Source organism: Paenibacillus luteus (assembly GCF_006542765.1).
GTDB classification, from domain to species: domain Bacteria; phylum Bacillota; class Bacilli; order Paenibacillales; family Paenibacillaceae; genus Pristimantibacillus; species Pristimantibacillus luteus.
Map to the genome: position 1 here is coordinate 1 of NZ_SKCD01000055.1, position 57,671 is coordinate 57,671.

At 47.0% G+C, this 57,671-nt stretch carries 54 protein-coding genes, 7 tRNA genes, 1 rRNA gene, 1 other RNA gene and 2 pseudogenes; 57 read left to right on the top strand and 8 right to left on the bottom strand.

Features of this window, described 5'->3' with window-relative positions; translation table 11 throughout:
* From E0496_RS28670 to E0496_RS28700, 7 genes are all read left to right on the top strand, one after another.
* Positions 1-123: ribosomal RNA gene (locus tag E0496_RS28670) — 23S ribosomal RNA — on the top strand; the annotation flags it as partial.
* Between the two features lie 151 nt (positions 124-274).
* Positions 275-351, top strand: a tRNA-Met gene (locus tag E0496_RS28675).
* 23 nt (positions 352-374) lie between these two features.
* A tRNA-Val gene (locus E0496_RS28680) sits at positions 375-450 on the top strand.
* A 35-nt stretch (positions 451-485) separates the two neighbouring features.
* Positions 486-562: transfer RNA gene (locus E0496_RS28685), tRNA-Asp, on the top strand.
* A 16-nt stretch (positions 563-578) separates the two neighbouring features.
* Positions 579-654, top strand: a tRNA-Phe gene (locus tag E0496_RS28690).
* Positions 655-695: 41 nt separating this feature from the next.
* Positions 696-780 (top strand) — tRNA-Tyr (locus E0496_RS28695).
* A gap of 15 nt (positions 781-795) precedes the next feature.
* Positions 796-871 (top strand) — tRNA-Lys (locus tag E0496_RS28700).
* A gap of 159 nt (positions 872-1,030) precedes the next feature.
* Here the strand turns inward: E0496_RS28700 and ssuE are convergent.
* Positions 1,031-1,582, bottom strand: coding sequence for an NADPH-dependent FMN reductase (gene ssuE / locus E0496_RS28705; RefSeq protein ID WP_141505263.1), 552 nt, complete (start codon positions 1,580-1,582; stop codon positions 1,031-1,033).
* A gap of 188 nt (positions 1,583-1,770) precedes the next feature.
* On the opposite strand from ssuE, the gene E0496_RS28710 reads away from it, so the two are divergent.
* From E0496_RS28710 to E0496_RS28820, 23 genes are all read left to right on the top strand, one after another.
* Positions 1,771-2,718, top strand: a complete 948-nt coding sequence (locus E0496_RS28710) for a glycosyltransferase family 4 protein (protein WP_141505264.1) — start codon at positions 1,771-1,773, stop codon at positions 2,716-2,718.
* A gap of 115 nt (positions 2,719-2,833) precedes the next feature.
* Entirely contained in the window at positions 2,834-3,973 is a 1,140-nt protein-coding gene (locus E0496_RS28715; RefSeq protein WP_141505265.1) for a PucR family transcriptional regulator, read from the top strand.
* 89 nt (positions 3,974-4,062) lie between these two features.
* Positions 4,063-5,184, top strand: coding sequence for an ABC transporter ATP-binding protein (locus tag E0496_RS28720; RefSeq protein ID WP_141505266.1), 1,122 nt, complete (start codon positions 4,063-4,065; stop codon positions 5,182-5,184).
* A gap of 179 nt (positions 5,185-5,363) precedes the next feature.
* Entirely contained in the window at positions 5,364-6,302 is a 939-nt protein-coding gene (hprK, locus tag E0496_RS28725) for an HPr(Ser) kinase/phosphatase (protein ID WP_139993963.1), read from the top strand.
* 21 nt (positions 6,303-6,323) lie between these two features.
* Entirely contained in the window at positions 6,324-7,328 is a 1,005-nt protein-coding gene (lgt, locus tag E0496_RS28730) for a prolipoprotein diacylglyceryl transferase (RefSeq protein ID WP_141505267.1), read from the top strand.
* Positions 7,329-7,345: 17 nt separating this feature from the next.
* On the top strand, positions 7,346-8,011 hold the full coding sequence (ppaX, locus tag E0496_RS28735) for a pyrophosphatase PpaX (protein WP_141505268.1): 666 nt from the start codon (positions 7,346-7,348) through the stop codon (positions 8,009-8,011).
* On the top strand, positions 8,004-8,537 hold the full coding sequence (locus E0496_RS28740; RefSeq protein ID WP_141505269.1) for an acyltransferase: 534 nt from the start codon (positions 8,004-8,006) through the stop codon (positions 8,535-8,537). Before ppaX ends, E0496_RS28740 begins: the two co-directional genes overlap by 8 nt.
* 193 nt (positions 8,538-8,730) lie before the next feature.
* Positions 8,731-9,954 carry an ATP phosphoribosyltransferase regulatory subunit gene (locus E0496_RS28745; RefSeq protein WP_141505270.1) on the top strand — a complete coding sequence of 408 codons (1,224 nt, stop codon included), beginning with the start codon at positions 8,731-8,733 and terminating at the stop codon, positions 9,952-9,954.
* On the top strand, positions 9,951-10,595 hold the full coding sequence (gene hisG / locus E0496_RS28750) for an ATP phosphoribosyltransferase (protein ID WP_141505271.1): 645 nt from the start codon (positions 9,951-9,953) through the stop codon (positions 10,593-10,595). Before E0496_RS28745 ends, hisG begins: the two co-directional genes overlap by 4 nt.
* Positions 10,596-10,668: 73 nt before the next feature.
* A complete protein-coding gene (hisD, locus tag E0496_RS28755; RefSeq protein ID WP_141505272.1) occupies positions 10,669-11,955 on the top strand; it encodes a histidinol dehydrogenase in 1,287 nt (428 codons plus the stop codon).
* A gap of 161 nt (positions 11,956-12,116) precedes the next feature.
* Positions 12,117-12,716 carry an imidazoleglycerol-phosphate dehydratase HisB gene (hisB, locus tag E0496_RS28760; protein WP_141505273.1) on the top strand — a complete coding sequence of 200 codons (600 nt, stop codon included), beginning with the start codon at positions 12,117-12,119 and terminating at the stop codon, positions 12,714-12,716.
* A gap of 1 nt (position 12,717) precedes the next feature.
* On the top strand, positions 12,718-13,317 hold the full coding sequence (gene hisH / locus E0496_RS28765) for an imidazole glycerol phosphate synthase subunit HisH (protein ID WP_141505274.1): 600 nt from the start codon (positions 12,718-12,720) through the stop codon (positions 13,315-13,317).
* A gap of 275 nt (positions 13,318-13,592) precedes the next feature.
* Positions 13,593-14,351, top strand: a complete 759-nt coding sequence (gene hisF / locus E0496_RS28770; RefSeq protein WP_141505275.1) for an imidazole glycerol phosphate synthase subunit HisF — start codon at positions 13,593-13,595, stop codon at positions 14,349-14,351.
* On the top strand, positions 14,348-15,040 hold the full coding sequence (hisIE, locus tag E0496_RS28775; protein ID WP_141505276.1) for a bifunctional phosphoribosyl-AMP cyclohydrolase/phosphoribosyl-ATP diphosphatase HisIE: 693 nt from the start codon (positions 14,348-14,350) through the stop codon (positions 15,038-15,040). The genes hisF and hisIE overlap by 4 nt, the downstream gene beginning before the upstream one ends.
* 41 nt (positions 15,041-15,081) lie before the next feature.
* Complete coding sequence (gene hisJ / locus E0496_RS28780) at positions 15,082-15,888, top strand: histidinol-phosphatase HisJ (RefSeq protein WP_141505277.1); 807 nt, start codon at positions 15,082-15,084, stop codon at positions 15,886-15,888.
* A gap of 118 nt (positions 15,889-16,006) precedes the next feature.
* Positions 16,007-16,957: a ribose-phosphate diphosphokinase gene (locus E0496_RS28785; RefSeq protein WP_141505278.1), complete on the top strand. Its 951-nt coding sequence runs from the start codon at positions 16,007-16,009 to the stop codon at positions 16,955-16,957.
* 165 nt (positions 16,958-17,122) lie between these two features.
* Positions 17,123-18,874, top strand: a complete 1,752-nt coding sequence (locus tag E0496_RS28790) for a tetratricopeptide repeat protein (protein WP_141505279.1) — start codon at positions 17,123-17,125, stop codon at positions 18,872-18,874.
* 20 nt (positions 18,875-18,894) lie between these two features.
* Positions 18,895-19,842 carry a thioredoxin-disulfide reductase gene (trxB, locus tag E0496_RS28795; RefSeq protein ID WP_141505280.1) on the top strand — a complete coding sequence of 316 codons (948 nt, stop codon included), beginning with the start codon at positions 18,895-18,897 and terminating at the stop codon, positions 19,840-19,842.
* Positions 19,843-20,026: 184 nt separating this feature from the next.
* Positions 20,027-20,977 carry an ROK family glucokinase gene (locus tag E0496_RS28800; RefSeq protein ID WP_141505281.1) on the top strand — a complete coding sequence of 317 codons (951 nt, stop codon included), beginning with the start codon at positions 20,027-20,029 and terminating at the stop codon, positions 20,975-20,977.
* Between the two features lie 99 nt (positions 20,978-21,076).
* Positions 21,077-21,964: an RNase adapter RapZ gene (gene rapZ, locus E0496_RS28805; protein WP_139993994.1), complete on the top strand. Its 888-nt coding sequence runs from the start codon at positions 21,077-21,079 to the stop codon at positions 21,962-21,964.
* A 12-nt stretch (positions 21,965-21,976) separates the two neighbouring features.
* Complete coding sequence (locus E0496_RS28810; RefSeq protein ID WP_139993996.1) at positions 21,977-22,963, top strand: gluconeogenesis factor YvcK family protein; 987 nt, start codon at positions 21,977-21,979, stop codon at positions 22,961-22,963.
* Between the two features lie 6 nt (positions 22,964-22,969).
* Positions 22,970-23,899 carry a DNA-binding protein WhiA gene (gene whiA, locus E0496_RS28815; RefSeq protein WP_141505282.1) on the top strand — a complete coding sequence of 310 codons (930 nt, stop codon included), beginning with the start codon at positions 22,970-22,972 and terminating at the stop codon, positions 23,897-23,899.
* A gap of 207 nt (positions 23,900-24,106) precedes the next feature.
* Positions 24,107-24,376, top strand: a complete 270-nt coding sequence (locus tag E0496_RS28820; protein WP_028609180.1) for an HPr family phosphocarrier protein — start codon at positions 24,107-24,109, stop codon at positions 24,374-24,376.
* Positions 24,377-24,894: 518 nt separating this feature from the next.
* Here E0496_RS28820 and clpP read toward each other — a convergent pair.
* On the bottom strand, positions 24,895-25,479 hold the full coding sequence (gene clpP / locus E0496_RS28825; RefSeq protein WP_169091151.1) for an ATP-dependent Clp endopeptidase proteolytic subunit ClpP: 585 nt from the start codon (positions 25,477-25,479) through the stop codon (positions 24,895-24,897).
* 192 nt (positions 25,480-25,671) lie between these two features.
* A tRNA-Arg gene (locus tag E0496_RS28830) sits at positions 25,672-25,746 on the bottom strand.
* A gap of 333 nt (positions 25,747-26,079) precedes the next feature.
* Here E0496_RS28830 and E0496_RS28835 point away from each other — a divergent pair.
* The 10 genes from E0496_RS28835 (at position 26,080) to E0496_RS28880 (ending at position 38,144) form a co-directional block, all read left to right on the top strand.
* A complete protein-coding gene (locus E0496_RS28835; protein ID WP_141505283.1) occupies positions 26,080-27,129 on the top strand; it encodes a sugar-binding transcriptional regulator in 1,050 nt (349 codons plus the stop codon).
* An 88-nt stretch (positions 27,130-27,217) separates the two neighbouring features.
* Positions 27,218-28,222: a type I glyceraldehyde-3-phosphate dehydrogenase gene (gene gap / locus E0496_RS28840; protein WP_076270744.1), complete on the top strand. Its 1,005-nt coding sequence runs from the start codon at positions 27,218-27,220 to the stop codon at positions 28,220-28,222.
* Positions 28,223-28,391: 169 nt separating this feature from the next.
* Complete coding sequence (locus E0496_RS28845; RefSeq protein WP_141505284.1) at positions 28,392-29,576, top strand: phosphoglycerate kinase; 1,185 nt, start codon at positions 28,392-28,394, stop codon at positions 29,574-29,576.
* A gap of 40 nt (positions 29,577-29,616) precedes the next feature.
* On the top strand, positions 29,617-30,375 hold the full coding sequence (tpiA, locus tag E0496_RS28850) for a triose-phosphate isomerase (RefSeq protein ID WP_141505285.1): 759 nt from the start codon (positions 29,617-29,619) through the stop codon (positions 30,373-30,375).
* A 1-nt stretch (position 30,376) separates the two neighbouring features.
* Positions 30,377-31,918 (top strand): 2,3-bisphosphoglycerate-independent phosphoglycerate mutase, encoded by a 1,542-nt coding sequence (gene gpmI / locus E0496_RS28855; protein WP_141505286.1) that lies wholly within the window; start codon positions 30,377-30,379, stop codon positions 31,916-31,918.
* 25 nt (positions 31,919-31,943) lie between these two features.
* Positions 31,944-33,236, top strand: a complete 1,293-nt coding sequence (gene eno / locus E0496_RS28860) for a phosphopyruvate hydratase (protein ID WP_138756339.1) — start codon at positions 31,944-31,946, stop codon at positions 33,234-33,236.
* Between the two features lie 131 nt (positions 33,237-33,367).
* Entirely contained in the window at positions 33,368-34,135 is a 768-nt protein-coding gene (locus tag E0496_RS28865; protein WP_141505287.1) for a sugar phosphate isomerase/epimerase family protein, read from the top strand.
* 97 nt (positions 34,136-34,232) lie between these two features.
* Complete coding sequence (gene secG / locus E0496_RS28870) at positions 34,233-34,469, top strand: preprotein translocase subunit SecG (RefSeq protein WP_053373228.1); 237 nt, start codon at positions 34,233-34,235, stop codon at positions 34,467-34,469.
* A gap of 170 nt (positions 34,470-34,639) precedes the next feature.
* A complete protein-coding gene (gene rnr, locus E0496_RS28875) occupies positions 34,640-37,684 on the top strand; it encodes a ribonuclease R (protein ID WP_141505288.1) in 3,045 nt (1,014 codons plus the stop codon).
* Between the two features lie 259 nt (positions 37,685-37,943).
* The gene (locus E0496_RS28880; protein WP_028609190.1) at positions 37,944-38,144 is read left to right on the top strand and encodes a cold-shock protein; all 201 of its coding nucleotides are present in this window, start codon (positions 37,944-37,946) and stop codon (positions 38,142-38,144) included.
* A 78-nt stretch (positions 38,145-38,222) separates the two neighbouring features.
* Here E0496_RS28880 and E0496_RS28885 read toward each other — a convergent pair whose 3' ends face one another.
* Positions 38,223-38,945: a copper homeostasis protein CutC gene (locus tag E0496_RS28885; RefSeq protein ID WP_141505289.1), complete on the bottom strand. Its 723-nt coding sequence runs from the start codon at positions 38,943-38,945 to the stop codon at positions 38,223-38,225.
* A 136-nt stretch (positions 38,946-39,081) separates the two neighbouring features.
* Here E0496_RS28885 and smpB point away from each other — a divergent pair, with 136 nt between their 5' ends.
* The 7 genes from smpB (at position 39,082) to E0496_RS28920 (ending at position 43,502) form a co-directional block, all read left to right on the top strand.
* A complete protein-coding gene (gene smpB, locus E0496_RS28890; RefSeq protein WP_141505290.1) occupies positions 39,082-39,561 on the top strand; it encodes an SsrA-binding protein SmpB in 480 nt (159 codons plus the stop codon).
* Positions 39,562-39,823: 262 nt separating this feature from the next.
* Positions 39,824-40,188, top strand: a transfer-messenger RNA (tmRNA) gene (gene ssrA, locus E0496_RS28895).
* 215 nt (positions 40,189-40,403) lie between these two features.
* Positions 40,404-40,826 carry a hypothetical protein gene (locus E0496_RS28900; RefSeq protein ID WP_206669900.1) on the top strand — a complete coding sequence of 141 codons (423 nt, stop codon included), beginning with the start codon at positions 40,404-40,406 and terminating at the stop codon, positions 40,824-40,826.
* 86 nt (positions 40,827-40,912) lie between these two features.
* A complete protein-coding gene (locus tag E0496_RS28905) occupies positions 40,913-41,215 on the top strand; it encodes a hypothetical protein (RefSeq protein WP_141505292.1) in 303 nt (100 codons plus the stop codon).
* Between the two features lie 215 nt (positions 41,216-41,430).
* Positions 41,431-41,865 carry a hypothetical protein gene (locus E0496_RS28910; protein WP_141505293.1) on the top strand — a complete coding sequence of 145 codons (435 nt, stop codon included), beginning with the start codon at positions 41,431-41,433 and terminating at the stop codon, positions 41,863-41,865.
* Positions 41,866-42,117: 252 nt separating this feature from the next.
* The gene (locus E0496_RS28915; protein ID WP_141505294.1) at positions 42,118-42,903 is read left to right on the top strand and encodes a nucleotidyltransferase domain-containing protein; all 786 of its coding nucleotides are present in this window, start codon (positions 42,118-42,120) and stop codon (positions 42,901-42,903) included.
* Between the two features lie 200 nt (positions 42,904-43,103).
* Entirely contained in the window at positions 43,104-43,502 is a 399-nt protein-coding gene (locus E0496_RS28920; RefSeq protein WP_141505295.1) for a DUF5071 domain-containing protein, read from the top strand.
* 396 nt (positions 43,503-43,898) lie between these two features.
* On the opposite strand, the gene E0496_RS28925 is transcribed toward E0496_RS28920, so the two are convergent.
* Complete coding sequence (locus E0496_RS28925) at positions 43,899-45,170, bottom strand: IS110 family RNA-guided transposase (protein ID WP_141505296.1); 1,272 nt, start codon at positions 45,168-45,170, stop codon at positions 43,899-43,901.
* Between the two features lie 1,130 nt (positions 45,171-46,300).
* Here E0496_RS28925 and E0496_RS28930 point away from each other — a divergent pair.
* The 7 genes and pseudogenes from E0496_RS28930 to E0496_RS28960 all read left to right on the top strand — a co-directional run bounded on the left by E0496_RS28930 (position 46,301) and on the right by E0496_RS28960 (position 51,888).
* Positions 46,301-46,561 (top strand): hypothetical protein, encoded by a 261-nt coding sequence (locus E0496_RS28930; RefSeq protein WP_206669901.1) that lies wholly within the window; start codon positions 46,301-46,303, stop codon positions 46,559-46,561.
* Positions 46,562-46,943: 382 nt separating this feature from the next.
* Positions 46,944-47,288, top strand: a complete 345-nt coding sequence (locus tag E0496_RS28935) for a helix-turn-helix domain-containing protein (RefSeq protein WP_141505298.1) — start codon at positions 46,944-46,946, stop codon at positions 47,286-47,288.
* Positions 47,276-48,124 (top strand): annotated as a pseudogene (locus tag E0496_RS28940) (IS3 family transposase); the annotation flags it as partial. The gene E0496_RS28935 and the pseudogene E0496_RS28940, both read left to right, overlap by 13 nt.
* 176 nt (positions 48,125-48,300) lie before the next feature.
* Positions 48,301-48,894, top strand: coding sequence for a hypothetical protein (locus E0496_RS28945; RefSeq protein ID WP_141505300.1), 594 nt, complete (start codon positions 48,301-48,303; stop codon positions 48,892-48,894).
* Positions 48,895-49,256: 362 nt separating this feature from the next.
* Entirely contained in the window at positions 49,257-50,162 is a 906-nt protein-coding gene (locus tag E0496_RS28950; protein WP_141505301.1) for an AraC family transcriptional regulator, read from the top strand.
* A 557-nt stretch (positions 50,163-50,719) separates the two neighbouring features.
* On the top strand, positions 50,720-51,067 hold the full coding sequence (locus E0496_RS28955; RefSeq protein ID WP_141505302.1) for a DUF805 domain-containing protein: 348 nt from the start codon (positions 50,720-50,722) through the stop codon (positions 51,065-51,067).
* Positions 51,068-51,492: 425 nt separating this feature from the next.
* Positions 51,493-51,888 carry a nucleoside 2-deoxyribosyltransferase gene (locus tag E0496_RS28960; RefSeq protein WP_141505303.1) on the top strand — a complete coding sequence of 132 codons (396 nt, stop codon included), beginning with the start codon at positions 51,493-51,495 and terminating at the stop codon, positions 51,886-51,888.
* Between the two features lie 194 nt (positions 51,889-52,082).
* Here the strand turns inward: E0496_RS28960 and E0496_RS28965 are convergent, their stop codons facing one another.
* Positions 52,083-52,985 carry a phosphotransferase gene (locus E0496_RS28965; RefSeq protein WP_141505304.1) on the bottom strand — a complete coding sequence of 301 codons (903 nt, stop codon included), beginning with the start codon at positions 52,983-52,985 and terminating at the stop codon, positions 52,083-52,085.
* Between the two features lie 529 nt (positions 52,986-53,514).
* Between E0496_RS28965 and E0496_RS36740 the strand changes: the two genes are divergently transcribed.
* Together E0496_RS36740 and E0496_RS28975 are read left to right on the top strand one after the other, a co-directional pair.
* A complete protein-coding gene (locus tag E0496_RS36740) occupies positions 53,515-53,694 on the top strand; it encodes a tyrosine-type recombinase/integrase (RefSeq protein ID WP_241675037.1) in 180 nt (59 codons plus the stop codon).
* A 140-nt stretch (positions 53,695-53,834) separates the two neighbouring features.
* Positions 53,835-54,584 carry an HAD family hydrolase gene (locus E0496_RS28975; protein ID WP_241675029.1) on the top strand — a complete coding sequence of 250 codons (750 nt, stop codon included), beginning with the start codon at positions 53,835-53,837 and terminating at the stop codon, positions 54,582-54,584.
* Positions 54,585-54,888: 304 nt separating this feature from the next.
* On the opposite strand, the gene E0496_RS28980 is transcribed toward E0496_RS28975, so the two are convergent.
* Positions 54,889-56,157 (bottom strand): IS110 family RNA-guided transposase, encoded by a 1,269-nt coding sequence (locus E0496_RS28980; protein WP_141505306.1) that lies wholly within the window; start codon positions 56,155-56,157, stop codon positions 54,889-54,891.
* A gap of 872 nt (positions 56,158-57,029) precedes the next feature.
* On the opposite strand from E0496_RS28980, the pseudogene E0496_RS37305 reads away from it, so the two are divergent.
* Positions 57,030-57,301: pseudogene (locus E0496_RS37305) on the top strand (IS3 family transposase); the annotation flags it as partial.
* Here E0496_RS37305 and E0496_RS36280 read toward each other — a convergent pair.
* Entirely contained in the window at positions 57,288-57,542 is a 255-nt protein-coding gene (locus E0496_RS36280) for a hypothetical protein (RefSeq protein ID WP_206669912.1), read from the bottom strand. The pseudogene E0496_RS37305 and the gene E0496_RS36280 overlap by 14 nt on opposite strands.
* Positions 57,543-57,671: the final 129 nt, after the last annotated feature.

The following is a 57,671-nucleotide window of genomic DNA, read 5'->3' on the forward strand; positions in this document are numbered from 1 at the left end:
CCCCTCAAGATGAGATTTCCCAGTATGTAAGACCCCTTGAAGACGACGAGGTTGATAGGTTCGGGGTGGAAGCACAGCAATGTGTGGAGCTGACGAATACTAATCGGTCGAGGGCTTATCCTAAACACGTTTACTGTGACCCATACATCCGGTAGACAGCAGCGACAAGGCTTCAGCAAGCCTAATCTTTCGTATCCAGTTTTCAGGGCGTAACGTTCTGACTTTGCTAGCGTCCCCGAACGCTGCAATCGACAACTATTCGGGGGACAAGCGTGGCGGTGTAGCTCAGCTGGCTAGAGCGTACGGTTCATACCCGTGAGGTCGGGGGTTCGATCCCCTTCGCCGCTACCATTACCTTTTATATCGTAACATCTGGAGGATTAGCTCAGCTGGGAGAGCATCTGCCTTACAAGCAGAGGGTCGGCGGTTCGATCCCGTCATCCTCCACCATAAGTACTTATTCGGTTTTATGACCGGATCCACTTGGAGCTGTGGTGTAGTGGCCCAACATGCCTGCCTGTCACGCAGGAGACCGCGGGTTCGAATCCCGTCAGCTCCGCCATTTTTCTTTAAAGTAAGGCTCGGTAGCTCAGTCGGTAGAGCAGAGGACTGAAAATCCTCGTGTCGGCGGTTCGATTCCGTCCCGAGCCACCACTTTATTTTTCGTTTAATCGACGGAAAATAGGTAATAGTATGGAGGATTAGTGAAGTGGCTAAACACGGCAGACTGTAAATCTGCTCTCTCTGAGTTCGGTGGTTCGAATCCATCATCCTCCACCATTTCCTTTACATCAAGAGCCATTAGCTCAGTTGGTAGAGCACCTGACTTTTAATCAGGGTGTCGTAGGTTCGAATCCTACATGGCTCACCATTTTTTTCTAAAACAACCATCGCAACCGAAGATCCTAGGATCTTCGGTTTTTTTGATTGATATTGAGCGTGAACGTTTAATTCTTTTTTAAATAAAAAGTGTGCAGATTCCAAAAGCAGCGAATTGCTTTTTGGGTCTGCACCTTTTTTTGATTTAGCTCTATTTTGAACGAACCGACAGCTCACGTACAAGCTCATTGACCGTTTCTGATAGTCGAAGCGTCAATTCTTCATTAATTTCAAATGTCGGAGCCTCGTTCGGCTCTTGTGTGCGATTGATTTGTGAATCTACAGCATATACGCCGCCGGCATAAATTTTTGCACCCATAGATGCCAGCACTGGTTTAAGTGAGTAATCGATGGATAGCAAGTGAGCAATCGTACCGCCAATAAATAGAGGCGTAATGATTTTTCCGTCTAAACCTTTTTGCGGGAGCAGGTCTAGAAAGGTTTTCAGTACTCCTGTGTAAGAAGCTTTGTAAACCGGACTTGCGATAATGACGGCATCGGCTCCTTCGACTACTTGGTTAGCTTCAACGATGGCTGGGCTGCCAAAACGGGCGTGAATGAGATCCTCTGCAGGTAGATCAACGACAGTAATGACTTTGACTGTATGCTCTTTGGCACTCAAATTGTTCTCCACATATTGTGTGATTGCATTTAAACGGGATGATGCATTAGGACTACCTGAGATAATAACGATATTGGCCATGGGTACACTCCTCATTCGCATTCAAATAGTAGTTGATTAATATACATTAATCCGATAAATAAACTTTGATTAAATCCTACCACGCCTAAGCATTTTGGTCAAACTCATATCCTGTGTTTCTTGTATTTTATCGATTTAAGGGAACAATGTATAGATACAGACAAAAATGTGAAAAAGGGGTAGCTGCAATGGTATACGGACTAGCAGCATTAATCAGCTTTGCAATTGTATTTGCAATCGTACCACCGGTTCGGATGCTAGCACTGCGGCTGGGCTTTGTGGACCGTCCTAATCATAGGAAAATTCATAATATGCCGATACCTCTAATGGGAGGAGCGGCTATTTTTGTTGGCTGCGTCGTGGCGATGTTTATTTTTATTGGTGTTACTCCACTGACCTGGACCATTGTTACGGGAGGCACCGTACTTGTTATCGTTGGACTTATGGATGATGGCGCCAAGGCCAAGGGCAAAGATTTTCCCGTATGGCCACGAGTTATTCTTTATATAGGAGCAGCATCGATCCCGACTTTGTTTCATATCAAAATAGCAGGAATCGCCAATCCGTTTACCGATCAGTTTATCTCCTTTCCGGATTGGTTTTCATGGCTGACCACGATGCTATGGGTATTTGGATTAATCAATATGATTAACTTCATTGATGGGGTGGACGGGCTGGCCTCAGGTGTATGTACGCTTTCGGCGCTTACACTCCTTGTTGTAGCCCTTATTAAAGGGCAGCCAAGCACAGCAATTCTAGCCGTTATTTTAGCAGGCGTTTGCTTTGGTTTTTTAGTGCATAATTTTTATCCTGCTCGAATTTTTATGGGAGATGCCGGAGCCACCTTTTTGGGCTATACGCTCGCGGTCATTGCTGTTGACGGAACGTTTAAGAGAGCAACATTTATTACACTGCTCGTTCCGCTGTTGGCGCTAGGACTTCCTATTTTTGACACCGCCTATGTTATGCTGCGAAGGCTAATCAGCGGTAAGGGTCTGCACAAGGCAGATAAGCTCCATACTCATCATATTTTAATGAAGTGGGGACTGAGCCAAGTACAGACGGTATCGTTCCTGTATTTAATTGCAGCACTGTTTGCGCTGCTGTCAATTATCCTTTTACTAGCCATAAGCTGAATTCGCTTGGCGCTTATGGTACAATGACGGAAAAAAGCGTTATTCTACATAGAAGTGGAAATAAGCTATTCGTCTTATTCTGCTGCTAACGCTTGAGGAGATTGGAGATAGAGAAATGAGCACGACAGACTGGTTGAAACCGCTGCAGCACATTTTGAACTGTCCGGTACATGCGGTTACGAAATCGATAGCAGAGTGGAGTGAGCTCGTTAGCTCGGCTGCTGGGGCATGGATGGATGACAGTATACCAACACCACCTGCAGTAGGACAAAGCATTGAGCAAGAAGACAAAACATGGATGGTTATGGCCATTAATGAAAATGTGGTAGAAATATTAGAAATTGGGAGCGCCTCTCTGCAAGCCACAGAAAAAGAATTGATCAGCTGGACACTACAGTTAAATGTAGGATCAAACGATAAGAAAGGGCCGGCTATATCGGAGACGGAAAGACATGCGCTTAAGCTGGGGGAATGGATTCAGAAGCAGCTGGAGTCCAATGAGCCTGCGTATTCCCTGCCCGATCATTTAACGGTCGGCAACCGTTTGTTTAACGAAATGATTCCGTTTTTGCTGGTTACCGAGCAGCCTGGCACGAAGCAAGCAACGTACACCGAGCTGGAAAAGCTTCTTCGTTCGTTCATGTCGGATGATGTTTTATTGATCCCACTCAAGAGCCAAGAATGGCTTATTTGGGGCTCGATATCCTTGTTACGGGACGAAGATTCAGATGCCTTCGATGATCAAGAGGAAGAGACGCTTGAGGATAGCCTGGCTTCGATCGGATTCGGTTTGCATGAGATGCTGGCTAGTGAATGGATCGGAGAATGCCATCTTGCCGTTGCGGCCCCGACTTCTCCAGCTAAAGGCATGATCGAGACGACCATGCTGCTGAGGGAAACGATTAATCTGGGCCGAAAGTTTCATATCGGTACCAACATCCACTTGCCATGGATGCTGCAGCTGGAGCGCTTATTGAATGCTATTCCGGAAGTACAGCGTTCCAAATATCTCGAGCAGTCGCTCAAAAGGGCGGATCTGTTCGTAGAATCGGAAATGCTCAGCACTTTGGAAACGTTTTTCTCGCTTGATTGCAATGTTAGTGAGACGGCTAAGAAATTATACATTCATCGTAATACGTTATTATATCGGTTAGACAAGCTAAAACAGGAGACAGGCCTTGATGTACGCCAGTTTAGGGATGCCGTTTTAGTTAAAATTATATTACTATTGTACAAAGTTACGAAAAGAAATTAGTTTTTTTGTAAAGTATGTGCATAGTCACAAGCTCCTGAGTGGGATAAGATATAGGCATATCGAAATTTCTTTCTAGGGGGAAAATTATCATGGCAGGCGTACGTTTAGAAGGCATTTACAAAAAATACCCGGGTACTGACAAAGCATCGGTTACTGACGTTAACTTAGATATTAAAGACAAAGAGTTTCTCGTATTGGTCGGACCATCCGGTTGCGGTAAATCGACAACTCTTCGTATGATTGCAGGCCTTGAAGAAATTTCGGAAGGCAAATTGTTCATCGGCGACCGCCTTGTGAATGACGTTGCTCCTAAAGACCGCGACATCGCGATGGTATTCCAATCCTACGCGTTGTATCCGCATATGAACGTTTACCAAAACATGGCCTTCGGCCTTAAACTTCGTAAATTCAAAAAAGCAGACATCGACAAACGTGTTCGTGAAGCTGCTAAAATTCTAGATATCGAGCATTTGCTTGACCGTAAGCCAAAAGCGCTTTCCGGTGGTCAACGTCAACGTGTCGCTCTAGGGCGCGCAATCGTACGTGAGCCGCAAGTATTCTTGATGGATGAGCCGCTTTCTAACTTGGACGCGAAACTTCGTGGACAAATGCGTGCGGAAATCAGCAAGCTTACAAAACGTCTTGAAACAACAACAATCTATGTAACGCATGACCAAATTGAGGCCATGACAATGGGTGACCGTATCGTTGTTATGAAAGACGGTTTCATTCAACAAACCGCTTCTCCAGAAGAGCTTTACAACCACCCTGTAAACATTTTCGTAGCTGGTTTCATCGGCGCTCCTTCGATGAACTTCATCAGCGGTTCACTTACAGAGCAAGGCGGCGCGCTTCGCTTCAAAGCAAGCGGCGTTGATGTAGTGGTTCCTGAAGGCAAAGCGGCAGCGCTTCGTACAAAAGGTTACATCGGTAAAGAAGTGGTTCTGGGTATTCGTCCAGAAGATCTTCATGAAGAGCCAGTATTCCTAGAAGCATCCCCACAAACAATCGTTAACGCGAATGTAGAGGTTGCTGAGAACCTTGGTCACGAAATGTACCTTTACCTGAACGGTATTGGCACTGACACAGTAATCGCTCGTGTTGATGGCCGCTCTGGTCTACGTGATGGCACAAGCGTTAAGCTTGCGCTTGACATGAACAAAGTACATTTGTTCGACAAAACAACTGAACTTAACATTTTCGAAGCTTAATTCATAGTATGGAAGAAGAACGGTCGGATTATCCGACCGTTCTTTTTTTTCGATACTAGTGGAACCAAGGCGCTGGGCAGCGGAGGAAACGTTGCTTTCGGCGCCTTTTTCCTTTACGATGAAGACATTGGAAAAAAACATACATACACAAGCCGTTGTCATATGAGGGAGGCCCTACGATGCCGAAGAAAGTGAAAGTGTCTGAGCTCGTCAAACAATTTCAGCTAGAAATTATAGCTGGCGAGGACGGAATGAAGCGTGCCATAACGGTAGATGATTTGTATAGGCCGGGTCTGGAAATGGCTGGTTACTTCCATTATCATCCAAGTGAGCGGGTACAGCTGCTTGGCCGTACGGAAATATCTTTCCTAAACATGCTCGATAGCGAGGAACGCAAGGATCGCATGGTTCGTCTGTGCAACGAGGATACGCCGTGCATTATTTTGACAAGGGGATTAGAAGCGCCCCAAGAGCTCATTGATCAAACCAATGAGACTAATATTCCTTTGCTCCGCAGCAACGTGGCCACGACAATATTGTCCAGCCGAATTACCGACTTCCTTGAAAGAAAGCTGGCTCCAACAGCTACCATTCATGGCGTACTTGTCGATGTGTACGGCGTGGGAATGCTGATCACAGGGGGCAGTGGCATCGGTAAGAGCGAGACGGCTCTAGAGCTAGTGAAGCGCGGTCACCGACTCGTTGCCGATGATGCTGTTGAGCTTATGCAAACTTCTGATGCGCAGCTGCATGGCAGCGCACCGGAGCTCATTCGCCATCTGCTTGAAATCAGGGGCCTAGGCATTATCAATGTGATGACGCTTTTTGGCGCTGGAGCAGTGCGTACACAAAAGCGCATTGGTCTTGTTATTAAGCTGGAGAATTGGCAGCAGGACAAGCAGTATGACCGCCTCGGGCTTGACGAGGAGACGACTCGCATTATTGATACCGACGTTCCGCTAGTGACGGTTCCTGTTCGTCCGGGTCGGAACTTAGCGGTTATTATCGAGGTAGCTGCCATGAATTTCCGCTTGAAACGGATGGGCTACAATGCGGCACTACAATTCACCAACAAGCTGACGGAAACGATTGCCGATGATATGGATGAATATGATTGAATCTAAAGGGGATATAAAAGAATGAAGACATTGCTACTCAATCCAATTGCCTTCAGCTTGGGATCAATTGATGTGCATTGGTATGGAATAATTTTGGGGACAGCAGCACTCGTCGGATTGCTGCTGGCTGTGCAGGAAGGCAAGCGCTTTGGCATCAAGCCGGATTTGTTTATGGACCTGCTGCTGCTCGGCGTTCCTTCTGCCATTATTGGCGCGCGGATTTATTACGTAGCGTTCAAGTGGGACGACTACAAGGGCAACCTGATTGATGTGTTCAAAATATGGAATGGCGGCATTGCAATCTATGGCGCCATTATCGGGGCATTCATATGCGGGTTCTTCTATTTCCGTTATAAGGGCTACAGCTTCTGGCGTTTAGTTGATATTTGTATACCGGGCATGCTGGTGGGTCAAATGATCGGACGTTGGGGTAATTTCATGAACCAGGAAGCTTATGGTGGAGAAGTTAGTGAATCCTTCCTACGCAATACGCTTCATTTGCCTTCTTTTATCGTTGATCAAATGCTCGTGGAAGGCGTTTACCGTCATCCAGCATTTTTGTATGAGTCATTATGGAGCCTCGTTGGCCTTGTTGTGTTGTTCGTATTGCGCCGTCAACGCTTTTTGCGCGCGGGCGAGCTGACAGCCAGCTATTTTATCTGGTATTCGATCGGACGCTTCTTTATTGAAGCGCTGAGGACGGACAGCTTGGCATTTATGGGACCTTCGTGGTTTGCGTCATTTATTAATGCATTATGGTCGCCAATGGAAGTTCTCTTTAAACAAGGATATTTGGACCCGGCATATGGCAATATCCGAATTTCACAAGTACTGGCTTTGCTTCTCATAGTCGCAGCCATCGCATTTATTATTGTACGCCGCAAGACAGGTCTTCCTAAGGCGTATTATCATGATCCAGTCGTAACGAGCCGGCCTGATAGAAACGGCGGCTCTGACGCGGCAACAGCTGCGCTGGAGGATTCCTCTTCTTCGAAAGAGGATGCGGGCAGCAAAGGGAAAGAGTAAACTAGGGAGGTTTGGCGATGACGGGCAATATCAAAACAATGCTGTTCGATTTGGACGGCACGATTCTCGACACCAATGAGCTTATTATTCGCTCGTTTATCGATTCTTTGCAAGGCGTGACGCCGGAAGGGTTTGGAAGAGAGCATATTATTCCGAGCATGGGTGAACCCCTTACCGATCAGATGAAACGATTTTCTGGTTTAGAGGATGTTACTCATCTTGTAGCTGCGTACCGTGAAATTAATTTGCGGTTGCATGATGAGTATGTCAAAGCGTTCGATCACGTCAATGATGTGATTGCGAAGATGCATGGAGAAGGCATCCAAATCGGAATCGTAACAACCAAAATGCGGTTAACGACAGAACGCGGTTTAAAATATGTTGGTCTGTATGACTATGTAGACGCCATTGTGACGATTGACGATGTTGTCAATCCAAAGCCTCATGCGGAGCCGGTAAGCAAGGCTATTAGCCTTCTTGGTGCAGATCCGGCATCGACCATAATGGTTGGAGACAGTGTCGTTGATATTGAGTCTGCCCTTGCGGCAGGCGCGATTGCGGTTGGCGTTGCTTGGTCACTTAAGGGCGAGCAGAAGCTTAAGGATGCGGGAGCGCATCATGTCATTCATGATATGCGGGATCTTTATTCATTTGTTGGATTGGAGCGAGAGACGCTTGCGTAATGTTGAACGGTATCCGGTGGAAGGACCAAACGCGCTTTGGCAGGTATATTCGACGGTAAGCCGAGTGAAGTCGGTTCGCAACTTTATATGCATTCAGCTAGCGCGTTATTGTCCGATTCTTCCAATGAAAAATTGGATCTATCGCCGCCTGCTGGGCATGAAGGTTGGAGAGCATACGGCTTTTGCGCTTATGGTCATGGTTGATGTCTTCTTCCCTGAACGTATTTCGGTCGGCAATAATACGATTATCGGATACAATACGACGATTCTGACGCATGAGTATTTGATCAAGGAGTACCGGCTAGGGAATGTCGTGATCGGATCGAATGTGATGATTGGGGCGAACACGACGATTCTGCCGGGCGTAACGATCGGTGATCATGCGATTGTCGCTGCGGGGTCTCTCGTTCACAAGGATGTGCCGGCTTATGCTTTTGTAGGCGGCAATCCTATGCGGGTGATTAGAAGCAGCGAGCTGGTTGTACCAACGGAGCATGATGAGAGCGTACGCAATATTTTAAATTAAAGGCTGTGCCAAGCTCCTTCCGCGCGAGTTCGTTTCGCAGCTGGACGGGGCTTTCTTTTTGAGGTAAAATGGGACGTTATTGTCTTGACGAAGCGAAGCTATTCATGCTAATATTACGACTAAACTCTTTAATTTGTTAGTATGGTAACATGGTAGCACTTTAAACTACTAAAGTAAACGAAGGTGATCAAACATGTCTAAACCAAAAGTATTCGAGAAGCCGATAGGCGTTAAAGATTATTTACCAGGTGCAGTCGCTAAGCTGCGCCATATTGAGCGTCAAGTTCTGGCTTGTATGCAGGGCTGGGGCTATGAGCAAATTATAACACCAACGATGGAATATTATGATACGGTCGGCGTCGCAAGCTCCACGTCTGATCAGAAGCTGTTCAAGCTGCTTAACAATCGGGGGACAACGCTTGTACTGCGCTCGGATATGACCGCGCCGATTGCACGGGTGGTATCTTCCCTATTGAAGCAAGCGGAATTTCCGCAGCGCTTGTCCTATCACGCCAACGTATACCGCGCGATTGAAGAAGAAGCGGGACGCGAGGCGGAGTTTTTCCAAACGGGCGTAGAGCTTGTTGGCGATTCCTCCGCGGAAGCGGATGCGGAGGTTGTTGCTCTTGCAATCGCGTCATTGAAAGCTGCGGGTGTTGAGCGCTTTAAGATCGCCATCGGGCATGTCGGTTTCCTTAACGGTTTGATGGAGGAGTCGCTGCCAGGACGTCCGGAAGCACAGGAGCAGCTCAAGAGCTGTCTGCTGGGCCGCGATTTTGTAGGTTACCGCAAGCAATTGCGCGAGCTTGACATCGAGGAGTCGGTGCAAGCCGAGCTCGAGGGCATTTTGCGCTTGCGCGGTGGCCAGGAAATTTGTGATCAAGCGCTGCAGCTAAACGTAGACGCTAATGCACGGGCATCGATTTCTCATCTTTGCGAAATCTGGGATGTGCTTAAGGCGTACGGCGTATGCGAGCATGTGCTGATCGACCTGACGATGATTGGAGATTTTTCTTATTATACAGGTATGACATTCGAAGGTTATGCAGCGGATCTAGGCTTCCCGGTTGTGAGCGGCGGACGCTATGATAATTTGCTGGCTCAATTCGGCAGACCGGCACCGGCAACGGGCTTTGCGCTTAAGACAACGCGTATACTGGAGCTGCTAGGCGATCATGCGGAGCTTGAGCCTGAGCGTACGCTTGTCGTTTACGATACAGCAGGACGCGGTGAGGCGCTTGTTAAAGCCCAGGAGCTGCGCTCGGAAGGCATTAATGTGGTAACGGAGCGGTCGGAAGGAAGAAATGAGGCACTTGAGCAAGTGATTGCTAACGGATCAGAGAAGTCTTTCACCTATAAAGGAGTCGCGTATACGAGCATGCTCACGTTTATGAATAAAGGAGGCAGCGCCACATGAGCGGACAAACAAAGGATATTTTGAAAGTGGCGATGCCGAAGGGACGTATCTATAAGGTGGCATCGAAGCTGTTCCGGGAAGCGGGACTGCCGATTCCAAGTGACTTTGATGATACGCGCAAGCTGATCATTGAGCTGCCGGAGGTTGGCATGGAGTTTATTATGGCCAAACCGGTTGACGTTCCAACCTATGTAGAATACGGCGTAGCGGATATCGGCATTGTCGGCAAAGATGTGCTGATGGAAGAAAACAAGGACGTATACGAGCTGCTGGATCTTGGCATTGCCAAATGCCGCATGTCAGTTATCGGAATGCCAGACTGGAAGCCTACGATGAATCCGCGCGTGGCGACGAAGTATCCGAACGTAGCATCTGCGTATTTCCGTGAACTTGGCCAGCAGGTCGAAGTGATCAAGCTTAATGGTTCCATCGAGCTTGCTCCTATGATCGGCCTGGCAGATCGAATTGTCGATATGGTGGAGACCGGCCAAACATTGCGCGAGAATGGTCTGGTGGAGATGGAGTCGATCTTCGGCATCACGAGCCGTCTGATTGCGAACCGGGTAAGCTACCGGATGAAAAATGACGTTATTCAGAGCCTGTGCGATCGGTTGTCGGCTACGCTTGCTACTCGAGTTTAGCTTGAAGCCTTGGTGTGGATGAGATTTATCATATGAAAAAATAAATATTTTGGGTTTGGAAGGAGCGGATAGCATGCGCATCATGCGGGCGGAGCAGTTTGGATTGAAGCGCGAGGTGGAGTATGGAACACCGGAGCAAAATGAGGCGGCCTTAAGGATCGTCGCAGACGTAAAGGCCGAGGGGGATGCGGCATTGCTGCGGTATACGGAGCAGCATGACCGAGTGAAGCTGGATGCGGAATCGCTGCGCGTGACGCAGGAAGAGATTCAGGCGGCGTATGAGAAGGTCGACGCCGCGTTTCTCACGGCGATTCGCGAAGCGGCCGTGAATGTTCGGGTATTCCACGAGAAGCAAATGCGGACCTCGTGGATGGACCTGCAGCAGGACGGAACGCTGCTCGGGCAGATCATGCGACCGCTGAAGCGGGTCGGCGTGTACGTGCCCGGAGGCAAGGCGGCTTATCCGTCGTCCGTGCTGATGAATGTGATTCCGGCACAAGTAGCCGGCGTGCCGGAGATCGTCATGGTGACGCCGCCAGCAACCGGCGGCACCGCAGGCATCGACCCGTATATTCTCGTTGCCGCCGCGGAAGCGGGCGTCAAGGAGATGTACCGGGTCGGAGGCGCACAAGCCATTGCCGCGCTTGCGTACGGCACGGCGAGCATTGCTCCGGTCGATAAGATCTGCGGACCGGGCAATATTTACGTGGCGCTGGCGAAGCGCGCCGTATTCGGCGCCGTCGATATCGACAGCATCGCCGGGCCAAGTGAGATCGTCGTGCTTGCTGACGATTCAGCTGATCCCGCGTACGTAGCTGCGGATCTGCTGTCACAGGCGGAGCACGATGAGATGGCTTCGGCGATTCTCGTTACGCCATCGCAACAGCTTGCGGAAGCGGTCGCTGCCGAAGTGGAGCGCCAGCTGTCCACGCTGCCGCGCCAAGAGATCGCGCGCAGCTCCATCGACAGCTACGGCGCCGTATTGCTCGTCGATTCGCTGGAAGCGGGCATCGACGTCGTTAACCAACTCGCACCTGAGCACCTAGAGGTGCTGACGGTTGATCCGATGCGCCTGCTCGGCTACATTCAGAACGCAGGAGCGATCTTCCTCGGGCCGTACAGCTCGGAGCCGGTAGGCGATTATTTTGCCGGACCTAATCACATTATCCCGACCAACGGTACGGCAAGATTCTCCTCGCCGGTCAACGTCGACGATTTCCTGAAAAAATCGAGCTTGATTTACTATAGCAAAGAAGCACTGCTTGCCAACGGAGAAAAAATCATGACGTTGGCTCGCCACGAAGGGCTTGAAGGACACGCGCGTGCGATCGAGATTCGTTTGGAGAAGGAACGCGGGTAGTCTTTTAAAATATAGGAAAGTACATGATTTCACTATACTTTCTCTATATTTCTGCGAATGAAACGCGCTGCGCCGCCAACGGACATAGACAGCCGTTTCACCTTGACGATATAAGCAGCAACTGAACTTAACTAAACTTATCGCAGGAAGAAGGAATAAAGATGTCAGAGAACCAAGTACGCGAAGCATCGGTAGCGCGCAAGACGAATGAGACGGACATTAAGCTTACATTTACAGTAGACGGATCGGGCCAGACCAAACTTGATACGGATGTGCCTTTCCTTAACCATATGCTTGACCTGTTCACGAAGCATGGCCAATTTAATTTGGAGCTGGAAGCACGCGGCGATATCGATATTGATGACCACCATACGGTAGAGGACATCGGGATTTGCATCGGTCAGACGCTTCGCGAGGCTCTTGGCGACAAGCGCGGAATCAAGCGTTATGCCAGCGTATTCGTACCGATGGACGAAGCGCTTGCGCAGGTCATTATCGACGTCAGCAACCGTCCGCATTTTGAGTACCGCGCGGAATATCCTTCATCACAGGTAGGCAGCTTCTCGACGGAGCTTGTACACGAGTTCCTGTGGAAGCTGGCATTGGAAGCACGCATTACGCTTCACGTTATCGTTCACTATGGCCAAAACACGCATCACATGATTGAAGCGGTGTTCAAGGCGCTTGGACGTGCGCTGGATGAAGCAACGACCATCGATCCACGCGTGACAGGAGTACCTTCGACGAAGGGAGTGCTATAGGATGATTGCCATCATCGATTACGGCATGGGCAACCTGCACAGCGTAAGCAAAGCAGTGGAGCGACTCGGCTATGAAGCCGTTATTACGGCAGATCCCGCGGTGATCGCGGCAGCGGACAGAGCGATCCTTCCAGGCGTAGGCGCTTTTGGCGACGCGATGCAGAACCTTCGCGAGACGAAGCTGGATGAGGTGGCGAAAGCTTATGCAGCCTCCGGTAAGCCAATGCTCGGCATTTGCCTTGGCATGCAGCTGTTGTTTAGCGAGAGCGAGGAATACGGTACGAACGAGGGCTTGAATTTGCTTCCCGGCAAAGTTGTACGCTTCGCAGGCGATTACAAAATTCCGCATATGGGCTGGAACAAGCTATCGTTCCTGCAAGGCCAGTCGCCGCTATTCAGCGGTTTGACAGAGGGGCATGTTTATTTCGTCCACTCCTTCCACGTGAAGCCGGAGCTTTCCTCCGATCTGCTGGCAACAACGGATTATTATCAACAGGTCACGGCTATCGTTGGGCGCGGAAATGTGTACGGCATGCAGTTCCATCCGGAGAAGAGCGGAGAGCTAGGCATGCAGCTGCTCGGCAATTTTCTGAAAATGTAGGGAAGTATAGGAGTTTGCTCATACTTTCTCTACACGTTTCGCAGAAACGATGGCGTCTACAGAAAGGACGCCGTCAGGCGTTTCTTCTTAAAATATAAGAATTTATAAGTTTGTTAGCTTATAAAGGGCATATATTTCACCGTCAAAGCTACTTCAGTGTCAAAAGGACGCCGAAGGCGTTTTTGCTTGAGCTTGAAGGTAGTGCGGGTCTATAGGAGCTGCGGCATTTGAGATAGAGATTAAGCCTGGTTAACAGGCATAAAGGAGAGGGCAACATGCTGGCAAAACGTATTATTCCTTGTCTGGACGTGAAGGACGGCCGCGTGGTGAAGGGCGTCAACTTCGTAAATCTGCGCGATGCGGGAGATCCCGTCGAGCTGGCGGCTACTTACGACCAAGAGGGCGCTGACGAACTTGTGTTTTTGGACATCTCGGCTTCTGTTGAAGGGCGCGCCACGATGATTGAGGTCGTCAAGCGGACGGCAGGCGAAATCACGATCCCGTTCACGGTAGGCGGCGGCATTTCTCATGTCGATGACATGAAGCGTCTGCTTCGTGCAGGCGCGGACAAAATCGGCATTAATACGGCGGCTGTTTTGAATCCGACCTTAGTGAAAGAGGGATCGCGCAAGTTCGGCTCGCAGTGCATTGTCGTGGCGATTGACGCCAAGTTCAATGCCGAGTGGGGCGAGTGGGAGGTCTACACCCACGGCGGACGCAAGACGACAGGAATTAAGGCGCTGGAATGGGCGCGTGAAGTTGAACGGTTAGGTGCGGGCGAGATTTTGCTCACGAGCATGGATGCGGACGGAACGAAGGATGGCTTCGATATTAAGCTTACACAAGCGGTATCCGATTCGCTTGGCATCCCGGTTATCGCTTCAGGCGGAGCGGGACGGATTGAGCATTTTAACGATGTGTTCCAGCAAGCACACGCGGACGCAGCGCTAGCCGCGACCATTTTTCACTATAAAGAGATGACCATCCGCGAAGTGAAGGACGATTTGCGGCTGAAGGGAGTAGAAGTACGATGACCAAAAACAACCAAAGCGAGCTAATCTCCAGCATTAAGTGGGATGACGCGGGACTCGTGCCTGCCATCGTTCAGGATGCACAAAGCAAAGAAGTGCTTATGATGGCGTATATGAATCAGGAATCACTGAAGCTTTCGGTAGAGTCCGGCGTAACTTGGTTTTGGAGCCGTTCGCGAAATGAGCTATGGAACAAGGGTGCAACAAGCGGCCACACGCAGCGCATCACCTCCTTGGCTTATGATTGCGATGGCGATACGCTGCTTGTTAAAGTAGAGCAGAAGGGGCCAGCTTGCCACACGGGACGCTACAGTTGCTTCTTCAATTCCGTTCAGGTAGCTGGGAACGAAGCAGCTTCCTCAGACACTGCAGCAGCGTCAGCAGACCGCTTCGCTACGCTCGGACAGCTAGAGAGCGTGATTGCAGAACGTTACGCAGAGCGCCCTGAGGGCTCTTACACGTCGTACCTGTTCGATAAAGGCGTAGATAAAATTTTGAAAAAAGTTGGCGAGGAAGCATCGGAAGTTATCATCGCGGCCAAAAATAAAGACAACGACGAGCTGCGCAGCGAAACCGGCGATCTTATTTTCCACTTGATGGTGCTGCTTCGCGAGCGCGGCCTGCCGCTGGATGATGTCATCAGCGAGATTCATAGCCGCCATGGCAAACCGACAACGAACAAAATGAGATAGCGGAAGCATTCAAAATATGAAAGAGAAAGGCCGGTATCTCTATGTTTATCGATTACCATACTCATCATGCCCGCTGCGGCCATGCAGTTGGCGAGCTGGAGGAGTACGTACGCAAAGGAATAGAGATTGGACTTGTGCAGCTTGGTCTCTCCGACCACATGCCGCTGCTCCACGTCGATCCTGCCACGTATTACCCGGAGATGGCGATGCCGATGGATGAGCTTCCCCGTTATGTGGAAGAATGCCTAGAGCTGAAAGAGAAGTATAAGGGGCAAATCGATATCCGCGTGGGCTTGGAAGGCGACTATATCGAAAGCAGCGAGGAGAAAATTGAGGCGATTGTTAAAGCGTACCCTTGGGATTACGTCATTGGATCGGTTCATTTTCTCGGTGAATGGGATATTACCGATTTCAGGCAGACTGCTGGCTGGGAAGGCCGTGACCGCATGGCGGTTTATGAGCAATACTACAGCAATATCGCTAAAGCGGCGGCAACCGGATTTTATGATTATATCGGTCACATTGATGTCATAAAGCGATTCGGCTACGCGCCTGAGGGGGATGTGACCCATTTGGAAAATGCCGCGCTGGAGGCCGTCAAGCGCCATGGCATGGCTATCGAGCTTAATGCTTCGGGTCTGCGCACGCCTGCCGCTGAGATGTTTCCTAGCCGCCGGATGCTGGAATATGCAAGGGATTTGGGCATTCCTCTCACTGTGGGCTCGGATGCTCACCAGCCTGAAAGGCTCGGCCAATACCTTGATCAAGCCTACGCATTGCTAAAGGATATCGGATATTCGCAGCTAGCGACATTTAATTGTCGAAAATTAGTGATGATTGATTTTTGATATATCGTAAATTCCATGTATAATATAGATGATCAATCAAGCCTTGTCGAATGATCCGGCAAGGACGAGTACTTGTTCCGTAAAATAATTAATTGGTTTTAACGCTCAGGAGGGTATCATGTTAAGCGACAAGGTGCGTATTTTTTCGGGTTCGTCTAATCCGGTATTGGCTCAGAAAATTAGTGCAGAGCTTGGTCTGACGCTAGGTGCGATCAAGATGTCCCGTTTCAAAAGCGGAGAGATTTACGTGCATTACGAGGAAACGATTCGGAATTGCGACGTATTTCTAGTGCAATCATTCTCGCATCCCATCAACGAGCATTTTGTCGAATTGCTTGTGATGATCGATGCGGCGAAGCGTGCTTCCGCCAGAACGGTCAACATCATCATGCCGTATTACGGTTATGCGCGTCAGGAGCGCAAAGCGGCACCACGGGAGCCGATTTCAGCTAAAATGCTGGCGGATGTGCTCACGACTGTTGGAGCGAACCGCGTAATCACAATCGATCTTCATGCTCCGGCTATTCAAGGCTTCTTCAACATTCCGGTCGATCATATGACTGCGCTTGATCTTATCAGCGATTACTTGAAGTCGAAAAACATCAAGAACCCGGTTGTTGTATCGCCGGATGCAGGACGTGCTTCAACCGCGGAGAAGCTGGCGAACTACTTGGATACATCGTTTGCGATTATGATTAAGAAACGCCCTGCGCACAACGAATCGGTTATTACACACGTCATTGGGGACGTTGAAGGCCAGACTCCGATTATTATCGAGGATCTGATCGACACCGGCACTACGATTGTGAACGTTGTGGAAAGCCTGAAGGAGCGCGGTGCAGAGGATGTTTATGTATGCGCAACGCACCCTTTATTCTCCGGCTCGGCCATTGAGCGTTTGGATCATCCCCATATTAAGGAAGTCATCGTTACGGACTCCATCAGCTTGCCGGAATCGACGCCGGAACGTTTCAAAGTGCTCTCTGTAGCGCCGCTTCTTGCGGAAGCTACGCGCATTATTTTAGAGGGCGGCTCGATCAGTACTTTGTTCAAAAGCAGTGGCGTATAAGCGTCTTAACGGGATGCGTAGTATGCAAAATGAATAGCAAGGCTGCGGGAAATCGCGGGTGGTGCATTTGCCGTCCGCGATTTTCCCACATATTCTTTCGTGTTCGGATGGGTATGGCTATGGTATAATCGTAGAAAATCGGAAGTAACGGGAGGTGCCTTGCGGGTGAAAGAAAAGAAGCGTGTTGTCGTAGGTCAACAGACGAAAGTCATACCGGTCCAGTGGGACGCCACGTTTTTCTTCGAACGTGCGGTTCAGTCGCTCGATCGTTTCCATTATGACAAGGCACTTAAATATTTTCGTCGCGCCGTCGAATACGAGCCGGAAAACCCGGTAAACCATTGCAATATGGCTGGCATCCTATCGGAAATGGGCAATTACGAGGAATCGAACCGGATCTTGGGATGGATTGTAGATGAGCTTGATCCGACGATGACGGAGTGCCATTTCTATATGGCGAATAATTTTGCCAACATGGAGCAATATGAAGCGGCTGAGGGCTCGCTGATTCGCTATTTGGAAGAGGATTCGGAAGGGCAGTTTCTCGATGAGGCAGAGGATATGATGGACCTGCTGCACTATGAGCTGGAGCGTCCTACACGCCTGACCAACATCAAATCGCGCGAAGGCATGGTTGAGCATGATTTGGCGAGAACGCTGCTTGAAGAAGGAAAATTTACAGAAGCTGTACGCATATTAGAAAAAATTATTGAGAGTCAGCCTGATTTCTTGGCTGCCCGCAACAATTTGGCGCTGGCTTATTACTATATGGGCATGTTTGATAAAGCGATGGATACCATTCACGAGGTGCTTGACCTAGAAGCGGGCAATTTGCATGCCCTTTGCAATTTAGCTATTTTCTATCAGCACAAAAATGATGAAGAAAGCCTGCGTCCGCTTGTGGATCTGCTGGCAAAGACCGTGCCGTTTCATCAAGAGCATGTGTTTAAACTGGCAACCACAATGGGCATCTTAGGAGAGCATGGAGCTGCTTACCGTCACTTCACCAGACTGCTGAAGGATTCGGAGCTAACCCAGGACCCAAGCCTTTTTCATTATGCGGCCGTGGCTGCATGCAACATCGGGCGTTTGCAGGAAGCGGAGCGGCTATGGAAGCAGACGATCAAGCTGGATCCCACATCAGGTATTCCGCATTATTATATGGAGCAGCTTGAGCTTGTCCGCAGCGGCCAGTACACAGCTTCCATTAGCTATCACTATCATTTGCCGTTTGAGGAGCAATTCAAGCTGTGGGAAAAGTCGTCTGACGGTATCCCTGACCACCTCAAGCGTGATCCACTCGTACGCTCGTCGTTTTTCTGGGCACTTCGTCATGGCGATCAGCATACGAAGCTGCAGGTCATTCAAGCGCTCGGCATGATTGCTGACAGCGAAGTGAAGGACGTCCTGCAGACGTTCCTGCTGGAGCGGGATGAGGATGATTATTTGAAGCGTATTGCGATCTTCGTTCTTCGTACGATGGGAGTACAAGAGCCATTACGGATTGTGCTGGAAGGGAAAGAAACGGTTATTGAGCCGAATCGAGTTCCTTCGAGGCTGCCGGTGTGGGAAGAGAAATGGCAGGAAGTCGTGGAGACAGCTCTTGGCCGGATGAGCAAGCAATATGATTTGGTTCAGCAGCATGATTTGATGACCTTGTGGGTGGAGTTTTTGTCACGAGTGTATCCGGACGTTCCAAAGCTGACGAAGCCGGAAGGCTGGGCAGCAGCGTTAGAATATTTGACAGCCAAAATGCACAGGCGGGCGATTTCATACCATGAGGTGTCGCTGCGTTACGGGACTTCGATTGCAACCGTAAGCAAAAACGTCAAAGTAATTGACGAGGTTTGCGGTATTAAAGAGAAGATGAAGTCACTTAGCTCTGTATTTGCGGCACAGGAATTGCAGGACGAATAAACTTTTACGAGGTGAATGTGATGTACAAATCCATTATTATCGGAACCGGCCCTGCCGGACTAACAGCAGCAATTTATCTGGCCCGTGCGAACATGAGCCCGCTGATTATTGAAGGACCAGAACCGGGCGGACAATTGACAACGACTACTGAAGTTGAGAATTTTCCTGGTTTTCCGGAAGGCATTATGGGACCTGAGCTGATGACCAACATGCGCAAGCAAGCCGAGCGCTTTGGCGCTAAGTTCATTACCGGCTGGGTCAACAGCGTGGATATGTCCGAACGTCCATTCAAGCTCCAAGTGGAGGGTCATGGAGAGTTAGTTGGAGAGAGCATCATTATCTCTACTGGAGCTTCGGCTCGTTACCTAGGCATTCCCGGAGAGAAAGAAAATGTCGGTCGCGGCGTAAGCACATGCGCGACGTGTGACGGCTTCTTCTTCCGCGGCAAGAAGATTATCGTAGTGGGCGGCGGAGATTCGGCGATGGAGGAAGCAAATTTCCTTACGCGTTTCGCAAGCAACGTGGAGCTAGTTAACAGACGTGATGAGCTTCGCGCTTCCAAAATCATGCAAGACCGTGCTCGCGAGAATGAGAAAATCAGCTGGAGCCTAAACCGTACACCGGTTGAAGTCGTGGCTGGCGGCATGGGTGTTACAGGCTTGAAGGTTCGCGACAACGTAACGGGCGAAGAGGATGTTATTGAGACGGATGGCGTATTTATCGCGATCGGCCACACACCAAATACGAAGTTCCTGGCTGGTCAAATCGATACGGATGAGCATGGCTACATTGTAGTGAAACCAGGCACTTCCGAAACGAATATCCCTGGCGTATTCGCTTGCGGTGACGTACAAGACAGCAAATACCGCCAAGCGATTACAGCGGCGGGAAGCGGCTGTATGGCGGCGTTGGATTGCGAGAGATACCTAGAAGGCGCCATTGTTCATGACTGGAGCCAATCGCTTTAATCGTTTGCTTAGGCAGCATAAGATACAGAAGGGGGCTATACCTGCAGAGCGATATGCTTGACGGTATAGCCTTTTCAATAGCCAAGAGCCGCACATTTGCCCGAATTGCGCTATCTTGACCAGAGGGTTAAGGTCGCTTATAGTGTTACAGAGAAGATTAACATATTGATGAGGTGGACTAGTGATGTCTGAAAAGATTTACGTTGGAGTCGATGTCGGCGGGACTGCTATTAAGGTAGGCATTTGCAATGCGGAGGGACAATTGCTCCATACGTATGAAGGGCCGACGGAAGCGAGTAAAGGAACGGACACTATCCTTCAAAATATTGCAAAATATGCACAGCAGATCGTAATCGAATCTGATTTTGATTGGGAAAACGTTGATGGAGTTGGCGTTGGTATAGCCGGTTTCCTTGACATTCCGAACGGCATTGTCAAATTTGCGCCAAACCTGAAGATTGAAAACGTCCATTTGAAGGATTATTTGGAGCAAGAGCTGAATAAAACAGTAAAAGTAAATAATGATGCGAATGTTGCTGCACTCGGTGAAGCATGGGGCGGAGCAGGCAAAGGCATTGACCATTGCGTATGCTACACACTCGGCACAGGCGTAGGCGGCGGCATTATTATAGAAGGTAAGATTGTAGAGGGTTACATGGGTATGGCAGGCGAGCTTGGCCATATGGCTATTGTGCCTGATCTGGAAGCTATTCAGTGCGGATGTGGCAAAATAGGCTGCTTGGAGACCGTGTCCTCGGCTACGGGTATTATTCGCATGGCGAATGATGCAGTTGAGCGCGGCGATCGTACATCACTTGCGCAAGTGGAGAATATTATGGCTAAAGATGTTCTGGATGCGGCAAAAGCAGGCGATGAAGTCGCGACACGCATCGTGAATCGCGCAGCTTATTATTTGGGCAGATCGATGGCGATGATCGCAATTGTATTGAATCCACAATATTTCATCATTGGTGGCGGCGTGTCCAAAGCAGGCGATTTCCTATTTGACCAAATTCGCGAAGTATTCGAGAAGTACACCCAGGACCAAGCGAAGGAAAACGTGAAAATCGTTGCAGCAACGCTTGGCAACAATGCTGGCGTTGTTGGCGCAGCTGGTCTCATTCTAAGAGGATAGTTTAAGAGGCTATTAATACGAAGCAGGTTTGCTTACGCAAACCTAAGCGTATCCTTACGAAGTAGGTTTGCGAATGCAAACCTTGTAGGAGGTTTATTCATGGAAACGGCGGCAACAGTAGCGAAGCTTGTCATTATTACCGGGATGTCTGGCGCAGGCAAGACGATTGCTGTCCAAAGCCTGGAGGATCTCGGTTTTTTCTGCGTAGACAATTTACCACCCGTTCTTATTCCTAAATTTGCGGAGCTGATCGAGCAATCGAACGGTAAAATTGGAAATGTGGCGCTCGTGATAGATTTGCGCGGTCGTGAGTTTTTTACAGCATTGTCCGAGTCGCTTGCCTATATCAAGGAGCATTATACGCTCAGCTGTGAGATTCTATTTTTGGATGCCACGGATGCCGTGCTTGTTCAGCGTTACAAAGAGAGTCGGCGCCGACATCCGCTAGCACCTGAGGGCATGCCCCTCGAGGGAATAAAAAATGAGCGCCGACTGCTTGAGGATCTGAAAGGCTGGGCCTCGCAGGTTATTGATACGAGCATTTTGAAGCCGGCACATTTGAAGGAACGGATTATTTCCCATTTTACGAATCTTGAGCAAAACAGTCTATCGATCAACGTAACTTCCTTCGGCTTTAAATACGGCATTCCGATTGATGCTGACCTCATCTATGACGTCCGCTTTTTGCCCAATCCGCACTATGTCGAGCATTTGCGCCCGAATACCGGTCAAACCCCCGAAGTGTACGAATACGTCATGAAATGGCCTGAAACACAGCAGTTTTTAACCAAGCTGCTAGACATGCTCCAATTCCTTATTCCGCTTTACCGCAAGGAAGGGAAAAGTCAGGTTGTAATCGGCATCGGTTGTACGGGCGGAAAGCATCGATCCGTTGCTATATCCGAATATCTGGGACGCATGCTCGGCAGCAGTGATACGGAGCGAGTGCGTGTCACCCATCGCGATGCCGAACGTGACAAGCATTGACGGGGTGAGAGAATGCAGAGTAGACATAAGATACTGAGACGTCCGAAGATCGTCGTCATTGGCGGCGGTACCGGACTCTCGGTCATGCTTCGGGGGCTTAAGGAAAAGCCGCTTGATATTACGGCGATCGTTACGGTTGCTGATGACGGCGGCAGCTCCGGTATTTTGCGAAATGAGCTGCAGATACCGCCACCAGGCGATATTCGCAACGTGCTCATGGCCTTAGCCGATGCGGAGCCCTTGCTTACCGAGGTGCTGCAATACCGATTTAAGACAGTGCCAGGCCTTGCCGGACATAGTCTTGGCAATCTCATGCTCGCCGCGATGACGGATATTTCCGGTGATTTTGTTACCGGCATACGCGAGCTTAGCCGTGTTCTAGCCGTACGAGGGCGAGTGCTTCCAGCAGCAGGGCAGGCCATTGTTCTAAAAGCGGAAATGGAAGACGGTTCGTTTGTTACAGGCGAATCGATGATTCCGAAAGCAGGAAAGATTATTAAGCGAGTGTTTCTCGAACCTGCTGACGTGGAGCCGCTTCAAGAGGCGGTTGAGGCGATCGAGCAAGCAGATGCAATTCTGATCGGACCTGGCAGCTTGTATACGAGCATTATTCCTAATTTGCTTGTTCCCAAGCTAGCCAATGCCATCGTGGAATCGGAAGCGGTAAAGCTATTCGTTTGTAACGTCATGACACAACCAGGCGAAACCGATAATTATTCGGTTGGCGACCATCTGGATGCGATTCACGCTCATATCGGGCATCATCTGTTTGACTATGTTATCGTTAATGATGGGGAGATTCCGCCCCAAATCGAGAGTAAATACGCAGAACTTGGCGCAAAAGCGGTCCATTTGGACCTAGATGCCGTCACCCAGAAGGGTTATGAAGTCATTGCGGACCGACTTGTATTATTTCGTACGTTTCTTCGGCATGACGCCGAACGGTTAAGCCATCATATTTATAAATTAGTTGAGAACTGGATGTTACGAAAGAGGTGATACATCATGTCGTTTGCGGCACAAACAAAAAAAGAGCTGACTTTAATTGAAGCGGACAGTTGCTGTGAGGTCGCGGAATTATCTGCGCTCATACGAATGAATGGTTCGGTCAGCGTATCCAGCCGCAAAGTCGTTTTGGACATCTCAACGGAAAATGCTGCCATAGCCAGAAGGATTTATTCCCTGCTCAAAAAGCATTATGAGGTGCATGTCGAGCTGCTCGTCCGCAAAAAGATGAGGCTCAAAAAAAATAATGTGTATATCGTGCGTATTCCTGCCGGCGTTCAGGAAATACTGAGTGAACTTAAGATTGTTTCCGAGGGCTTTATGTTCAATCTTGGCATCGATAAAGAAATCATCCGCAAGCCATGCTGCAAACGGTCTTATTTGCGTGGAGCATTCCTTGCAGGCGGATCTGTTAATAATCCAGAAGGCTCCTCTTATCATCTTGAGATCTCGTCGATGTACCAGGAGCATTGCGAATCGTTAGTTGATCTTGCCAATAAATTCGATCTTAATGCCAGATGTATTGAACGAAAAAAAGGTTTTATCTTCTATATCAAAGAGGGCGAGAAAATTATCGAGCTCCTTAACATTATTGGCGCGCATCAAGCCTTGTTCAAATTTGAGGATGTCCGAATCATGCGTGATATGCGCAATTCGGTTAATCGCATAGTCAATTGCGAGACGGCGAACCTGAATAAGACGATCGGGGCGGCATTTCGGCAAATTGAGAACATTAAGCTGCTGCAGCGTGAGGTTGGACTGGATAGCTTGCCTGATAAGCTTAAGGAAGTTGCAGAAATTCGATTGCAGCATCCCGATATGAATTTGACAGAAGTCGGCGAAATGCTCAAGGGAAAGGTCAGCAAATCGGGTGTAAACCACCGTTTGCGCAAAATCGACGAACTTGCGGAAAAAATCCGCGGCGTCTGAGCTTTTTTCCTAGTGCATCAGCTGGTATAATGATATAATAATTCAAAATGACTTTATTTAAAAAGATAAGAATGCAAAGCATCAACGCAGACGCTCACTTATCTTTGACCGGGAAACGAGCTTTTGCAGCCAGAAGACGGTTAACAGAACCGTTAACGTTTGTGCCGCATGCTAATGATTGAGTAAAATATAGGGGGTATGGTTTCCATGACAAGGCTTCCGGTTGTTGTTCGTCTTAAGACGGGACTTCATGCAAGACCTGCAGCATTATTCGTACAAGAAGCGAACAAATTTTCCTCCGAAGTATTTGTAGAGAAAGACGACAAAAAAGTGAACGCAAAATCCATCATGGGTATTATGAGCTTGGCGATCAGCTCAGGCACTGAAGTATCCATTAGTGCAGAGGGTTCGGACGCAGAACAGGCTGTAAACGCTTTAGTCGCTTTAGTAAGCAAAGAAGAGCTGGAGAACCAATAATTCATTCGCAATTAAACAAAAGCCGTCCAAGGTCCTAGAGACCTAGGGTGGCTTTTTTTAATTTTATTGGCTGCTGTTGTAGGACTTTGGGTGAAAGGCAAGTTGTAAGTAGTACAGTCGGTGGTACTCTAATTTGGGGGTATATTGGGTCCCTGCTTGCTTAGGCTGACAGTTGGTATGACCAATAAACTTTCAGATGACTAATAATCATTCAGAGGTAAAACATCACGAACATTGACCCATACTATTGTAAATGAAATACTACATCTATAATTACCATTGTGAATCAATGATTGTGTACAACATAATTAGCATCGCACACACAACCTGAAATGTTTTTTCTATATAACACATCAAGCAACGTAAATAGCAAAGTTTTGATATCATCACATCCATTGCTACATACAACGCTCACTTAGCATCAGAGATGATTATTCAAATGTACCGCAAAAAGCAAAAACAGGGCATTCCCTTGGTCTATAAAGACCTTGGAAATGCCCCGTTTCGTGTGTGGCTGGTTAAGCAAGCTTCTCGATTACTTTATCGACCAAGCCGTATTCTTTGGCTTCGGCCGCGCTCATGAAGTAATCGCGGTCCGTGTCCTTCTCGATGCGCTCAAGCGATTGTCCGCTGCGCTCCGCAAGGATGCCGTTTAGTTTGTCGCGCATGCCGATGATGCGTTTCGCGCGGATAGCAATATCGCTCGCCTGTCCTTCTGCTCCGCCAAGCGGCTGGTGGATCATGACTTCGCTGTTCGGAAGCGCGTAGCGTTTGCCGATCGCGCCTGCCGTAAGCAGGAAAGCACCCATGGAAGCTGCCATGCCGACACAGATGGTGGAAACATCCGGTTTAATGTATTGCATCGTATCATAAATAGCCATGCCTGCCGTAATCGAACCGCCTGGGCTGTTAATATAAAGAGAAATGTCTTTCTCTGGGTCGTCTGCGGCCAGGAATAGCAATTGAGCGATGATGGAGTTGGCCACCACGTCGTTTACACCGGAACCTAGAAAAATAATGCGGTCTTTCAACAGGCGAGAGTAAATGTCATACGCACGCTCACCCCGATTGTTTTGCTCAATAACCATAGGAACGAAATTCATATCCAACGTAAGCCCCCTCCTCAATAAAACAATGAATGGTTAAATCGTATTCTCATAATAACGGATGAAAAAGCAAAAGTCAAAGATAGTCAAACAAGTCTTTTTTGGAACAAAAAAACCGTTCCAATGAATAGGAACGGTTCTTAAGTATCAATATAGGAGTTGCAAGCCGAGTCGGCTGAAAGTTTGTTGTGGCGCGCCCGCAAGGAATCGAACCTAGATCTCAGCCTTCGGAGGGCTGCGTCATATCCATTGGACCACGGGCGCAAAGTGTATAAGGTGTAGGTCAACAAGCTGAGAAGGCTAATGTTTCTGCGGACATTTATAGGAATGGTTTAATGATAAGTCAGTACCTTCCGCCATTTGAAAATAGTCGCAAAAATTATTATATGATAATTAAGTTTCTAAAGCAAGGGGAGTTGTAAAATTAAATTTGTGAAAAATGTGACCGTAATCGTTTTCACGGGCAAAACGGCTCTTGCTTCCTGCGCTTATTTCCGATAAAATAAAGGTGGGACTTGAAATGATACCGCGGGACATTATCAGTCCAGTGTAGGTTGAACCGAATACGCTATAGGCCGATGGAGTGAAGGATGAGAGATGCGTCAGATCGTTGAACTGCAGCAGCAGCTTGTACCGGATCTGCTCGACGTCATGAAGAAACGGTATTCGATATTGCATCGGGTGATGCTGTCGGATTTAATCGGGCGCCGTACGCTGGCGTCGGCATTATCGATGACGGAGCGAATGCTTCGGGCGGAGACCGATTTTCTGAAAACGCAGGGTCTGCTCGAGATTCATTCGGGGGGCATGCGAATTAGCGATTCAGGCAAGCAATTATTAGAACAGCTCGAACCCTTCTACAAAACGATGTTCGGTTTATTCGAACTGGAGGAAACGATCCGCAGCCATTACGGCTTGACGCAGGTCGTCATTGTAGCAGGTGATTCGGAGATCTCCGCACAGACGAAGCGAGAGCTGGGTCGTGCCGGAAGCCAAGTGCTCAGCAAGCTAATGCAGCCAAGCGATGTTGTGGCTGTTACAGGCGGAACGACCATCGCGCAGTTGTCGAGCCAGCTGAATAGCTCCTCGCAGCTCAACACGAACCTATTCGTACCGGCCAGAGGCGGCCTAGGAGAGAGCTTGGACTATCAGGCCAATACCATTGCTTCTATGATGGCAAAGCGCACAGGAGCGCAATACAGGCTTCTGCACGTACCTGATCATCTAGGGCAGGAAGCATTTTCCTCCATTATGCAGGAACCAAACATCAAGGAGATTGTGGATGTTATCCGCAGTGCTCGCATCGTTGTACATGGAATCGGGGATGCTATGGTGATGGCAAGGCGCAGGCGGCTGGATCAACAAATTATAGACGCCATGGAAGCGGAAGGTGCGCTCGCAGAATCATTCGGGTTTTATTTTGACCGGAAGGGCGCTGTTGTGCACAAAATGCAGACGGTGGGGTTACGGCTAGAGGATATTGTTAACACTGAAGTTGTTATCGGGGTTGCCGGCGGGAAGAGCAAAGGCGAAGCCATAGCGGCGATTATGCGCTTTGGGCATAACGATGTTCTTATCACAGACGAAGCAGCAGCTTTAGAGATGATAGCCTTAATCGAGCAAGAGAAAAGCAATACGGAATCATGATGATTTGCTATCAGCAGCTTATACGTAACTGGCAAAACATCTTGAAATATATAAAATAATCTTTTAAATCGCTTAGGAGGAAACAAAAATGGTAAAAGTTGGTATTAATGGTTTTGGTCGCATCGGCCGTAACGTATTCCGCGCAGCACTGAACAACCCTGATGTTCAAATCGTGGCAGTAAACGATCTTACGGATACTGCAACACTGGCACATCTTCTTAAATACGATACAACTCACGGTCAACTTGACGGTACTGTTGAAGCAAAAGAAGGCGCGCTTATCGTAAACGGACGCGAAATCAAAGTATTTGCAGAGCGCAACCCAGCTGACCTTCCTTGGGGCTCCGTAGGCGTTGAAATCGTAGTTGAATCCACTGGTATTTTCACAGCTAAAGAAAAAGCTGAGCTTCACTTGCAAGGCGGCGCTAAAAAAGTTATCATCTCCGCTCCAGCAACGAACGAAGATATTACAGTTGTTATCGGCGTTAACGAAGATAAATACGACGCTGCGGCACATACCATTATTTCCAACGCTTCTTGTACAACGAACTGCCTAGCGCCTTTCGCAAAAGTATTGAACGACAAATTCGGAATCGTTAAAGGTATGATGACTACTATTCACTCGTACACAAACGACCAATCCGTACTTGACGTTCCACACAAAGACTTGCGTCGTGCTCGTGCAGCTGCTGAGAACATCATTCCTTCTTCCACTGGCGCAGCGAAAGCTGTTGCACTTGTTCTTCCTGAGCTTAAAGGCAAATTGAACGGTATGGCTATGCGTGTTCCTACGCCTAACGTATCCGTAACTGACCTTGTTGCTGAGCTTAAAGTTAACGTAACGGTTGAAGAAGTTAACGCAGCATTGAAAGAAGCTGCTGACGGTCCTCTTAAAGGCATCTTGAACTACAACGAATTGCCGCTTGTTTCAAGCGACTACAATAGCGACCCTGCTTCTTCCACAATCGATGGTCTTTCGACTATGGTTGTTGAAGGCAACATGGTTAAAGTTATTTCTTGGTACGACAACGAGTGGGGCTACTCGAACCGCGTAGTTGATCTTGCTGCTTACATTGCTAGCAAAGGTCTGTAAGCAAAGAAGGCGGACGGACCGCGGCTTTCGCGCATGCGGAGCAGAGGTCTATGGTTTGCGGCTTCTAGAGTCGTGAATCATGAGGGCGTTTCTTCTTTGAAGGAACGCCCTTCTTTTTTTTGTCCTATATCTATACCGTTTCATACCAATTATCCGGGAGGTTTCATTGATGAATAAGAAAAGTGTACGTGATGTTGCAGAGCTGGCTGGTAAACGGGTATTTGTTCGCGTTGATTTCAACGTGCCGCTCGAAGATGGTAAAATTACAGATGACAAACGTATCCGCGAAACGCTTCCAACGATTAATTTCCTGATCGAAAAAGGAGCTAAAGTTATTCTTGCGAGTCACTTGGGCCGTCCGAACGGTCAAGTAGTAGAAGAGCTTCGCCATACGGCTTCCGCAGCTCGTCTATCCGAGCTTCTTGGCAAGCAAGTAACCAAAGCAGACGAGGCGATTGGCGAAGCAGTAGAAGCGCAAGTAGCGGCTTTGAACAACGGCGACGTATTGCTGCTTGAAAACGTACGTTTCTACGAAGGCGAAGAGAAGAACGATCCGGAATTGGCAAAAGCATTCGCTAAACTTGCTGACTTGTTCGTAAACGACGCTTTCGGCGCTGCTCACCGTGCGCATGCATCGACAGAAGGCATTGCTCATATTCTTCCAGCTGTATCTGGCCTTCTTATGGAGAGAGAGCTTGAAGTACTAGGCAAAGCATTGAACAACCCTGAGCGCCCTTTCACAGCAATCGTAGGGGGCTCCAAAGTAAAAGACAAAATCGCGGTTATCGACAAAATGCTTGAAATTGCCGACAACGTCATCATCGGCGGCGGCTTGTCTTATACCTTCTTCAAAGCACAAGGCCATGAAATCGGCAAATCGCTCGTAGACAACAGCAAGCTTGATCTTGCTCTAGAGTTCATCGAGAAAGCTAAAAAACTAGGCAAAAACTTCTTGATCCCTGTCGATATCGTAGTAACTGACGATTTCAGCGCTACGGCTAACACGCAAATCGTTGACGTAGACAGCATCCCTGCTGATTGGGAAGGCATTGACATCGGACCTAAAACACGCGAGCTTTATGCTGATGTGATCAAAAACTCCAAACTGGTTGTTTGGAACGGTCCGATGGGCGTATTTGAAATCGAGCCATTCTCGCATGGTACGCTAGCCGTTGCTAACGCATGTGCAGAAACAACAGGCTACACAGTGATCGGCGGCGGCGATTCCGCAGCAGCAGCTGAGAAATTCCATTTGGCTGATAAAATGGACTTCATCTCGACTGGCGGCGGCGCTTCCCTTGAGTTCATGGAAGGCAAAGTGCTTCCAGGCGTTGTAGCTCTTAACGATAAATAATAGCTTTACCCAAATAAAATAGTTTTGAGGAGGATTACGCATGAGCAACAGAAAACCGATTATCGCTGGTAACTGGAAAATGTTCAAAACAGTATCCGAGGCTGTCACTTTTTTCTCCGAAGTGAAAGGCAAAGCTGAGGTTGACGGTGTAGAGAGCGTGATTTGCGCACCTTACACAACGCTTCCGGCACTTGTTGAAGCAGCAAAAGGCACTTCGATTGCAATTGGAGCGCAAAACGTACACTTTGAAGACAACGGTGCATTCACAGGTGAAATTAGCGGCGTGATGCTGAAGGATCTTGGCGTGAAATACGTGATTATCGGCCACTCCGAGCGTCGCGCTTATTTTGCAGAATCCGATGAGATCGTGAACAAAAAGGTTCATGCTTCCTTCAAAAACGGCTTGCTGCCAATCGTCTGCGTAGGCGAGAAGCTGGAAGAGCGTGAAGCAGGACAAACGAAGGATGTTTGCAAAGTGCAAACGGAAGCGGCTTTCCAAGGCATTTCCGCAGCTCAAGCAGCTGAAGTTGTTGTTGCATATGAACCAATCTGGGCAATCGGAACGGGCAAATCTTCGACTTCCGAAGATGCACAGGACGTTATCGGATACATCCGCGGCGTAATTGCAGGCCTTTATGACCAAGCAACAGCAGACGCGGTTCGCATTCAATACGGCGGCAGTGTTAAGCCTAACAACGTTGCTGAATATATGGGTCAAGCGGACATCGACGGCGCACTTGTTGGCGGCGCGAGTCTAGAGCCTGCATCCTATATTGCACTGGTCGAGGGGGCCAAGTAATATGGCTTCTCCAAAACCTGTAGCGCTTATTATCCTTGACGGTTTCGGTTTGCGTGATGATGTTGTCGGCAATGCCGTAGCACAAGCAAACAAACCGAATTACGACCGTTACTGGTCTACTTACCCGCACACGACACTAACGGCTTCCGGCGAAGCCGTTGGCTTGCCGGAAGGTCAAATGGGCAACTCCGAAGTTGGCCATTTGAACATCGGCGCAGGCCGCATTGTGTATCAGGACTTGACGCGTATCAGCAAATCGATCCGTGATGGCGAGTTCTACGAGAATGAAACGATTCTTGGCGCAGTTCGTCATGTGAAAACAAACAGCAAGAAGCTTCACCTTTACGGCTTGCTCTCTGACGGCGGCGTACACAGCCATATTGAGCACTTGTTCGCTTTGCTGGATTTGGCAAAGAAAGAGGAGCTTGAGGAAGTGTATATCCATGCTTTCCTCGATGGCCGCGACGTGTCTCCAGACAGCGCCAAAGGTTACCTTGAGCGTCTGCAAGCGAAGATCGAAGAGGTTGGCGTAGGCCGCATCGCTACGGTTCAAGGCCGCTATTATGCGATGGACCGCGACAAGCGCTGGGAGCGTACTGAGAAATCCTATCGCGCCATGGTTTACGGCGAAGGCCCGCAATATTATGATCCGATTCAAGCGGTGGTTGAATCCTACGAGAAATCGGTTTATGATGAATTCGTTATGCCAACGGTCATTATAGACGGAGAAAACAAGCCAGTCGGCCTTGTAGAATCCGAGGATGCGGTTATTTTCTTCAATTTCCGCCCTGACCGCGCGATTCAATTGTCCCAAGTGTTTACGAATGAGGATTTCCGCGGCTTCGAGCGTGGCGAGAATCACCCGGTTAACTTGTATTTCGTCTGCTTGACGTTATTCAGTGAAACCGTAGGCGGATTCGTTGCGTATTCACCAAAGAACCTGGATAACACGCTTGGTGAAATTCTCGTGCAAAACAACAAGACACAACTGCGTACGGCTGAAACGGAAAAATATCCGCATGTTACGTTTTTCTTTAGCGGCGGACGCGATCATGAGCTTCCAGGCGAAACTCGCGTACTCATTAATTCCCCTAAGGTTGCAACGTACGACCTACAGCCGGAGATGAGCGCGTATGAGCTTGCCGCGTCTACGGTTCGCGAGATCGAATCAGACAAGCATGACGCGATTATTCTTAACTTCGCCAACCCTGATATGGTGGGGCACTCCGGCATGCTGGAGCCTACGATCAAGGCGGTAGAAGCGACAGACGAATGCCTGGGCAAAGTAGTGGAAGCGGTGCTTGCCAAAGGCGGCGTCTGCATCATTACGGCTGACCATGGTAACGCTGATATGGTATTTGACGAGAATGGCCGTCCGTTTACGGCGCATACGACAAATCCTGTTCCGCTTATCGTAACAAAAGCAGGCGAGACGCTTCGCGAAGGCGGCATTCTTGCCGACATCGCGCCTACGCTTCTTGAACTTCTTGAGCTGGCCAAACCGAAAGAAATGACAGGCGTTTCCTTAATTAACCCAAAATAAAACCTTAAAAGGAGTGTTTTCTCTCATGTCAATTATCGTTGATGTATACGCACGCGAAGTGCTGGATTCCCGCGGAAATCCAACAGTAGAAGTAGAGGTATCCCTTGAGTCTGGCGGCAAAGGCCGCGCAATCGTTCCATCCGGCGCTTCCACAGGCGCTTACGAGGCAGTTGAGCTTCGTGATGGCGACAAATCCCGTTACCTTGGCAAAGGCGTTTTGAAAGCCGTTGAAAATGTAAACACAGAAATCGCTCCTGAAATCATCGGTCTTGACGCTCTTGATCAAGTGGCTATCGACCGTAAAATGATCGAGCTAGATGGTACTCCTAACAAAGCAAAGCTTGGCGCTAACGCGATTCTTGCTGTATCGATGGCAGTCGCTCGCGCAGCTGCTGACGCTCTTGATGTGCCTCTTTACACTTACCTTGGCGGATTCAATGCTAAAGTGCTTCCAGTACCAATGATGAACATCATCAACGGCGGCGAGCACGCGGACAACAACATCGACGTTCAAGAATTCATGGTTCTTCCTGTCGGTGCTGAAAGCTTCAAAGAAGCGCTACGTATCGGCGCTGAAATCTTCCACAACCTGAAAGCTGTATTGCATGACAAAGGTCTTAACACAGCTGTTGGCGACGAAGGCGGCTTCGCTCCTAACCTTGGTTCGAACGAAGAAGCAATCACAACAATCATCTCTGCTATCGAGCGCGCAGGCTACAAGCCAGGCGTAGACGTATTCCTCGGTATGGATGTTGCTTCGACTGAATTTTTCAAAGACGGCAAATACGTGCTTGCAGGCGAAGGCAAATCGTTCACACCTGCTGAGTTCGTTGACCTTCTTGCTTCATGGGCTGACAAATACCCAATTATCACAATCGAAGATGGTTGCTCCGAAGACGATTGGGATGGTTGGAAATTGCTTACTGAGAAGCTTGGTGGCAAAGTACAGCTTGTTGGTGACGATCTATTCGTTACGAACACAGAGCGTCTTTCTGATGGTATCGATAAAGGCGTGGGCAACTCGATCTTGGTTAAAGTTAACCAAATCGGTTCGCTTACTGAAACTTTCGATGCAATCGAAATGGCAAAACGCGCTGGTTACACAGCAGTTATCTCTCACCGTTCAGGCGAGAGCGAAGACAGCACAATTGCTGATATCGCTGTTGCAACAAACGCTGGTCAAATCAAAACAGGCGCTCCGTCCCGTACGGACCGCGTTGCAAAATACAACCAATTACTTCGCATTGAGGACCAACTTGGTTCGACAGCTCAGTACGCGGGCAAATCGGCTTTCTACAACTTGAAAAACTTTAAATAATATGCGATATGCGTATAGGAAAGAAGGGTGTGCCCCAGGGCACACCCTTCTTTTTCTTAACAGGCATAGATCACTTGCAAACGTAGGACATTAAGAGCAGGAAAAGCATGAAACGATTAGGCGGTGTTCGGATGGCAAAACCAGTGATAGGCCTTCAATTGTATTCGGTTAGAGATCAGACAGAGATTGATTTTTTAGGCACACTGGAAAAGGTGGCGAAAATCGGCTATAAAGCAGTCGAATTTGCGGGTTATTTTAAAACGCCAGCCATTGAATTGAAAAGTAAACTTGAGGAGCTCGGTCTAACGGTCCCCTCTGTGCATGTACCCATTAACTTTAGTAATACTCAGCAGATGGAATCGGATTTTGCAGGACAGATCGAATATGCTAAAGAGTTGGGTGTTTCCTACATCATTACGCCGTGGGGGCCGCTGCCGGAGCAGCCAACCATGGATAATGTAAACTATTTAGTGGATGTGCTGACGAGATGCGGCAAGCAAGTGAAGGACGCGGGGATGAAATACGGTTATCATAATCATGATTTTGAATTTAAGTTAGTCGAAAAGCAGCCTGTCATTGATATTATTCTGAAGCAAGTGCCTGCGGAACTTATGGTGATGCAGTTTGATTTGGGCTGGTTGCACCTGGCTGGATATAAAGCAGCTGATTATTTACAAAAACATAAAGGAAGAGTGCCGCTCGTGCATCTCAAGGACTTTTCCAAAGGAAGAAAGGATGCAGAGATCGGAAAGGGCGAGGTTGGTTATGAACAGCTGTTAAGCACCGCCGATTTAAGCGGCATATCCTGCATGATTGTGGAACAGGAGCAGTTCGATTGCGGATCGCTTGAGAGCGCGGAAAACAATTATGCGTTTTTACAATCCCTTGGCTTTGCATAATGCTGGTATTATGGGTTGTCCTATTGTAATTTGTGCCCAGCTATGGTACACTCGATTTACGTGTTTTTACGGAGCTCCTATGCTGGAGGTGGAATAAATGGAAATCTTATTGAAGATCGTGCTCGTTATATTTTCTGTCGGCCTAATTGCTGTCGTATTGTTGCAAAAAGGTAAGAGTGCAGGTTTGTCCGGAGCAATCACGGGCGGCGCTGAGCACCTGTTCGGCAAACAGAAAGCGCGCGGTTTGGATTTGTTCTTGCAGCGTTTGACAGTTGTTCTTGCAGTTGGCTTCTTTATATTGGCGCTTGTTGTTTCTTACTTCGTAAAACAATAACTGACACACACGCAGAAAGCGAGGATATCCCTCGCTTTTTTTGTATTTTCAACAGATTCGCGGATGCGGGGCTTCCATTTCGTGTATACTACATGGTATATGGAAATCTATCAAACTGTCGCAAATGACGCCAGAGCGCATGGGCAGGTTTATGAGGAGAAAAAATTATAATGATCAACTACGAGCAGGAACTGCTTGATTTTATGAGAGAAACGGCTTATAAGCCGATGACGTACCAAGAGCTGGAGAAGCATTTTGGTATCGTAGATGCAGCGGAGTTTAAGGAGTTCCTTAAACTGCTGAATCAACTGGAGGACTCGGGAAAAATCATTCGTACGCCTAATGACCATTACGGCGTGCCGGAACGGATGAATTTGCTGCGCGGCAAGCTGCAATCGCATGCCAAAGGCTTTGGCTTTCTCATCCCGGATGAGAAGGACCACGGGGATGTGTATTTGCACGCCAATGATTTGCAGAGCGCGATGAATGGGGACACCATCCTCGTTCGTGTTACGACCAGAAGCGAGCATGGCGGTCGTATGGAGGGTGAGGTTGTGCGCATCGTTGAGCGCGCAGTCACACAAATTGTCGGAACGTTCGAGGATCACGATGTATATGCTTTCGTTGTGCCGGATGACAAGCGGATTAACCGGGATATTTTTATTCCGAAGGGTGGTTACCAAGGAGCTGTATCCGGCCAGAAGGTTGTCGTGAAAATCGTTTCCTATCCGGAAGGCCGTTCGGCGGCCGAAGGGGAAATTGTCGAAATTTTGGGACATAAGAATGATCCGGGCGTAGACATCCTGTCCATCATTCGCAAGCACCAGCTGCCTGAAGGCTTCCCTGAAGAAGTCATGGCCGAAGCGGAAGCCGCGCCTGACTCCATTACCGACGATGAGATTATCCAGCAGGGTAGACGCGACTTGCGCGGAGAGGTTATTGTGACGATTGATGGCGAGGACGCCAAGGACTTGGATGATGCGGTTCATGTGAAGCGCCTGGAGAACGGCAATTATTTGCTAGGGGTTCATATCGCTGACGTAGGCTATTATGTAAGAGAAAATTCGCAGCTCGATCAAGAAGCCTACCAGAGGGGCTGCAGCGTTTATTTGGTTGACCGCGTTATTCCGATGCTGCCTCACCGCTTATCGAACGGGATCTGCTCGCTCAATCCACAGGTTGATCGCCTGACGCTGTCATGCGAGATGGAATTTGATGCGGATACCCTAAAACGCGTGCGTCACGACGTTTTCACGAGCGTAATCCGTACGAAAGAGCGGATGACCTATACTAATGTGAAAAAAATACTGACGGCGAGCGTTGAGGAGCCGCAAACCGAGCTCAAAGAGCGTTATGCGGATTTGCTGGATACTTTTAGCCTGATGGAAGACCTTGCTATGCGACTTCGCTTGAAGCGGATGAAGCGCGGTGCGATCGATTTTGATTTTCAAGAGTCGAAGGTCATCGTAGATGACAATGGCAAAGCGGTAGATATTATTAAGCGCGAGCGGTCGGTAGCCGAGCAGATCATCGAGGAGTTCATGCTTGTTGCTAATGAAACGGTTGCTGAGCATTTCCACTGGCTTCGTGTTCCGTTCCTTTACCGAATTCACGAGGATCCTACCCAGGAAAAACTGCTGAACTTTGTGCAATTTGCAGCTAACTTTGGTTATACCGTTAAAGGCAAGGGCAACACGATTCATCCGAAGGCATTGCAGACGCTGCTTGAGGATATTCGTGGCACAAAGGAAGCGACTGTCATCTCAACGGTCATGCTTCGTTCCATGAAGCAGGCGAAATATGATGCGGAGAGCCTTGGTCATTTTGGCCTTGCGGCTGAGTTCTACTCCCATTTCACATCGCCAATTCGCCGCTATCCGGATCTGGTTATACACCGGGTCATTCGCGAGGTACTGGAAGGCAAAGGCCAACTGACCCAAGCTCGTCATGAGGCATTGACGGCAAGGATGCCGGAAATTGCGCAGCATTCCTCTGAACGGGAGCGCGTAGCGGTTGATGCTGAACGCGATACTGAGCAACTGAAGAAATGCGAATTCATGCTGGATAAGGTCGGCGAAGAGTTTGAAGGCATTATTAGCAGCGTAACGAGCTTCGGCATGTTCATTGAGCTAGACAATTCCGTTGAAGGCTTGATTCGACTGAGCGATATGTCGGACGACTATTACAACTTTCATGAGCAGCATATGATCTTGGTCGGCGAGCGCACTTCGAAAATATACCGAATTGGCGATGAGGTAAAGATACGTGTGACTCGTGTCAGCATGACGGAGCATACGATTGATTTTGAGCTTGTGGATATGAAGCCGCGCAGCGGCAAGGGCATTCCAAGCAGCTTCGGCGGCAAGAAGCGCGGTGGCTTCGGTGAACGCGCCGGAAGCAGTGATCGTGGCAATCGCGGTGGCAAAGGCCGCGGCGGAAGTTCGGATGGCCGAGGGCGTGGAGGCAATGGCCAAGGCGGTGCAGGTCGCGGAGGCAGCGGATCTGGTGCAAGCGCAGATGGCCGGAGTCGTGGAGGAAATGATCAGAGCAGCGCGGTTCGCGGAGGAAGCGGAGCTGGTGCAGGGCCGGATGGCCGGAGCCGTGGCGGGAATGAACAAAACGGCAAGGGCAGTACAGAGGGCCGGGGCGGCGCGAGCGCGGGCGGCCGCGGTGGCAAGGGTCGCGGCGGGAAAGGGCGGCGCGACAGCTTTAGCAGCGGAGTCGACCGCAGCGTAGTCGGCATTGTCGAGCAAGCCAACCCGTGGCGGATCGATGCCCCTGATAGCGGGCGCGGCGGCAAACGGCGCGGCCGGGGTGGCGCAGGCGAAGCCGGCGCTGACGTAAGCGGCGGCGGAAATGCGCCGGCGGAGCGTGGGCCAGGGCAAGAGGCGAATACGTCGCCGGGCCAAGGCAGTGAGCAGTCGCGCGCAGGCGGACGCGGCGGGCGCACGGATATGTGGGGCCTGCCCATCCGCAGCAGCGGCGGGCCAGGCGGCAATGGCCGCGGTGGAGCGGGGAAGTGGCGGAACGAGGGTAGCGGCGGCGCTCCGAAGCGGAAGCGTACTTCGGAGAGCGGTGTGTTTAACGGGGAGCAAAATGCTGCTGCTCCTATAGCAGAAGGCAGCGCTGCAAGCCCCGAGAAAAGCAAGCGGAAGAGGAAAAACAAGAGCGGTGGCAACGCTACAGCGGCCTTCGTTCGCAAAAACGGCAAATAGAAAATAATGGCGGCGATTTCCGTTCTGATACAGAATTGGAAGTCGCCGCGAACTGGGCAAAATGGGAAAATATATTTAAGCTCGTCACTTGCATTTTAATTCTGGGTATAGTACACTCTAATCAATCGATAATATGAACCTGAATTCACATATTGAAAAGGGTGTCATTATAGTCATGAAACCCTTTCCAATGTGTGAATTTTTTGTTTAAAGACAAACCAGGCGCATATTAATATTATTTTTTTGGAGGTTTTTACACATGCAACAAGGTACAGTTAAATGGTTTAACGCAGAAAAAGGTTTCGGCTTTATCGAAGTTGAAGGCGGCAACGATGTATTCGTACATTTCTCCGCAATCACTGGCGAAGGCTTCAAAACTCTTGAAGAAGGACAACGCGTAGAATTTAACGTTGTTCAAGGCAACCGTGGACCACAAGCAGAAAACGTTGTAAAGCTGTAGTAGCTTACGAACGTTAATAAAACCGCCTTTAGCCTTCGGGTTGAAGGCGGTTTTTTTGTACGTGATACTATCTTAGTTCTAAAGGAATGGCTTTAAGACTTGGCATGCTTGCATCACAAGAGAACCATCAATAGGCGAGTGGACACCTCCGGTTCTAACTCCTGTTCCAAGATGCACGGCCCTTGCTCCTGTTGCCGATATGAAGTCTGGCAGGGATGCAATTGAAATCCCGCTGCCAGGCATAATGGTTATGCCATGATCGCTGCTTAGCTCAATTAATCGTTTGATTTCGTCAACCGCATTCAGCACACTAGGCTGTCCTCCAGAGGTTAATATCCACTTGATTTGGGGATACTTCATGAGCGTAAATAGAGCTTCTTCTTGATCGGCTGCTTCATCAAAGGCCCGGTGAAAAGTAACAGGACGGTCACCAGCAGCCTCCAGCAGTCTCTCCATGCTAACGGTGTCAATCATGCCATTCGCGTCCAGCGTGCCGAGAACAAAAGCGTGGACGCCTAGAGAGCGCATTTTTGCTATTTGCTGGACCATTTCGTTGAGATCGGCCTGGCCATATACAAAGGACTTACTATGCGGTCTGATCATCGCATGTACGGGAATCGTTTTATGGTTAGGAATGGTTTGTTCAAGCTTATTCAAAGCATTAAGCACGGAGGTGATTTGTGCCTCGCTTGGGCTAAGTCCGCCCTGATCAAAGGCAGAGATTAGCTCTACGCGATCTGCGCCGTGCGTGACAGCTGTAACCGCTTCATCTGCTGTCGTAGCAATGATTTCAAGAAGCATGGCTATTCTCCTTTTGGATATCAGGCTTTCGGATAGGAGCGCTTGAGCGCCGCCTTGATTTCCGTTCTTAAAGTTGTTACAATGAACTCCAATAGTGCAACCACTATTTTAGCTTATTTGAGTCGAGGTGACTAGCATGGGTAAGAAAAGTGACGGCAAGCAGCTCGCCCAGAACAAGAAGGCTTCCCATGACTATTTCATTGAGGAAACGTTCGAGACAGGCATGGTGCTGTTAGGTACAGAGATTAAATCGCTTCGAAACGGCCGGGCGAACATCGGCGATGCTTTTGCGACAATCCGCAACGGGGAACTGTTTATTCACAATATGCACATCAGTCCATTCGAGCAAGGGAATATGCATAACCCAAGCGATCCAACGCGGGCTCGCAAACTGCTTATGCATAAGGCACAAATCCACAAGCTTCTTGGCTTATCTAAACAAGAAGGGTATGCGATTGTACCATTAAAGATTTATATACGCAATGGGTTTGCCAAGCTGTTAATTGGGCTGGGTAAAGGTAAGAAGCAATACGATAAGCGGGATACCGCAGCCAAGCGTGATGCTCAGCGTGATATCCAGCGTGTCCTGCGTGAAAAACAGAAGGTCGCACGCTAAGCTCATTCTTCCATGGAAGACAACGGCCAGCGCTGCCAATAACAAATGTGCACGAAAGCACTCCTTCGTGGTATACTAAGTAAGCAGCAACGGCAACACAACAAAGCAAGTGCATTTCGTGCTAGACAATCGGAACAGCCTGACAGAGTTTTTCTGACAGCAGCTGATCTTTAATCCTAAAGCTTCAATTGAGCTAAACGTTAGTGCTTCCCACTATGACTTTCTGTCGCATTGGCCAGCAGCTAGCCGTTTATGCAAAATTGGGGGCGTTTATGGATTCGACGGGGATTGGACGAGCGCGGGTTGCGGGTAGCAGGGAGTCGTCTGCTTCATCAACGCTAAAGCCTATTAAACGGCAAACAACAAACAAACTACGCTTTCGCAGCCTAAGAAACTGTGTGCGTGCTTCTACCCAGCATCGTCCATGTGACTGGATTAGGGGCTAACAAGTAGTGGAATACGCTGTCTCATCTCCGCCTGCGGTGAGCTGAAGAAGACAATCAGGCTGACCCAACGTATAGCCGGTTACGGGGCGATACTCGGGTGACATCAAAACTGTGACTACACCCGTAGAAGCCTGTGTGGCGTGATCTTCGGACAGGGGTTCAAATCCCCTCGCCTCCACCAATACCATGAAAAACCCGACCTCGTGAGGTCGGGTTTTTGCATTTGTTATTTTCGTTAAGACAAATTTTGTTGAGCAAACTGGCAGGTTACACTAATGCCTTCTCCAGAAAAGATAAGGTAATTAAATGGGGTATTTCATTGTATCTCTAACCGTTATGTAATACCTTTTCCTTATCGGAGATGTGTTTAATCAATTAATATTAATAATGGATTAGGTGAACAACGTGGTTACAAAGCCGAAAGTGATTAATGATTCTCCTTATTACAAAATACTAAACTACAACATTTACAATGTGTTGGAAAAATTAATGAATGCACCAAGTATATTGATTTTTGTAGATTTGTACCACGAAGAAGAAATTGAAAACTTTTTAAGGAACAATAAGATCACAATTATGAACAGTGTCATTCAAATTGGAAAAAATTATAATATGATGTCATATTATCCTCATATTAAGATAAAAGCTCAGCTTATCAAAGAGTATCAACTTGTAAATTGGGATTTTTCTTGTGTAGTAATTACTCGTACTGCAGATCACTTATTTATCATTAGGGGAATTGAAGAAGAAGGCCAAGTGGGAATCAGAATAAAAGAAATGCAATTGGGGCTATACGCTGAACTGATCAATATAAAATAATATCCTCAGTTAAACTTCATAAGTGTTTCGTAAAATCATTTAAGTAAAAAAGAACAATTGTTCAAAACAAGGACTAATGTGAAAAGGTGAGTGTTTATCATGATTGCAAACCTGGTGATAAGATTTATGTAATACAGGGTTTCGTTGCGAAATCCTATATTGATGAAAGTGGGCTTTTTTCATCTGAGAAATCTATTGAACTTGACATTGGTGATACTGTTCAATATATAGATTGGAACGATAAATATACTGGAGACAATATGATAAGAATGGTTAGCTATATACTTTACGAGACCGGAGAATTGCTTGAAGCAGCTGAAACCTTTTTTGTAACAGAGGAAGTATGGGAAGAATTAAGTGAATATTTTAAAACAAAGTCAGGATATTGAACTAACAAGGAACTATAACTTCATAATCACCAGGACGAGGTTGCCAGCATCAAACGGCAGCCTCGTTGAGCTAACTGGCAGGTTACTTCCAATATGTGTTAGTATAGAGGTGGCTATTACATTGCCGTTAGGGAACCAGGACAGGATACCCCATTGTTCTGAAAAGATTGGGGATGGCTGCAGATGGAGTAAGATCATTAAAGAGGTGATGCAGGTTGAAGAAATGGGCTTTCCTTATCTCGCTTCTTATTCTTGGCTTCATAATCATGGGATACAACTATGTTGAAGAGAGTACCAAGGCACAGAACTTACAAAACTCAATTGATACAAAATTTAAGCATGAACTAAGCAACGTTCTCGGCAGTTTTAGCATGATGATGAATGACTATACGTATCGATCCGTCTTATCAAGTGTTTCCAATGTGGCCTCTATTTCTGAATTAACTTCTTATGAGGATCAGAATGATAACTTGGATATTAGTTTGTATAACCTATATATTTCTTTGAGAGAGGATAAATCTAAAGAAAAAGTTCTATCTAGAGCAGATGAATTAAGAGATGTATTTATGATGCTGGTAACTGATCCTGCAAGTAAAGAAGCGACGGATAAACTAATCCAAATTACTGATGAAACATTTTTTAGAGAATGACTGAATGGTTTTCGAAGTCATATTAACAGTTATCCTTGATTAAGCTAACGTGAAACTTTAGTTCAATAAAAACACGGAAGCAGCCGATCACAATGATTGGCTGCTTTATTACGCTAACTGGCAGTTATCTATAAGACGATTGATTCATTCGGGGGATTGCGGGAATTTCAAAAGTGGAATATTATTTACTTATGATTAACGTATTGGCTTACTAATTAATGCTTATATTAATTTTATCGGAGTGGATGTATTATGTATCCCCATCATCAAGCTGCCATTGATGCCATCACCAACAAGCTTAAAGCCAGACCCGACGTACAAGGGATCATCATCGGAGGTTCCGTGGCGCATGGCTTTGCCAATGAAACCTCTGATATCGACATTATGATCGTCCTTTCTGAAGAGGATCACAAGAAAGCTTGTTCCATCCATAATCTTGGGTATTTCGAAACGGAATCCTGTTCTTATGAAGGCGGTTACGTGGACGGGAAAGTTGTATCCGCTTCCTACATCAAGCAAGTGGCCGAATCCGGCAGCGATCCTGCTAAGTTCGCATTCCAGGATGCGTTCGTCACCTATTCCAATATCGAGGGGTTGGAACAGTTGGTCCAAGACGCTCCCCGATATCCGGTGGAGAAAAAGGCAGAGAACATGCAGAAGTTCTATGCACAATTCGAAACCTGGAAATGGTATTATTACGAAGGACTGAAACGCAACAATCGTTTATTAATCGACTACTGTTTGACCCACTATGCCTTTTTCGCAGGTAGGTTGATTTTGGTACACAACGAAACGCTGTTCCCTTCTTATAAGTGGTTCTTAAAGGTTCTGGAAGGGGTTGAAAAGAAGCCGGAGAATTTGTTGGCGGACATCCATCGGGTACTGGAAGAACGAACGCCGGAAGCCGTCGAGAATCTGTACGAGAGTATTGTGGAATTTAATAACTGGTATCAGGCAGAGCATCATTGGTCGATTCAGTTCATGATGGATAGCCAGCTGAACTGGATGGACGGACCGGTTCCGGTTCTCGATTTATAAACTGTTCCGCTAACGGGACACTATAGCTTCATAATCACCAGAACGAGGCTGCCGACATAAATCGGCAGCCTCGTTGAGCTAACGGGCAGGATAGTTCAATAAATTAGCGAATAAATCAAATACGACGAATTTGAGTAGTTCGGAGATTAGTTCTTATATGACACAGCAATTTCCACTATCCTCAATCAGGAGTGAACTAATTGAAAGATATTAAAGATTTAATTCCACAACATAAGCACGATATGGATACAATCGACAAATTAAAAAATATTAATCATGATGAAACTGATCTTGGACCAATTATGGATGATTTATTTGAATGGATTCAAGACATTAATTGGCCAATTGCTCAAGAGCTGTGTAAGATAATTCCCCAATTAAAACTTATTGACGTAGTGCCGCAAATACAGAAGGTATTGAATAGCAATGATGACTGTTGGCAATTCGCATGCATTCATTTCCTAATACCTAAACTGTCTTTAGATATGCGAGAGCTAATAAAAGCAGATCTACTTAGAATTATACAGAATCCGACCCGTAATGAGAAACTTTGTGAGATAGATCAGGGAGCAAGAGAAGTTTATGAAAGCCTATTCTAATAAGTATGCAATGTCTTATAACACCATATTTATGCATCGGGGCATTAAGCTCCCTCGGTAAAATGCAGTTTTCTCACGAATGCTCGCTTATTCGCAGGATTTCACCAGAAGATAAATCGTAACCCGGTTTGAATGGGATGAGAGCCGTCAAAATGGGCGAGTTTTCGCTCCTTTTTTTTGCTCTGCTGCACGCTGCTCCACGTAACCCCCGGAGGCTTTCACTCCCATTTCTCGACGGGTCAATGCCCTTTCATTCCTTCGTTACGCCTATCCAGAGGGTGGAGGCCGGTAATCCTAACTGTACGGGTCTATGCCCTTTTGCTTAATGCAATCCGGTACTCCGTGCAATCTTGAAATCCTGCGAATAAGCCAGTTTTTGTGCGGAGCGTGAAGCGATTAAGCAATCTGTTTCATAGGAAGAACTCGATTCGGTTCGTAAGCTTCACCGCTTCGGGCTATGGAAACTAGAATGCGAGCCAGCTTGCCACAAAGCTTCATCACGGAGCGCATGGGCTTCATGCTTTTCGTCTTTACATTCACTTCGTGCTGTCGTTTAAACGTTTCATCGTTCATAATGAGGGCCATGGTTGCCATGAACAGGGCATGCCGAAGTCTAGGTCGGCCACGTTTGCTGATGGACATTTGGCCCTTCCACTTCCCTGAACTTGCTTCAGCTAGGTTGAGACCGGCATGCCGTAACAACGCGTTGCCATGTGCATATCCGCTGAGATCGCCAGCTTCACCCAGAATGCCGGCAACAGACAAGATGTTCATCCCTTTTATTGCGAGCAGCGGTTTGGCGAGCGGAATACGGGTCAGGGCAGTCGCCACCTCATCCTCGATTACCTGTAGCTGATTCATGGACAGATCATATTCGGCCAGCAGCTGTTGTATATGAAGTTTGAAGGCTTTCTCAGCATGCTTTGCGCCGACCGACTGAGCTGCCAGTGCCAGTAGTTCACCAGCCCTTCGTTCACCGCTATGCCGTTTCATGACTGTTTTCCAGCCGTCGATTACCTGGCGTACAGTTAACTTTCGAAGATCGGCAGGTGTTGGAAAGAGACGCAGTGTAGCGAGCGAGCCGGAGCCAATGAGGTGCTTATATACCTGCGGCAGCTCGGGGAACACCATGTCGACCCAACGGTGGATCTGGTTTTTGACGCTGACGAGACGATGGACGATGGTCTCTCGATTCGCCATGAGCACTCGCAGTTCTATGAACACTTCACTGGTATCTTTAATGACAGTGTAGTAGCCGTTTTTCACCATGTCTGCGATAACCAAGGCATCCTTGATGTCGCTTTTGGACGGAGTATTATCTCGGTTTTCCTTGTTCTTTTTGACGAGATGAGGGTTTACCAACACGACTTCGAGGCTTCGGTCTTTGAGCCAGGCGGCGAGGCTGAGCCAATAGTGACCAGTTGGTTCCATACCGATGATGGTGTCGTTTAGTTGGTGTGTTTCCTGCAAATCCTTCATCCACTGCAGCAGTTGGCTAAAGCCGACATCGTTGTTGGAGAAGTGAAGCGGAGTGCCAAGCGTGATTCCACGAAAGTTGACAGCGCGAGCAACATGGGACTGCTGGGCGATGTCGATGCCGACGACAAGGTGCTGGGTTGAAATGCGTTCGAGCAGTTGATTTTGTTTGGCTTGAGCTTTAAAATTCAAGATAGAGCGACCTCCTTAAGATGGCTAAAGGGCTATGACCCGTGACTACTCCATCGTACCGGAGTCGCTCGTTTTAATGCAAAGGGCAAAATTAACGCTCTACAGGAATCCTAACTGGGAACGTTAGCTCAATAAAACAGCGGCAGTATAGGAATTAGAAACGGAAATATTGAAAAAAGTATATAATACACCTCAACTTTTGCCGATACAAAATATATGTGAATTAAATGATTCAAAGGAGTACTTAATGTCTGACCTATTAATAAGGGTGCTTCGATTCCCTTCAAAAATCGAGTATTTAATCTTTAACAAACACTTATTACTTTCATTTAACCTTATTCTTTTAACAGTGTTTGCCTACTCTATTATTAAAGATAAACAACCTATGTATTTCTTTCTCTACCTGATAATTTTACCTTTCACACTTATTGTGAAGCCAAAATTACTTCTTAAAAGTAATCAAATTTTGTTTATGGCTTTTTTCACTTATTTCACAGTACCCTTTAGCTTAAACTTCTTAATCGGATTACAACTACGTATTTCAATACCCCTATTTTTAATTTTCACTTTTTTGACTACGATTATATTCTTCTTCATGTTGTATTTTATTAACAGGAAGCATTCTCGTAAAGAATTCCTTGATCACTCTAAGATCGCATTGGATATAATCAGATTCATTTTTGTGGTCATTGTAACAATAAGCGCTGTAACTGGAAAACTTATTAATGACTTTAGCTTATTTACTCAAATGATTCCTAATTTCAAAATTGGTACTGATTTAGAGGAAGTAAGAAGTTATTTCCAACTCACTTTCCAGATCCTAGCTATTCCCTTTGTATTCTCTAGTACTTTACTTAGAATTGCAGTCGACTGGCTGTTGTTAAAAAAATAACAGTCTGTAGAGTATGCGCATTTGGTCCTTCAATTTCGGTTGGAGTTCGATACACGAAGGGCCGACGTGAACAATTAGAGGCGGTGACGAGTTTGTTCTTTTCTAGACTTGGATTAAATTTTTCAGATTGAAACACACTGCGCTACCAAAGGAAATAGAAGGAAATGAATCCTCGTATCTAGAAGACATACAGATTGTGCGCATGACGCGGCAGACTGTATGGAGGGGGAAAAGCTTGATGCAAAAGCAAGGCAGAATTGCGTTTCTGTGGATGAATTACTTTTTGTTAGGGATAAGTGTTTTGTTTTATATTGTTCTCCTGCGGGCACCGAGCGTCTTTTTGGAGGGAGCTGCTGCCGGAATGATTGTGTATGGTGGATGTTACGGGTTGTTCCGTATCAGATGGCAGAGGGTTGTCAGAGGGGCGCTGCTTGCAGTATTCTTTTCCATATTTGCTTTTGCATTGTACACAGTATGGTATGTTCTACAGAAGCTCTAGTATCTGCATAACGGTAAAGCTTCATCACTCCTTGTAAAAGCCCTCTTCAGTATACGTAAGAGGGCTTTGGTGGCTCTTTCTAATTTATAAAAATGAATTGATTAGCAGGTTCATTACTTAACGGGGAACGTTAGTTCAGCGAACTATGTAGCAATCCATTATTTCCAGCACGTAAGGGTATTTTAGTCTTTAAGAAAAAGGTTTTTGTATTGATAATGTACTGAGAAAAAATTCTGTATATAAAGGGGGGAGATCCCCCTCGCCTCCACCAATACCATGAAAAACCCGACCTCGTGAGGTGGTATTATCCCCTTTAAGTAGACACTCAAAAAAAACCTCATGTTATCATGAAGGAAAGAGTGAACTTGGAGGGGATTTTTCTATGGCTAAAAAGGGACAAACATTTAAGCAATATACAGAAGAATTTAAGCTGGCTGCGGTACAAGAGTACATGAAGGGATCATCCAGCTATAAGAAAGTGGCTGAAAAGTTTGAAATTAGAAACTGTAGCCAATTGAAGGTATGGGTGAAGAAATGGCAAAACGGAGAGGCCTTTGACGTGCGCGCAGATAAGATACCTCACCCTCTTACAGGACGTCCTCGCACGATCTTCAGTACCGTTGAGGAAGAACGAGATTATCTGAAAGCGCAGGTAGATTACTTAAAAAAGCGTTATCCAAATCTAGTAAAGGAGAAGCACCAGGTCAGCGAGACAACTATAATATAGTCGAAGAACTACGCTGTCTGCATGGCATTACACGCCTGTTAGCCCTTGCAGGAATACCAAGAGCCAGCTATTACAAATGGCGATCCACGCAGCCTCAGCGTGATGACAGACAAGACCGGGATCATGAGATTAAAGAGCACATGATGGCCATCCATTTCACACACCCTTACTTCGGGTACCCACGTATGAAGATAGCCTTACGTGAGGCAGGATACATCGTTAATCACAAGAAGGTATGGCGACTCATGAAGGCACTGTCCATTCAATCTGTTATTCGAAGGAAGCGAAGACAGTCTAATTACACGCCCTCGGTCGTGTACCCAAACCGTCTTAAACGCGAATTCCATGCCACAGCACCTTCACAAAAAATGGTCACGGATATTACCTACATATCCGACGGCACGAACTTCCACTACCTCTCTGTCATTCAAGATTTATTCAAAAATGAGGTTGTCGCTTGGCAGTTGTCTTCGCGCAACGATGTGCAACTCGTGCTCGATACAGTCGAAGAGTGGACAAGAAAAAGAGACGTTTCAGAAGCCGTTCTCCATTCGGATCAAGGCTTCCAATATACGTCTCAGGCATACAACACGCGCTTAGAAGCATTCGGCGTTAAAGGCAGCCACTCTCGCAAAGCAACCTGCCTAGATAACGCATGCATCGAATCCTTTTTTTCGCATCTCAAGACAGAGAAGTTGTATCTCCAACAGTGTAAATCAGGAACAGAAATTCGGCAAGCTGTGGAAGAGTACATTTACTTTTATAACTACCAGCGGTATCAATCTAAACTGAAGCAGCGCGCACCAATTGAATATCGGTGCGCGCTGACAGCATAGCTTTTTTTAACTGTCTACTTGACAGGGGTATGACCAGAGGTCGGGTTTTTGTATTTGTTATTTTCGTTAAGACAAATTTTGTTGAGCTAACTGGCAGTTTAGCGCAACTTAAGGCTATATTAATCGTATGAATTAGGTAGGAAAGTAAATTAGTTCCATATAAGGGATGAAGCTAGTTGCAGACGAAAAGATGGATTGTATCAATCAGCTTGATTATTATCGTCATTGGCGCAATCTGGGTCATGTATGTGAAGCACCCCAGCACAATTGATGTAAAGCTGATTGGCGTTAAGTATCAGTTAGGTTACGAAGATGTAAAATCGGGGATAGAGCCTGCAACTGTTATAATTCAGGGCAAGGTGCATACGAGCTTGAAAAGAGAGCGAATATTTAAGGGTGTAGTACGAATTGTGGGTGAACAAATTCCAGTGCCTCAGGATCAGCGCAATATAGAAATTCATTTTTCTAGAGACGGCTGGGGCTCAACAGCCTATCCTTATTTTCTTTATGACGAACGGGGAACAACTGTAGGAGCTGAAATTTACCAGTCACATTCTATATTCGCGAACAAAGACTTTAGTCAAGTAACATTCCTTATAACAACGCCCAATCAACAGTCAGAATCCGAAGATGGAAATCTTCAGACCGTTTGGAACACTGAGAATGGAAAGATGCTATCTGCCCCCGCAACAACACGAGAAGAGGCCCTAGCCTTATCCAATAAGCTGATGCGTGAATATTTGAAACCTTATGGGAAGTCTTTACGATAACCTGTACATCACATGTTTAAGCTAACGGGACACTATAGCTTAACAATCACCAGAACGAGGCTGCCAACATAAATCGGCAGCCTCGTTGAGCTAAGGGGCAGGTTAGTTTTAATATCTTCACGAATACCTTAATACGAGGCTACTAAAAAAGTGGTTATATGATAGGATTTAAGACAGACTTAATGACAGGGGATAATCGAGTGGAAAAGCATTACTAGACGCTTCAAACTAATAAAGACTGGGATCTATTTAGGAAACAGGGCTTCTGTATACGGATGATTACCACCTGATATTATCCTGCACGGAAAGTCAGGCGACATAAACTACCGGATGATATGCTTCTTACGAAAGGAGGGATTGCCGTGGAGTGGCTAGAGCGAATGAATCGAGCTGTCAGCTATATTGAAGACAACTTAGAACAAGATATTGATTATGACCAAATTGCTAAAATCGCCTTATGTTCGGTTAACCAATTTCAACGCATGTTTTCATTTGTACTTGATGTCCCATTGTCCGAATATATCAGGCGCAGAAGGCTGACGCTTGCTGCATTTGATTTAAAGAACAGAAAGAACACTGTGACGGATATTGCCTTGAAGTACAGATATGAAACACCTGAATCGTTCTCACGAGCATTTCAAAATCTGCATGGAATGACACCTACATTAGCGCGAAATGCCGGAAGTGAGTTAAGAGCCTTTCCTCGCATCTCCTTTCAAATCATATTAAAGGGAGTTGTCGGAATGAATTATCGGATTGAAAAACGGGATGCTTTTCAAGTTTATGGGCTGGAGGATATCTACCATTACGAAACTATTGCCAACGAGGAGGGTATATCGATCCCCGAGGTTTGGCAGATCATCAGCAAAAATGGTGAGTTGGACCGTTTATCCCAGTCGGTGAGCGGGGATTGGAGAGACGAAGGCAGTTTCAGCAAGGAACTTGGAGCTGTCTTTTCATTTGATTCCTATAAATTCACAAACAATACGACGTTCCCTTATCTGATCGGGTGTTACAAAGCGGTCGATAGCAAGGTGAATGGATATACAGTTGTTGATGTTCCAGCATCTACGTGGGCAGTATTTTCAACATTACATGATGGGAATGGCAGCGGCAAGTATGATTTGCGGTCTTTGAAGAATCGGATATTTTCGGAATGGCTGCAAACATCAACATTTACGATTTTAGATGGCGGCAACTTCGAGATGTATGGTACAAGCGTAGATGGCTATGAATATTGTGAACTATGGTATCGAGTCGAGGGATAGAATGGAAAAATGCGGCTACCAACTAACCGGTCACCGCGTTTTCTTAACTCGAAGATGTCACAAGGACCATTTCATCATGGTTCATTAAACTCCCTCGGTACGATGCAGTTTCCTCACGAATGCTCGCTTATTCGCAGGATTTCACCAGAAGATAAATCGTAAGCCGGATAGAATGGGGCGAGCGCCGTCTAAATGGGCTTCCGGCGAGCATACGGGAACAGAAGGGGCGAGTTTTCGCTCCTTTTTTATTGATCTGCTGCACGCTGCTCCACGCACCTTGGAGGCTTTCACTCCCATTTCTCGACGGGTCTATGCCCTTTTATTCCTTCGTTACGCCTATCCAGAGAGTGGAGGCCGGTAATCCTAACGGTACGGGTCTATGCCTTTTTGTTTAATGCAATCCGGTACTCCGTGCAATCCCCACATCAGCCCCTGATAACCAACCGGCTAATTTCATTCCCATATATATTGATTCTAATCCAATATCTACCGATATAATAGAGAGATGAAATTTTGAAAAATATATTTGTCTACTAAAACAGTAGGGTGGAATCGAAATGCAGTGGTACATGAAAGCAATGAAAAATTATGTGAATTTGGATGGCAGAGCGAGGCGCATGGAATTTTGGATGTTTTTTCTTATGAATGCACTTATAACGGCGGCGCTTCTCATCATTGAATCGCTAGCAGGCATACCTGGCATTTTATCGGGTATTTACTACATTGCCGTATTTCTACCGTCCATAGCGGTCAGTGTCCGCAGGCTGCATGACATCGGAAAAAGCGGCTTATGGATTTTTATTGGGTTGGTTCCGTTTATTGGCACAATCGTTCTGCTGGTCTTTTCATTCTTGGAAGGCGAGAATATTAATAAATATGGGGCAAACCCCAAACTGCATGGCTAATATAGGCCGTAAAACAAGAAGGGATTCACTCCCCGATACAAAAGAAGAATGCTGCGGGGACTAGCACCAGTAATCTGCTGGTAGATGCTCACCGTGCACTAGTTAAAATAATCGAGGGATCTGAACTGGCGGAAATATGGAAAGACTCAGATCAGCAAGAAATTTGGTTAAAAACAGTGAAGGATTTGGAGAACAGGTTGTCGCAAACTTCAAGAGAAATAATGGGATAGATATACGATCTAGGTAGACTGAACTAGCAATAGCAGACGACGAGAGCATTAAGCTATCGGAGAACTATAGCTTAACAATCACCAGAACGAGGCTGCCAACATAAATCGGCAGCCTCGTTGAGCTAACGGGCAGGATACTCCCAATACATGCTAATATATAACTGCTTGTTTAGAAGGCCGAAATGGGGGAACGAAATGAAAGTGTACATAGCGTCCAGTCTCAAAAACATAGAAAACGTTCGGCAAGTCGCTGAGAATTTAAAAGCGCGTGGTTTTCAACAAACGTACGACTGGACAACACATTCGAACATAGACTCCATCACCAAACTCCGTAATATTGGCCATGAAGAAGTTTCAGGGGTCTTGGCTGCAGATATAGTAATTGTCATGATCCCAGCGGGGAAAGGGAGTCATGTTGAGTTAGGAATTGCTCTGGGAGCAGGAAAGAAAATTTATTTGTACTCCTCAACAAATGAACTAAATGACATCGGAAACACATGTACGTTTTATCATGTAGATTCAGTTGAACAGAGGATAGGCTCCTTAGATGACTTGATAAATTCAGTCTGTCTTGAATACCCGCATCATTAAGTTATCGGAGAACTATAGCTGAATATTCATAAAGACGAGGCTGCCGGCTTAAATCGGCAGCCTCGTTGAGCTAACGGGCATTAAAGTTCAATAGCCTGTGTCAAAATGTATCACGACGAGAAGGCCTACCGATATAGAGGCAGGCCTTCGTTGAAGAATGGAATGGGCATTAACCTTTTAAAGCTATGGAAATTCTAAGTATCAAGTAATTCTTCTAGTTCTTCGACAAGCCCAGGTACCCACGCTTCTGATCCAGGGATTGTGTCAATACCACCCTTAATTAGCCAACTCAAAGTGTGGATGAGCCAACATATTCCACCCAGCCGTAACTGCCATTGGATCATTTCAATCGTCGGATTAGGATGAAACTGCGCTGCATAGGCTAGTAAGACAGCCTCTTTGAACACTGAAGTTTTTTCTTCTGTTTCTTTAACTAAACAATAAAGGTCACCGCTGTGCCTGCCCAAATAAGTGTTGGACCAGTCTATGGGCATGACTCGATCATTTTGAGCTACCAAGTTCTTCGAGGCGTAGTCATTATGTATCAAGGTAAGTGGGATTTCCTGATCCAATCTTTTCAATTGTTCGGGCAGCCAAGTGACTGCCGTTTGCAACGTATTATTGTTCTTTATCCCCGGGTACCGAATTAAATCCTGTAGTTGTTCTAGGTATTCGGTAGAGTTCACTGTGTATTGCCGCAGCACCTCAGTCGATAGTACTCCTCTTTGGATTGAAGCTGCTGCGGTTAAGCGAAAGCGTGCGAGCTCTCTCACTGCTTCAATGAAATATGCGGAATCTGGTTCTTGCTCCAAATTAGACTTCCCGACATCCTCCATAAGCATGATACCGGCATTACCATCATTGAAATATCCGTAAATGCGCGGCGATCGAACAAGAAGGGGGGATAGTAACTCATTGTAAATGGAGGATTCTCGTGCCATATCGCCGGAGCTCCATTTAATGATCATGGTGGTACCATTTGTAGGTTTAAACCGGTATACCTCAGATAAAGACCACTTTCGAAGTAACAGCCAATTGGTTGACTGATCCAATATGGGGAATAACTCTCGATACTTTTCAAACTTGGTTGGGATCATACGAATATTTTTCTCCTTTAATCAACCGTTGATTGGGGCCCCATATAGAATTGTCTCAGATTTTCCATTATAAATATAGACTTATATTGTGCGTTTTGTTATGATGTTGGATAAGGTCTTTGCAAATTCAGAGACTCCATTGAATCGATATAGAGAAGCCAACACCTTTCGGGTGGTGGCTTTTTTTACGTGAATATGCTCAGTAATGATTGAACTAACGGGACACGCTAGATCAAAAAGGTCAGATTAAAACCTCCCATAAGAAGCAAACTAGATTTAATAGCTTCTAAATGGGAGGTTTTGTTATGAATCTTAGTGAGTTGTGGCGGTCATATGAGGCTGACAAACCAAGGGTTCAAAACAGAGAGAAGTGTACTTCACGACTGAGTGCAAGATATGGCTAAGGAAGTATCTCGCCAGTCGTGAAGATACCTGTAAAGCATTATTTGTGACGGAAACCCAACCCATTAAGCGTATGGCCATTCCTACGATTTGATGGGCTTTAAAACAGCTTGCAGATCGAGGAGAAATCGAATCGAATGTATATCCGCACCGATTTAGACATACTTATGCTTGCCAGCTACTAGATAACGGTGCACCTCTGGATTTCATCCAAGGTATGTTAGGTCATGAAAAAGCATCAACCACACAAATCTATGCTCAGCTCCGCGGCGAACGCCGGAGAGAACTTTACCGCAGATTCTTTTAGCTTGTATTAGCAGCGGATTGCGTTAACGATCCGCTATTAAACTAAAGGGCAGGATAGATATATACAAATTAATACGAATGAATTACTATGGTAAAACGGTACAGCGATAAAGAGATAAAGAAGGAACGTGTTGGGTTATTATGTATAAAGCTGTGTTTCTTGATTTCTACGGTACACTCGTACACGAAGATGATGTGTTTATTGAGGAAATATGCAGAAAAATTTTGATATCAACTTCAACTCGAACTACAACCAAGGACATCGGAAAATATTGGTGGGATTCTTTTTCAAAAACTTTCAATTCATCTAATGGTGATAACTTTAGAACTCAACGTGAAATCGAACTTCACTCCTTAGAGGATACAATTGCCTTTTACAACTCATCTGAAAATCCAAGAGAACTTAGCGAAATTTTATATGATCACTGGCAAGCTCCCCAACTATTTGAGGACACAAATATATTTTTGAAGAGTATCAGTACCCCGAAAATAATCCTCTCAAACATCGACCGAAATGATATTCTATCCGCAATTAATCATAACGGATTATCATTCGAAAACGTTATTACCAGTGAGGACGTAAAATCTTATAAGCCAAGACCGGAGATGTTTCAGCAAGCCCTTGAGGCATATAATCTTAGCCCCATAGAGGTTCTACATGTTGGTGACTCACTCTCTAGTGATGTTGCAGGTGCCCAAAATGCAGGAATTAAGGTTGCTTGGATTAATCGAAAAAATAAAGTATTGCCAGAAAATTATTCCCCAGATTACATCGTAAATTCGTTACAGGAATTGACTTCTTTATTTGCGCCATTAAGCTCCCTCGGTACGATGCAGTTTTCTCACGAATGCTCGCTTATTCGCAGGATTTCACCAGAAGATAAATCGTAAGCCGGATAGAATGGGGCGAGAGCCGTCTAAATGGGCATCCGGCGAGCATACGGGAACAGAAGGGGCGAGTTTTCGCTCCTTTATTATTGATTTACTGCACGCTGCTCCACGTAACCTCCGAAGGCTTTCACTCCCATTTCTCAACGGGTCAATACCCTTTCATTCCTTCGTTACGCCTATCCAGAGGGTGGAGGCCGGTATTCCTAACGGTACGGGTCGATGCCCTTTTGTTTAATGCAATTCGGTACTCCGTGCAATCTTGAAATCCTGCGAATAAGCCAGTTTTGTGCGGAGCGTGAAGCGATTAAGCAATCTGTTTCATAGGAAGAACTCGATTCGGTTCGTAAGCTTCACCGCTGCGTGCTATGGAAACTAGAATGCGAGCCAGCTTGCCGCAAAGCTTCATCACGGAGCGCATTGGCTTCATGCTTTTCGTCTTTACATTCACATCGTGCTGTCGTTTAAACGTTTCATCGTTCATAATGAGGGCCATGGTTGCCATGAACAGGGCATGTCGAAGTCTTGGTCGGCCACGTTTGCTGATGGACATTTGGCCCTTCCACTTCCCTGAACTTTCAGCTAGGTTGAGACCGGCATGCCGTAACAACGCGTTGCCATGTGCATATCCGCTGAGATCGCCAGCTTCACCCAGAATGCCGGCGACTGACAGGATGCTCATACCCTTAATGGCCATCAACGGCTCGGCAAGCGGGATCCGGACCAATGTACCCGCGACTTCATCCTCGATGACCTGCAACTGATCCATAGCCAGATCATATTCAGCCAGCAGCTGTTGAAGATGAAGTTTGTAGGCTTTCTCTGCATGCTTTGCGCCGACCGACTGAGCTGCCAGCGCCAGTAGCTCACCAGCTCTTCGTTCACCGCTATGCCGTTTCATGACTGTTTTCCAGCCGTCGATTACCTGGCGAATGGTTAACTTTTGAAGATCGGCAGGCGTTGGAAAGAGACGCAGTGTGGCGAGCGACCCGGAGCCAATGAGGTGCTTATATACCTGCCGCAGCTCAAGGAACACAATGTCGACCCAACGGTGAATCTGGTTCTTGACGCTGACGAGACGATGGACGATGCTCTCTCGATTCGCCATGAGCACTCGCAGTTCTATGAACACTTCACTGGTATCTTTAATGACCGTGTAGTAGCCGTTTTTCACCATGTCGGCGATAACCAAGGCATCCTTGATATCGCTTTTGGAGGGAATATTATCTCGGTTTTCCTTGTTCTTTTTGACGAGATGAGGGTTTACCAACACGACTTCGAGGCTTCGTTCTTTGAGCGAGGCGGCGAGGCTGAGCCAGTAGTGGCCGGTTGGTTCCATACCGATGATGGCATCGTTTAGTGTGTGCGTTTCCTGCAAATCTTTCATCCACTGCAGCAGCTGGCTAAAGCCTATATCGTTGTTCGAGAAGTGAAGCGGAGTGCCGAGCGAGATTCCACGGAAGTTGACAGCGCGAGCAACATGGGACTGCTGGGCGATGTCGATGCCGACGACAAGGTGCTGGGTTGAAATGCGTTCGAGCAGTTGATTTTGTTTGGTTTGAGCTTTAAAATTCAAGATAGAGCGACCTCCTTAAGATGGCTAAAGGGCTATGACCCGTGACTACCCTATCGTACCGGAGTCGCTCGTTTTAATGCAAAGGGCAAAATTAACGCTCTACAGGAATCCTAACCGAGAACATTAGTTCAGTGAGTTATGCAGCAGTACTATAATTCTGGCACGTAAAGCTATTTTCGTGTTTCGAAAAAAGGCTGTTTGTATTGAGAATGTACTGAGAAAAAATTCTGTATATAAAGGGGTACGATCCCCCCTCGCCTCCACCAAACCTACCAGAGGAGACACCGTATCAGGTGTCTTTTTTGCTTTTTTGGTATACATAGTGGTTAGATATTGGCTTTCTTATTTGGTTCGTGGCGTTTGTGGATATGAATCCGAGGGATCTCGGAATGGGGACGTTGCGGTGGGGCATTAGATAGCGAGGAAATGAAGTGAATTGTTGCTCGAAAAAGAAAAAAACCAGCTCTGCCAACGAGAAATTCGGATTTTACCACAAAAGATTACCGATTGTCGATGGAGTATTCTAATTCCTGTTCCCGAATACTGTTGGGATGTTCGGATGAACTGGATGGCAAGGGCAGAGATGCATTTCTTTTGAGATAATTGATCTATTAAAAAAGCGACTTCTATCGTCGCTTTTTGTGCTTCATTAATTATAGAAGGTAGTAACAGCCTGAGGAACGATAGAATAAGCTTCCGAGCATTGAATCTACACTTCAAACACCGCGGTGCTAATCATCCATTGCAAAAGAAACCTCATTTGGGTGTGGTATTCCCTTTTTTTAAGATTTCTATCTCAACACCGCCCCTTACCTGTATACAGCCGCATTATTTGTTGAGTTACGCCTTCATCCAGCACATATATTGTTACTTTTCACACCGACCGTGGCAGTGGGTTTAAAAATGTCAAGATCGATGGACTTCTAGAGACCTTTAAGATTGGTCGCTCACTTAGCAAAAAAGCTGTCCCTATGACAATGCGGTGGCTGAAGCGACCTATAGAGTCATGAAAACCGAGTTCGTTACTCAGATGGAATTTCAGAGTCTTCGCCATTTGGAAATCGAGTTATATGATTTTGTGAACGGGTTTAACAAGCATCGGATTCACGGAACGCTCGGCTGTCTGACGCCTATTCAGTATCGTCAAGAAGCCCTTGAAAAACGGTCTGATTTACTGTTAACCATCCAGTATGAATCATCTCCACAATTTCGATATGTTTAATTGCAATGACACGCTCTGGTGTCGGGTATTTCCGCAGAACTTCAAGAGAAGTTCTGGAAAATACCTGACCCAATACGGTTGAGTACAACGAGAACAGCTGATCCAGGATGGATTGAAAATTAAGCTGGGCTTGAACATAGGACTCAAAGTCCTTCTTTTGCAACACGGATAAAATTCTCAGATAATTACCCTTCGATTTCCCCTTTGGACACATCAATTCCGATGACAGGTCTCGTATATTCTCCTATTTGAATAAGTTTGCCGTATCCTATTAACCATTCCATGTCCATAG

What these genes read in the sequence shown, in the direction of transcription:
- ssuE (WP_141505263.1), bottom strand. Translation starts at nt 1,582, where the DNA reads ATGGCCAATATCGTTATTATCTCAGGTAGTCCTAATGCATCATCCCGT.
- E0496_RS28710 (WP_141505264.1), top strand. Translation starts at nt 1,771, where the DNA reads ATGGTATACGGACTAGCAGCATTAATCAGCTTTGCAATTGTATTTGCA.
- E0496_RS28715 (WP_141505265.1), top strand. Translation starts at nt 2,834, where the DNA reads ATGAGCACGACAGACTGGTTGAAACCGCTGCAGCACATTTTGAACTGT.
- E0496_RS28720 (WP_141505266.1), top strand. Translation starts at nt 4,063, where the DNA reads ATGGCAGGCGTACGTTTAGAAGGCATTTACAAAAAATACCCGGGTACT.
- hprK (WP_139993963.1), top strand. Translation starts at nt 5,364, where the DNA reads ATGCCGAAGAAAGTGAAAGTGTCTGAGCTCGTCAAACAATTTCAGCTA.
- lgt (WP_141505267.1), top strand. Translation starts at nt 6,324, where the DNA reads ATGAAGACATTGCTACTCAATCCAATTGCCTTCAGCTTGGGATCAATT.
- ppaX (WP_141505268.1), top strand. Translation starts at nt 7,346, where the DNA reads ATGACGGGCAATATCAAAACAATGCTGTTCGATTTGGACGGCACGATT.
- E0496_RS28745 (WP_141505270.1), top strand. Translation starts at nt 8,731, where the DNA reads ATGTCTAAACCAAAAGTATTCGAGAAGCCGATAGGCGTTAAAGATTAT.
- hisG (WP_141505271.1), top strand. Translation starts at nt 9,951, where the DNA reads ATGAGCGGACAAACAAAGGATATTTTGAAAGTGGCGATGCCGAAGGGA.
- hisD (WP_141505272.1), top strand. Translation starts at nt 10,669, where the DNA reads ATGCGCATCATGCGGGCGGAGCAGTTTGGATTGAAGCGCGAGGTGGAG.
- hisB (WP_141505273.1), top strand. Translation starts at nt 12,117, where the DNA reads ATGTCAGAGAACCAAGTACGCGAAGCATCGGTAGCGCGCAAGACGAAT.
- hisH (WP_141505274.1), top strand. Translation starts at nt 12,718, where the DNA reads ATGATTGCCATCATCGATTACGGCATGGGCAACCTGCACAGCGTAAGC.
- hisF (WP_141505275.1), top strand. Translation starts at nt 13,593, where the DNA reads ATGCTGGCAAAACGTATTATTCCTTGTCTGGACGTGAAGGACGGCCGC.
- hisIE (WP_141505276.1), top strand. Translation starts at nt 14,348, where the DNA reads ATGACCAAAAACAACCAAAGCGAGCTAATCTCCAGCATTAAGTGGGAT.
- hisJ (WP_141505277.1), top strand. Translation starts at nt 15,082, where the DNA reads ATGTTTATCGATTACCATACTCATCATGCCCGCTGCGGCCATGCAGTT.
- E0496_RS28785 (WP_141505278.1), top strand. Translation starts at nt 16,007, where the DNA reads ATGTTAAGCGACAAGGTGCGTATTTTTTCGGGTTCGTCTAATCCGGTA.
- trxB (WP_141505280.1), top strand. Translation starts at nt 18,895, where the DNA reads ATGTACAAATCCATTATTATCGGAACCGGCCCTGCCGGACTAACAGCA.
- E0496_RS28800 (WP_141505281.1), top strand. Translation starts at nt 20,027, where the DNA reads ATGTCTGAAAAGATTTACGTTGGAGTCGATGTCGGCGGGACTGCTATT.
- rapZ (WP_139993994.1), top strand. Translation starts at nt 21,077, where the DNA reads ATGGAAACGGCGGCAACAGTAGCGAAGCTTGTCATTATTACCGGGATG.
- E0496_RS28810 (WP_139993996.1), top strand. Translation starts at nt 21,977, where the DNA reads ATGCAGAGTAGACATAAGATACTGAGACGTCCGAAGATCGTCGTCATT.
- whiA (WP_141505282.1), top strand. Translation starts at nt 22,970, where the DNA reads ATGTCGTTTGCGGCACAAACAAAAAAAGAGCTGACTTTAATTGAAGCG.
- E0496_RS28820 (WP_028609180.1), top strand. Translation starts at nt 24,107, where the DNA reads ATGACAAGGCTTCCGGTTGTTGTTCGTCTTAAGACGGGACTTCATGCA.
- clpP (WP_169091151.1), bottom strand. Translation starts at nt 25,479, where the DNA reads ATGAATTTCGTTCCTATGGTTATTGAGCAAAACAATCGGGGTGAGCGT.
- E0496_RS28835 (WP_141505283.1), top strand. Translation starts at nt 26,080, where the DNA reads ATGCGTCAGATCGTTGAACTGCAGCAGCAGCTTGTACCGGATCTGCTC.
- gap (WP_076270744.1), top strand. Translation starts at nt 27,218, where the DNA reads ATGGTAAAAGTTGGTATTAATGGTTTTGGTCGCATCGGCCGTAACGTA.
- E0496_RS28845 (WP_141505284.1), top strand. Translation starts at nt 28,392, where the DNA reads ATGAATAAGAAAAGTGTACGTGATGTTGCAGAGCTGGCTGGTAAACGG.
- tpiA (WP_141505285.1), top strand. Translation starts at nt 29,617, where the DNA reads ATGAGCAACAGAAAACCGATTATCGCTGGTAACTGGAAAATGTTCAAA.
- gpmI (WP_141505286.1), top strand. Translation starts at nt 30,377, where the DNA reads ATGGCTTCTCCAAAACCTGTAGCGCTTATTATCCTTGACGGTTTCGGT.
- eno (WP_138756339.1), top strand. Translation starts at nt 31,944, where the DNA reads ATGTCAATTATCGTTGATGTATACGCACGCGAAGTGCTGGATTCCCGC.
- E0496_RS28865 (WP_141505287.1), top strand. Translation starts at nt 33,368, where the DNA reads ATGGCAAAACCAGTGATAGGCCTTCAATTGTATTCGGTTAGAGATCAG.
- secG (WP_053373228.1), top strand. Translation starts at nt 34,233, where the DNA reads ATGGAAATCTTATTGAAGATCGTGCTCGTTATATTTTCTGTCGGCCTA.
- rnr (WP_141505288.1), top strand. Translation starts at nt 34,640, where the DNA reads ATGATCAACTACGAGCAGGAACTGCTTGATTTTATGAGAGAAACGGCT.
- E0496_RS28880 (WP_028609190.1), top strand. Translation starts at nt 37,944, where the DNA reads ATGCAACAAGGTACAGTTAAATGGTTTAACGCAGAAAAAGGTTTCGGC.
- E0496_RS28885 (WP_141505289.1), bottom strand. Translation starts at nt 38,945, where the DNA reads ATGCTTCTTGAAATCATTGCTACGACAGCAGATGAAGCGGTTACAGCT.
- smpB (WP_141505290.1), top strand. Translation starts at nt 39,082, where the DNA reads ATGGGTAAGAAAAGTGACGGCAAGCAGCTCGCCCAGAACAAGAAGGCT.
- E0496_RS28915 (WP_141505294.1), top strand. Translation starts at nt 42,118, where the DNA reads ATGTATCCCCATCATCAAGCTGCCATTGATGCCATCACCAACAAGCTT.
- E0496_RS28930 (WP_206669901.1), top strand. Translation starts at nt 46,301, where the DNA reads ATGCAAAAGCAAGGCAGAATTGCGTTTCTGTGGATGAATTACTTTTTG.
- E0496_RS28935 (WP_141505298.1), top strand. Translation starts at nt 46,944, where the DNA reads ATGGCTAAAAAGGGACAAACATTTAAGCAATATACAGAAGAATTTAAG.
- E0496_RS28955 (WP_141505302.1), top strand. Translation starts at nt 50,720, where the DNA reads ATGCAGTGGTACATGAAAGCAATGAAAAATTATGTGAATTTGGATGGC.
- E0496_RS28960 (WP_141505303.1), top strand. Translation starts at nt 51,493, where the DNA reads ATGAAAGTGTACATAGCGTCCAGTCTCAAAAACATAGAAAACGTTCGG.
- E0496_RS28965 (WP_141505304.1), bottom strand. Translation starts at nt 52,985, where the DNA reads ATGATCCCAACCAAGTTTGAAAAGTATCGAGAGTTATTCCCCATATTG.
- E0496_RS28975 (WP_241675029.1), top strand. Translation starts at nt 53,835, where the DNA reads ATGTATAAAGCTGTGTTTCTTGATTTCTACGGTACACTCGTACACGAA.